Source organism: Paenibacillus terreus (genome assembly GCF_042138595.1).
GTDB lineage: Bacteria > Bacillota > Bacilli > Paenibacillales > Paenibacillaceae > Paenibacillus > Paenibacillus terreus.
In genome coordinates this window covers 287,490-337,107 of sequence record NZ_JBHIRX010000005.1, presented here as the reverse complement: position 1 = coordinate 337,107, position 49,618 = coordinate 287,490, and the positions used below count along the sequence as shown (strand labels likewise).

Genomic DNA, 49,618 nt, shown 5'->3' with positions numbered 1-49,618 from the left:
GAATGCGCCGGGAAGTCAGACGACTGCAGCGGGTGTGAGCGCAACGCGGGCAGACGAAGCCGTTCGGCCACTTCATCATGATCAATGCCTCCATGCAGTCCTGCTCGTTATGATAACGACAGCTAAAGGATTGAAGTTCTGTTTCCGCTTGGACTTCCATGTCTGCTCGCCTCCGAATCAACAAAAATACGAACACAGGTTCTTTTCATCATTATACCAAACATATGTTCCTATTACAAGCCGAACATCCCCCTAGAGCTGCCTCTTTTTTCGTATAACTTTTCTCTTTATTTCTTCCCTTAGACCCTCAACCCCCGCTTCTGAGCGAAAGGGATAATCATGCAATGCAAAGCTGTATGGAGAGGCAATAGGCAATAGGCAACAGGCATCAGGCAACAGACATCAGGCAACAGGCATCAGGCAACAGACATCAGGCAACAGACATTAGACACCAAATACCAGATACCAAATACCAGATACCATACCCTATAAACACCCGTCTCACTCTGGGTACTGGACTCTGAGTGGGGCGAATCCCTTCTTCCAAAAAAGCTAGAAAAAAGTGTCTGCTGATTCAGCGTCAACTCCAGCAGTGGATCCCCGTTTTGCCCAGTTGCATCAAGGCCTGTGTTCCGATTTCATGCTGCGAAAGCTGAGATAATAATATTAAAGATACGAAAAACCCCCAGATAACTGGAGGCTCTGTAAAAAATCTGCTAAAGGGGCAGGATTGGTATTTATTTCTGGCTAGCTGACCACGCTTCCGCCCGGGTCTGCAAGCGGGTCAGCAGTGCGTCAATGTCCGGTGATCCGCCGTTGGCCGCTTCGCTGATAAAGCCGTTGACTGCAGGCACGATTTCGCTGTTATAAAACGGATTGGCTTCGTCCATCAGTGTTGGAGTCGTAATGTCCGCAATTTGCATGGCCCGTTGGACAAAACCGTTCTCCTCTTCCACAAAATCCGCTTCCTTAAGAGTCGGGGTCATATCGAAATTGAGATAGGCCCATTTTTGCGTTTCATAGCTGGACAAAAATTTCATGACTTCCCATGCCGCCTCTGGATTTTTCGTATTGGCCGCCATGATGATCGGGTCCATCGCCACCCAGCCTTCACCTTTTGGGCCAATGTTCATCACCGGAACAAAACGGTCAATAAGCTCCTTATTTCCTGTCGCTCTGTATTCGCTCATCGTACCGGAGCCGGGAGAATCCAATGCAATCGCAATAGGGTTATCCTCAATGCCGAAATTTTCGGCTCCCTTGCCGTTAACGAAGGCTGGCGGAGCAAGCTTGGCTGCTTCACTCAGCCATTCCATCACCTTTTTCATTTCCGGTGTGTTCAGCTCCCATTTGATGTTCTTCGGATCCGCGAGGCTGCCTTCGGCGCCTTTGGCCCCATAATAATAAGTCAATGCCACAAAGGTGGATTGATTCAGGGAGCTGCCGTTGAACCAGAGTCCATAATTCGGTTGCCCTGTCTGTGGATTCTTGCCGGTCATTTTTTTCGCTTTTTCCAAAATTTCTTCCGGGGTCGGTACTTCGGACAAAGGCTCTACTCCCCACTGGTCGAAAATAGTTTTGTCATAGATCGTCACACGCTTGCCGAGCACGGAAGGAATGCCAAACTGCACGGCACCGTCACTCGACTTGGTGCTGTAGGAGCTGTTCCAAATGCCCTCCAGATAGATGGTCGGATCAAATGAGGTATCCTTGGCAATCAGATCATCAATGCCGCGCAGCAGCCCCTGCTGATAAAATTGAGCGGCAAAGGCCCCTCCCGTATACAATACATCCACATCACCCGACATCAGCAGGGCCTTTTGTTTGGCCTGCGCATTTTCCCACGGAATCTGCGTCACTTCAAGTTTGATGTTCGGGTACATTTTATTGAAGGTGTTTTCCACATACTTATTGAATCCGGTCACCTGATTGCCGGTGATCGGGTCGATTCCGTCCTCCAGCTGCCAGCCGGCCAGAGCCACCTTGACCGTTCCTTCCATATCGGATACCTTCTCCACCTCGGGTGCTGTATACGTTCCGGAATCGGCTCCCGAACCGGAGGAACAAGCCGCCAGCATAACTACCAATAGCACATTGATAATTAAGGCCATTAACTTTTTCATCTGTACCCCTCCAAAAGTGATTTTTCAACTCCGTTGCTTGAGCATGGGAGATAGCTGCCTCATTGCTTTACTGCTTGATTCCGGTCAGGGCAATTCCTTCCACGATGTACCGCTGTAAAAACATATAAAGCACAAATACGGGAAGCAGACTGACCGTGGTGGCCGCCATGATGATGGAGGGCATCTGGTTCTCCCCGTTGTTATAGCTGAACATGGCCAATCCGAGCTGAATCAGATATTTATCCGTACTGTTTAGCGCCAGCATGGGCCACATCAGATCATTCCAGACCGCCAGGAATTGCAGAATGATCATGGTCGCAATGACGGGACCGCATAATGGCACATAAATACGGAAGAAAATGGAGAGCTCGTGCGCACCGTCCATTTTGCCGGCTTCACGCAGGCTGCCTGGAAGCTGGTCCACAAATTGCTTTGCCATAAACGTGCCAAACGCATAATTGAGCGCTGGGAGAAAAAATACCCAGTAACTGTCAAGCAGGTTTAAACGGGCAAAAATCATGTATTGCGGAATCATGGTCATCTCAAAGGGAATCATCATGGTGCTCAGAGCGAGGACAAGAATAAGCTGGGCACCGCGGAAGCGAATTTTGGAAAGGGCATAACCGGACAGAAGCGCGGACAGCAGACTGATCAATATCACCCCAACCGCGACTACGCTTGTATTCCAGATATACCGGAAGAGGTCGATATTGTTCATGGCCGCTTCATAGGTTCGGACAGAAGGTGTTTTGGGCCAAAAGCGCGGCGGAAAAGGGATGTTCAAACGGGCGGACCAGTCAAAGCTGGTCAGAACAAGCCACACAAAAGGCAGCACCATGATGACAGAGCCTATCGAAAGAACAATGAGGATCAAGGCGCGGCTCAGCTTTTGCTGTTTGCGCCATGAACGGCCGGAGGCGGAGTGGGCGGGCAATCTTAACAGGGGCATCGGCTTTCCCTCCTATTCTGTATTGCTTTTGCGGCTCAGTGTGAGGATGATCAGTGTAACCAACAGGATAAACACGAACAATAAATAGGATGCTGCGGTGGCAATTCCCATCTGTGAGGATAAAAAGGCGTTGCGGTAAATATACAGCACGGATGTCATGAGCGATCCCGCAGGATTGCCGGCCGTTCCGCCAAGCAGCCAAACGTTGGTAAACTGCTTCATGGCGTTGATGATGCCGATGACGATCATGAAAACAAAAATAGGGCGTAATGTTGGAATGGTGATATACCGCCATTTTTTGAATGGGCCGGCTCCATCGATTTCTGCGGCCTCATATAAATCCTTCGGTACTCCCTGCAGTCCGGCGATAAAAATGATTGTGTTGTATCCCAATGCGCCCCACAGCAGCATAAGTACAATGCTAAAACGAGAATACTGCGGATCGGTGAACCACCCGACCGGCTCTATTCCGATAAAGCTGATAGCATAATTCAGGAGCCCTTCCTGGCCCGGATGAAACAAAAAGGAAAACAGGATGCTCGTGGCGACAGCTGAAATCACATTTGGCAAAAAATAAACGGCTTTGAACAGGTTTTTGAGGCGGGTCTGAGGAATGGCATGGATCAAGGTTGCCAGGATAAAGGAGAACGATATACCCAGGATGACAGACAGAACACCCATATACAACGTATTGTAGAAGGATCGCCAGAACATATCGTCTTTCAGCACTCTTGCATAATTGCCAAAGCCGACCCAGACACCTGTCACCCCGTTGGTCTGATGAAAGCTAAGCCGGAGCGCTTCAACCATCGGATAGACAGCAAAGCCTAACACCCCGATCAGTAATGGAACTGTGAACAGCAGACCCGTAATCTCGTTGGAACGCAGCCTGCCCCTCCACCGTACTTTGCTTTGCGCTGTGGTCTCCGCCCTATTCATATCGACGGACATGGTGATCACCCTTTCGCAAGTTTCTGGGCTTACCGGTTAAACCGCTTGGTTTACAACTTAACGTGTTTGTCACCTCCCGTATAAAATGGTGAATCACTTATTCCAACGAGTGTAATAATCAGAATACAAGAATTGTCAGTATCCACTTGAGGGATAGAGAGGATTTTACGTGATATAATATTACGCAAAAATGGAGTTTTTTGTGGGATATAAAGCGGTGTCGCTTATCTTTTGTTCCATATTATTGCAAAGCTATTGCGTTGACAATCCTAATGTTATATTTATTTTCATATGTCGCATATTATTATTCCATCGGGTGAAAAAAGTACAACGAACAGGATCATTAATATTATTAAATATCAATATTATTAAGGACCTTATACTATAAAATTTCACAGGATTAAATACCGGCTGAAATCAGCAAAATGCCAATCGGGAAACATGAACGGTCTCCGATTGACATTTTATTTCATGTAGTAAAATACTGGCTGGGGTTGCCTTTCCAGGGGTGTATTTTTTCCGTAAAATTTCCGCCTGTGTATTCACCGATCACCTTACGCCAGAAAGCGCGCGCCGGGACATTATTTTTCACCTGTGTTACCTTCCACTTGCCTCTCATCCTGCTGAACAATTCACGTGCGGCCCAGGAGCCGATGCCGTATCTGCGGAAAGGGCGCATGACGAAAAATTCGGCCATATAATAGTCACCTTCAAGCTTGTCATCAAGCCTGTCCACCAGGGCAAAACCGGCCGGCTTCCCCTTATACCACATAATAAAGGCCATTTTGCGGTCCCCGCTTGTCCAGTATTGGTCCAGATCCGGATAATCGGGAAACATGCCGTCTGCTGAAAGATCAATTTCGATAAACTCCGTGAAATCATACAGATAGAACTGCATAAGCCGCATCATGATCGGCCGCTGCTCCCACGTTGCCAGCTTTAACATCGTTTTCATGTGATCACCTTTCACGCTTCTGCCGCACTCCTTCTTGTTCAGTAGTCGGTATTGCAGCAGCTTCGTCCGCCGTCGGCCCCTTTTTGTGCTAAAATATTCAAGAACCATGAAATCAGAGGTGCAGACGATGAACATTCAAAAAGGAATCGACCGGCTCAAGCTGGACGAAAAGCTGCCGGCAATGCCCTGGTATGTGCAGAAATTTATCGATTACAAGCTGCCTGACCTGTCTCCCTCCACCCTGCTGGAGTACATCAGGGATTATGAGATCTTCTTCTCCTGGCTGCGGGCTGAGGGGCTCTCCACGGCTGATACGAACAGCGGCGTGACCCTGGAGGAGCTGGAAAAGCTGCATATGGACAGTATTACCGGGTTTCGTCTTTTTTTAACAACCAAAAGGGACGGCGCCAACTCCAGAATTACCGTATCCCGCAAGCTGTCGTCCTTGCGCTCCTTATTTCATTATCTTAGCCAGATTGCAGAGGATGAAAACTTTTATCCCCTGCTGAAGCGCAATATTATGGCCAAGGTCGAAATCAAGCGTGTACATAAGCCGAAGGATACAGCCGCCAAACTCAAAGGCAAAATTCTTGAAGACGATGAGCTGCTTGAATTTATCGCTTATATTCACGAAGGTTATGGCCATGATATAGAAAATAATAAACAGGCGCAGTATGCCTATGAACAGAATAAGGAGCGCGACGCATGCATCGCCAGTCTCATCCTCAATTCCGGGCTGCGCGTATCCGAGGTGGTCAATCTGAATCTGGACGATCTGGACCTTGCCAACAAGCTGCTGTATGTCTACCGCAAAGGCAATAACGATGAGACGTTCAAATCCCCCGTCTATTTCAGGGAACAGGCCAAAGACGAGCTGGCCCTGTATCTGTCCGTCCGTCAGCACCGTTACCGCGTAACCAAACGGGAAAAGGCATTGTTCGTGGCTCTGCCGAATGGCACCAATGAAGGAAAACGGATGACCAAACGGGCCATTCAGGCGATGATTATCAAATATGCCAAAAGGTACGGTAAGCCGTCGCTAACCGTCCATAAGCTGCGGCATTCCTTCGCTACGGATTATTATTTGCAAAATGATATCTACAAGACCAAGGAACAGCTTGGCCATGCCTCCACGGAAACGACCGAGGTATATGCCCATCTGACAGATAAAACAATGTCCGAAGCCATTGAACGCCGTGCGGATTCCTAGACTCAGCCTTTGATCCGCTCTTCAATCCAGCGTGCGGCCCGCTCCGCATCCTCTGTACCATACACGGTCAAGCCAGCAAATTGCCGCCGCACCTGCTCCGTCATGTCCGGCCAGCAGACGGCTCCTGCCACACATGGCAGGCTGCCGAGCAGCCCGGTGTCCCCGGCTTCTTTGATCATAACCAGCTTCGGGAAAGGCGCTTCCTTAAATCCCTCGATCAAAATGCAATCATAGGTGTCAAATCGCCCGATCAGCTCATCCAGTCCGGCGGCTCTTTCCTCCAGAACCGCCGTACGTCCCGCTGAAACGATGGCAATGCCCTCCGCCCCCGCCTCGCGGTGCTTGTATGTATCTGTTCCCGGATGGTCCATATCAAAGCCGTGTGCATCATGCTTGATGACGGCCACCCGGTGCCCCCCCGCTTTGAGAATGCTCAAAACCGATGCGAGCAAAGAGGTTTTCCCCGTATTTTTATACCCGACAATCTGACAAACAAACGGCTGCTTCACTTTACGATTGTGCCTCATGACCATCCTCCACCTTCCAGCTTGATGATCTCGATCTTGTCCGCTTCTTCAAGCTGGCCCGTTCCGGGTGGAATAACAATAAGGCAGTCACTGTCTTTGATGGAAATCATAACACTGGATTCGTCAACCGCGGCAGGCACGGCATAAACCCTGCCGTCACGGATCTCTGTTCTCGCCCGCACGAACCTCGTATAATTGTTCACCCGGTTATAATCCGCCCCCAGCAGAACCTGCCACCGCGGGAGAAATGGCTGCGGCGCGCCGAGCATCGTCCTGATGACAGGTCTGAGCAGCAGCTCACAGCCGACAAAGCATGCGCCAGGGTTGCCCGACAATGCGAAGAGAAGACCGCCATTAATCACGGCTGCCGTAGTGACGCTGCCAGGCCGCATCGTTATTTTGTTAAACAGCAAATCAACGCCTTCCTGTCTGACCAGGTCGCCCATAATGTCATAATCGCCGACGGATACCCCGCCGCTCGTGACCACATAATCAAAATTCTGGAGCGCATCCATCACCACTCTGCCCGCCGCTTTCACGTCATCCGGTACGGAGCCGAAAATATATGGCTCGCCCCCTGCTTCACGAATCTGTACAGCCAGCATAAAGCTGTTGCTGTTGCGGATCCGCCCCGGCTGCAGAGGCTCGTCCACAGACAGCAGCTCCGATCCCGTGGAAATGACGGCTACCCGAGGTTTGCGAATAACGGGTACGCTGTGAATTCCGAACGTGGCCAGCACGGAAATTTCACCGGCCCCTAGCCGCGTTCCCTTCTCCAGCAGCAGTTCGCCTTCCTGCAGCTCGTAGCCAACAGGCGTGATGTTATTTCCCGGCTCCACTATTTTCTTCAATCCGACGTATACGTCCCCTGCTTCCTCGCGCAGCCGCGTCGCCTCAAGCATAACAACAGCATCCGCTCCTTCAGGCACCTGTGCTCCCGTCATGATTCTGGCAGCCAGTCCGGAGGTAATCAGCCGGTCAGATACATATCCACAGGGGATTTCATCCACAACACGCAGCCATACGGTCTCATCATCCTTGCAATTCTTCGTATCCGCACTTACCACCGCATAACCGTCCATTCCCGAACGCCGGAAGTGCGGATACGGATGCGGCGCATGCAAGGGTTCGGCAAGAAAACGGCCCTGCGCCTCAGGCAGCGGGACGATCTCGGTTATCCCCGGTCTGACATGCTCCATTACTCGCTTCTGTGCTTCTTCAACCGAAATGGCACGCCGCTTGAATTTGTCGTTTGTATAGTCATCACTATACTTCATAAAACCACCCTTTTCATTAACACTTATACGCTCTCCAGATCTCTTTCTCTATGTTCCAGTTATATCGCGAAAAACGTCCGTTGGCAACTTGATCCACCTCAGTAAGGCAAGCCTTACAGCAAATCCCTTTCCTGACCGTCGGATTTCACCAGCACGAATGTATTATCCTTGTAATAATATAATCAACACGAAAAAAAGGGAATCCCGAACCGAATGATCGGGATTCCCTTCTCTCATCGTCGCCCTCGCCTGCTGATCTTGCCTGAGCCGATGCGTGTCTTCGGTTTGGTAATGGATTTGCGCGGAGAATCAAAGATGCTGCCACCCTTGTTCCGATTAATCGTGCCTCTGCTCGGTGAGCTCTGATCGCCGCCGCCGCGGTCAAATATGCTGCCGCCGCTGCCCACGGCAGAGCCTGTGCCGCCACGCCGGATGACCGAACCGCTGCGGTCAACCGTAATGGGCGGAATCGCTTTTTTCTCGCTCTTTGTAGGCGCATGATATTGACCGGCAGGCGGCTTATAGACGTCCCGGCTGGTATAACCTCTGTATGATCCGCCTCGCATGGTATCAAACAGATCGTCCAGCAGACTGGCTACAAGGTAGCCCTGCAGAAAGCTTGAGCTGTAATTTTGCTGCACATACTGCTTGGTGTCCACTTCAATCAGTGTATCCGAAGGCTTTTTGGGATCCTGCTGCAGGTGGTACCATTCATTTGAATATACAAGGAACATGCGTTCCGTACTTTCAGGCGACATCTGCTCCGGGGTACGGCTGTTCGCCAGCTCCTTGGCCACCTCCGGCACCGTTTTGTCGGCTGCCCGGTATACGTACGAGGTGGCATTGCCGCTGCCGTTTACCGATTCAAGCGGATACGTATCCTTGACCGATGGCGCACCGCACCCGCTCAGCACGGACATAAAAAGGCATAAAGCCAAGATGATTTTTAAATTCCTCTGCCAGGCAGCGCGTGTGTTCATGGGTATCCTCTCCTAGCTTGCCCGGATGACCTTCACGTCTCCCGGAATGACTTGGTCTCCTTCATACAGCATAAAGCGTCCGTCCTGCCACTCTATCCGCAGCATACGGTTGTTGTCTGCCTGATACTGCCATACATGCTGCTCCCCGCTGCTTGTGAATGGGGTTCTGCCAACGGCGGATACCGTCCCGCCGTACTGCTCCTCAAGATGATAATCCAGTCCGTCCAGCTCCATGATGGTCGGCAGCTCGTCCGGTGTATCCGGACGCCCGTCAATGGGTTGATACAACACAAATTTCAGCATTTCCCGTTCTTCAATATATAAATAATCAATATGGCTTCCATCCTGAAGCGTAAGCACGACCGCGTTCCGGGCACGGTTATGTACCCTCCCGACGACCTCATAAGTGGTGAGCGATACCTCACATATGTCACCAGGCATCAGCTCAAGCATGCTTTTCTCGCGCTTTGGAGGCTCAGGCTTGGCAAACAGATTGGAAATTCGTTTCCACATGCCCATGGCAATGTTCCCGCCTTTCTCTAGTTAATGCGAGTTCAAAAAGTCAGGTTTTCAGCACCGAGAAGGTTGAATGAAGACAGGGACTGAGGAGCGGAGCGTACTTGGGGTACGTGAGCACCAGAAGGCCCGGCTGAATTCAAGATTCGATGTCGAGTCCGCTTCCTGACTTCCTTCGTGATCAAAAGATGACTTTTTGAACTTCCTCTAATTAGAAGCAAGCTGTAATGATGAATGCGCCGACTAGATGCAGTGTGCCGGAGAACAGACCATAACCCAGCTTGCCCTGCTGTGTTCCTTCGTCAAGGTCAAAGCGTGCCCAGTGGCGAAGCAGAACACGAACCACCGCTTCCATGATCAGCAGAATGACAAACGCCACCACGGAATAGAGAAGCGCGGTGCCAAGGCTGTAAGCGGTAGCGATTGAGCCTGACAAAATATATCCCTGCGCGATCAGCTTCAGGATCATTCGGGACGTCACGGCCATATTTCCGTTCTTGACCTCTTCAAAATCCTTGTATTTCGTGAACAGCGAGTCAACAAACATCAATACAAACAAAAGTACCGCACCGGCCACTGTCCACACGAACATGGCCGTCAAGGTTTGCAGATCCATCAGCTTCATCCTCCAACATTATCCTGATTTGCAGTGAAAAGCGAAGGGAAACCTCCCGTCTCCCTTCGCTTCCTTGAAGATGCCGCAGCGCCTTCAGTGGTTCTAGCTTTATTTATTTTCGTATTGCTTCATCAACGCTGCCAGCTCATCGTCCACGGCGCTCTTCTTCTCAAGCTCCCTGAATTCATCATCCAGCGATTTGCCTTTGTCGGACATTTCGTTGCTTGCTTCCGCTCTTGCTTCCATCTGCAGCATCTTATCTTCCATTCTTCTCATGCCTGCTGCAGCAGAGTCGGAGCTGAAGCCTCTCATCGCATTATTGATTTCCGTCTGCGCTTTGGCGGCATTGTAACGGGCAACCAGCGTATCACGCTTGTTCTTCATCTCCGTAAGCTGTTTGCGCATTTCTTCCAGCTTGGCGCGGAGATTGTCGGCGGAAGCTTTGTTCTGATCATAGCTTGCTTTGTACTCGTTCATTTTCGCTTCGGCCGCTTTTTTCTCCTCCAGCGCCCGCCGCGCAAGATCTACATTTTGCGATTTAGCCGCAGTATGCGCTTGTTCATCGCGTTTTTTCACCAAAGCTTCCTGTTCTTCATAAAGCTGCTTGAATCTCTTCTCGATGGCGATCTGGGCAGCCACCGCTTTTTCCGCGTCCTCAAGATCCTCCTGCATATCGCGAATATATTGTTCCGTCATTTTGACCGGATCTTCCGCCTTGTCGATGATTGCATTGATATTGGACATGGTAAGATCGCGAAGCCGTTTGAAAAGTGACATTTGGTTTCCTCCTTAAATTATGCAGATAAAAAAACTCATTATGCTTACATTTACGTAGACGGATGCTTCAGGTTTCATTTTTTACGATCTCTATGTCATTCATTATATATTTCCCGGCTTCATTCGAGCAAATCCCGTAGGAACAATTCAGGAATAAATGCTGTTCAATTGGTGAAAGATAATACGACCTTTGAATACCAATGAGGGAGGATGCAATCCATGTTCCGTTCTTTTTTGCTGCCTGGCATACTGATCGTACTGCATATGGCCTTCGGTCATTCCTCTTCTTCTCCGCCGCCGCAGACGCATAAAGCAGCGATGGACGCTGCCGTCATCACTGCAGCAGATGAGAGCAAGCTAAGCAGGCTGCGTAAAAAATACGCGGATACGTTCAAAATGCAGGGCCCTCGTACAAGGCAAATTGCCCTCACCTTTGACGATGCTCCTGACCCCCGCTTCACTCCTTATATTCTGGACGCTTTAAAGAAAAATAATGTCAAGGCCACCTTTTTTGTTGTTGGTGATAAGGCTGAGAGGTACCCCGAGCTCGTAAAACGCATGGTGAGAGAAGGGCATATTGTGGGAAATCATTCCTTTAATCACCCCAATTTCAATAAAATTTCGCTCAGACAATTTCAGCGGCAGATTATCAAAACCGGGCTTGCCATACAAAAAAGCACAGGTTACAGGCCGCTTCTGATCAGACCGCCGTACGGTGAAATTACAGAATCCCAGCTTCGCTGGGCGCGCCGCAGCGGCTACACCGTCGTCAACTGGAATGTCGACTCCATGGATTGGAAAGGACTGAATAAGGAGCAAATCCGGCGCAATGTAGTACCGACCACCGGACCAGGCTCGATTATACTTATGCATGCAGGAGGAGGAACAAGCTCCAACCTGAAAGGAACGATAGAATCCCTGCCCTCCCTAATCCGCACGTTACGGCAAAAAGGCTACGTTTTTGTTACCTTACCGCAGCAGCTCGACATTCAGGCTCATAAATGAGCGTTGCAGTATGATTAAAGATATAAAAAACCTTCCAACCGCTTACAGAGGTTAGAAGGTTTATTATTCGGTTTACATAATAAATATTATGAATCAAAATCAGAATTTCTTATTCGATTACATACAATTTAACATCTTGGAAGCCAAACTGGCTGACAGAGGATGGACTTCCGGGAATGAAAATATCAATTCGGTTGCCTTTGATTGCACCGCCCGTATCACTGGCTGTTGCCACGAAGGCGTGATCGGGAAGTCCAGGGTGGGAATAGCCGGTGACCAGCACCTTGGTGCCGAGCGGAATGATGCTCGGATCGACCGCAATGGTTCCCAGCTTTAAGGAATTGCCAAAATAATCGACAGCTCCCCACTTTCCGTTTTCACCGGCGGCTGCTGAATAGGCTGAGGCTTTAACACTGATCTCTTTGGAATAAGTAAATGTTTTGCCCCAAGCGGTTACCTGGTAGTCCGACTTTTCTGCCACGGCATTCTTCTTTTCATAGGTGGCTGCTTTGACCAATCCCCCATGCTCCCCGCTGCCCGGGAGCTTGATCTGTCTGCCTGCATAGATGTTATTCGCCGGAATATTTGGATTTGCTTCCATCAATGCCTGGAGGTTAACATCGTATTGTGTGGCAATATTGTAATACGTATCCCCCTCCTTCGCCGTATAAACGGCCTCTGCATGTACCGATACCGTGTTCAAGGTTAGTCCGATTCCCGCCGTAATAACGGCTGCTTTGATAATTTTGTTTAATTTCATCGTATGTACCTCCCAAAAATGCCTGCGGGGATAGCTGACTCAGGATTCCGTCTCCCGCACTTTTTTTAGATTCCAAAAAGAATAAGCTTCCTGGCATTATCTTCCCGGAATCGCAAGAAAAACTACTACTTAACGCGGTCTGGCTTCTTTGAATGTGCGTCGATAGAAGTTTTTCTTATGTTCAGGTTGATCCTTCTGCATATTATCACAATTTTGTAACCTTTTCTTTATGGAAATGTTACCATTTTGGGATTGTCAATAATTCTACTTTCGCAGACACAAATCCAATCACCTAATCATCCGTGCTTGGCAGTCAAGCCTCCCGTCGACCGTGCAAGGCATGTGAACTCTCTTTTCGGGGGCTTTGCATGATTATCCCATTGGATCAGGTAAAGAAAACCCGGAACCGAAAATAGACTTTAGGCACATTAAAGAAAATAACGGATCAAGTGAGGCACGAAAATGCCTGTTGTTACGCTATTCTGGACCATCGAATGGGTCTATTATTTTTTGGATCGTACCTTATGGGGAAGCAGATCGGTTCGAGATCATGAGGTGATCTTAGGAGAAAGCAGATCGGTTCAAGATTATGGGGTGATCTTAGCAGAAAGCTGAGCGTTTAGGTGATGCGAAACCGACCGAGCGAGAAGAAGGAAGCGGAGCAAAGCCCTGAAAAAATAAAAGACCCTGGCCCTCATTGCCGCTTGAACTCCCCCCGAATCAACAATATATGAACATACGTTCTTTAACTCGTTATCCCAAACATATGTTTCTATTTCAAGCTGTACATCCCACTTGAGCTGCCTCTTTTTTTCGTATCTCTTTTCTCTTTATTCCTCTCCCTATGCTCCCTCACCCCCCGCATTCTGACCAAAAGGGATAATCATGCAAAGCTGTATGAAGAGGCAACAGGCATCAGGCAACGGACACCCAAACACCATACCTTTAGACACCCGTCTCACAGTGAATACTAGACTCTGAGCGCGGCGAATCCCCTTCTTCCGAGTTGCTTGCTGGTACTTTTTGATCTACACTTTTTGCTTAATGATGTACACGATAACACTCAAGCCCCATGATTCTGAGAACCGAAACGTCAAATAATTTTAAATTCGAATGTTTTAGGGAGGATCTTGTGTCAGTCCAATTGAACAATTTGCAGAGAGAGCTTGCAGCGCTGGTTGATCGTCATACCTTCGAAGAAGGGCAACAGTCTACTGGAATTTCTAACCTTTACTTTTCCCGGCATTCCAGCCCTTATCATTCCAAAAGAACGGAGATGCCTTATAAAATTGACAAGCCTTCAATTTATATTGTCGTTCAAGGAATCAAAGATGTCATATTTGGTGAAGAGCGTTTCAGGTATGGTCCTCCGCATTACCTTGTTGCCTCTATGGATTTACCGGTAACCGCCGAGGTACTTGAAGCTTCCGCTGAAGTCCCCAATTTGTCCTGTAAAATTGAATTTACACGAAGCGATATTCTAGAGCTATTAAGCGATGACGAACTAACTGTGAACCCCAAAGGAAAGTCAAGACGCAGCTTGAACGTGGCCGAATTAGATGTATCCATGCTGGATGCTGTCCTGAGACTGGTTGGTTTGCTGGATAAACCAGCGGACATTCCAGCACTTGCCCCGTTGTTCACAAAAGAAATTTTATACAGAGTTCTGCACGGCGAGCATGGTTGCCCACTAAGACAAATTGTCACGGATGGCACTCCGGCTATTCATATACAAAATGCAATCCAACATCTTCTGAATCATTTTCAGGATTCTTTTCACGTTAAAGATCTAGCGGATATCGCCAAGATGAGTGTTCCGTCGTTTCACCGGCATTTTAAGCAAATTACCTCGATGAGTCCGATTCAATTTCAGAAGCAGTTGAGGCTCCAAGAGGCCCGGCGGCTTTTAATCATGGAATCATTGAATGTCACAGATACAGCATTCCAAGTTGGTTACGAAAGTCCGACGCAATTCATCCGTGAATACTCTCGGATGTTCGGTATTTCTCCCAAAAAGGATATGAGTCGCCTCAAAAAAGCGGATGAGGATGGATAGGATTAGGCAGTTTTTTGATTTGATTGTATTACCGGTTGCTGCAGCAATGAAATTATAATTTGGATAGTATTTAAAACTATTGCTGGAGGTAACTTTAACTATGCAAAATATTAAGCTTGGTCATTCCGGTCTTGAGATTTCACCCATCTGCATCGGTTGCATGGGCTTTGGTGATCCCTCAATCGGTTACCCTTCCTGGTCGATCAGCGAGGAAGAGAGCCGCTCTGTCATTAAACACGCAATCGAGGCCGGGATCAACTTTTTTGACACCGCTAATATGTATTCGCAAGGGACAAGCGAGGAAATCATCGGCAAGGCACTCAAGGATTTCGCCAAACGCGAGAATATCGTCATTGCCACAAAACTTGGTGCTCCCATGCGTTCCGGACCTAACTCGTTCGGTCTCTCGCGGAAAACAATTATGACTGAAATTGATCACAGCTTGAGACGTCTTGGAACTGATTACATTGATCTTTACCAAATTCATCGCGCTGACCCCTTTACTCCATGGGAAGAGACCCTGGAAGCCCTTCACGATCTTGTGAAGATGGGTAAAGTGCGCTACTTGGGTGCCTCAACCATGAGGACTTGGCAGTTCGCCAAAGCTCTTCACATCCAGAAAATGAACGGCTGGACACGCTTTATATCCATGCAGCACAATTACAATTTGGTGGCCCGTGAGGAAGAAAACGAAATGATTCCACTCTGTGCCGACGAGGGGATTCAAACCATTGTCTACAGCCCGCTTTCGCGTGGACTCCTGGCTCGTCCTTGGGGTGAAAACACTGTGCGCACTGAAGCTGAATCCGGCGCTGCCAAATTCTTCGCGGCGACAGCCGCAGCTGATCAGAAAATTGTGGAAGCGATTGGTATAGTTGCAGAGGAACGCGGAGTCAGCCGTGCGGAAATCTCTCTTGCTTGGTTGTACCGGAATCCAGTTGTGGCGGCACCCATTGTGGGAGCGATCCAAACCAGCCACATTGATGATGCCATTAAAGCACTCGCGATCAAGTTGACTGATGCAGAAGTTGACAGATTGGAGGAGGCTTACACCCCTCGTATTGATGTGAACGTTAGAAACTCCGATCCGGAAGGTATTGTCAAAATGGCAGCAACCGTTGGAAGCAACATTATGATCCCGATTACTTCCAAGTGAATTGAATCAAAAGGAGCTGCACCTCGATTAGAACGAGATGCAGCTCCTGTGATTCCGGCACCGATTTGGATCAACTGCTAAATACGAGTTACAGCACTTTGGCCAAAAAGTCCTTCGTGCGTGCATGGCTGGGATTACCAAATACCTGATCAGGCGTACCCTGCTCGATGATCTTGCCATTGTCGACGAAAATGATACGGTCTCCGACCTCGCGGGCAAAACCCATCTCATGGGTAACAATCACCATCGTCATTCCGCCCTCGGCCAGCTTTTTCATGACATCCAGCACTTCACCCACCATTTCGGGATCCAGGGCTGATGTCGGCTCGTCAAACAGCATCACATGCGGCTGCATGGCCAAGGCCCGCGCAATGGCGATCCGTTGTTTTTGCCCGCCGGACAGCTGGCTCGGGTAAGCGTCCCTTTTATCGGAAAGGCCGACGGTGGCCAGCAGCTCCTCAGCAATCTTTTCGGCGTCACGCTTGTTCATGCCCCGTACCTGAATCGGCGCAATGGTCAGATTCTCCATGACCGTTTTGTGCGGAAACAGGTTGAAATGCTGAAACACCATACCCATTTTTTCGCGTGTTGCATTGATATTATGCTTCGGTGCGGTGATCAGCTCGCCCTCGAACAATATTTCCCCGCCTGTCGGCTGCTCCAGCAGATTCAGGCAGCGCAGAAAGGTGCTTTTCCCCGACCCGCTGGGACCGATCACGACGACAACTTCCCCTTTGCCGATCTCGATATCGATCCCCTTCAGGATTTCAAGCTTTCCGAACGATTTTTGCAGATTTTTAACGGATATCACTTGCTCTCAACTTCCTTTCCCATAGGCCCAACAGCTTGGACAATACAAAAGTCATGACAAAGTAAATGGCAGCCGCGATCAGGAACGGACTCAAGCCCTGATAAGTGATGTTCTTGACAACAGAAGCCTGATACATAATGTCGACCATGCCGATGACGGAAATGATGGATGATTCTTTAATAATGGTAACAAATTCGTTGCCGATCGCCGGCAGCACCGCTTTGAAGGCTTGCGGCAGAATAATATGGCGCATCGCTTTGCTGCGGTTCATCCCGAGCGAACGGGCCGCTTCCATCTGCCCACGGTCAACGCCCTGAATGCCTGCCCGGAAAATCTCGGCCAGATAAGCGGAGCTGTTGATGGACAGCGTAATGATCCCCGATTCAAGCGGCGTAAAGTTAATGCCAAATGTCAGCGCCAGCCCGTAATGGATGATCATGAGCTGTACAAGCATCGGCGTGCCCCGCAGCAGCTCAACATAGGCTGTACCGAGCCATTGAATAATGCCTACGCCAGACATCCGGATCAGACAGATGAACAGGCCGATGATAAAACCGAACAGTACGCCAAGCGCCGACAGAAGCAAGGTATACCCCACTCCGGTGGCATAGTAATGGCGGTATTCCCAGAATACATTCCATATATTCAGTGACTTGTCATTCTTCGTGCCTGCTGCGAGCTGGCTGGCTTCCGTCACCATGCGCTCGATATCCCCGTTGTTTTTCAAGCGGGTCAGCGTTTCATTTACCGATTGCAGCAGCTCCGTATTTCCCTTTTGGATACCGATGGCCGCCTGAACGGGGGTTGTGTCCGGAACGGCGTCAGCCAGCACAAGCTCGTCTCCCAGATAACCTGCAGCTACCGTGTCTTCCATGATGGCGGCATCAATCCGGTTCGTGCGGAGCTGGAGAATGATATCCGAGATTTTGTCCAGCGAGGTCAGCTTGGCATCCGGGATTCCCTGACCGATCTCTTCCTGAATGGAGCCTTTCTGTACGCCGATGGAAGCTCCACGAAGGCTGTCCATCGTCGGAAACTTGCCCTTGTCGGCTGCCCTGACCATCACAACCTGCTTGGATTGATAATAATTGTCCGAGAAGTCGATGCTTCTTCTCCGTTCCTCGGTAGGCGTCATCCCGGAGATGACCATGTCCACCCTGCCGCTTTGCAGAGCCGGGAGCAGAGCATCAAAGCCCATATCCTCAATGACAAGCTGCTTGTTCAGATCCTTTGCAATTTCCTTCGCAATTTCAATATCAAAACCGACGATGGTATCCTGGCCATCGATCGTTTTGTGAAATTCATATGGCGAAAAATCGGCGCTTGTCCCAAGCACTAGCTTGCCATTATCCGCCCCTTCCGCATTCACCGGCAATGCTGCCAACAAAAAAATAATGCCAGCCAACATAATGGCCGCATAACGTTGTAGCTTATTCAACCTTTTGTCTCCCCTTGTTTTCGTTGTATAATTAACATAACTGTGTCATTATAAAGTACAATGCATGATTATGCAATGTATGTAACAATGAACTTTTTGTAACTTTTTCAACTCTTTTCACATTTATACCAAAGTAGTCTGGAGAGATCATGATGAAGCAAATCATTCGCACGACCATTAACGGCTATTCTGCCCGTTTTAAAGACATTTCATTGTACATCGGCGCCAATCCGGAGCTGGGAAATGAAGAATTTCTTGCATCCGCCAGGTTGAAGGAAGAGCTTCTTTTTCATGGCTTCGAGGTGCAGGCTCCCGTCCTGGGAATAGAGACAGCTTTTATCGGAACCTACAAATCAGCCAAAGCGGGCCCTGTGATCGCCTTCCTGGCTGAATATGATGCGCTGGCAGGTCTCGGGCATGCGTGCGGTCATCATCTCATTTGCATGATGAGTGTCGGGGCGGCTGTCGGACTAAAATCGGTTATTGATGAAATCGGCGGGGAAATTCGCGTGTACGGCACACCTGCGGAAGAAACGCGGGGGGCAAAAGTGCCAATGGCGGCGGCTGGTTTGTTCGATGATTGCGATGCCGCCATGATGGTGCATCCGCTCTATCAATACGAAACATCAGGACGCTCTCTGGCGCTGGATGCGGTGCAGTTTGAATTTTTCGGAAAAGCGGCTCACGCAGCGGCAAGCCCTCATGAAGGCATTAACGCCCTGGATGCCGTCATCCAGACCTTCAATGGCATCAACGCGTTCCGGCAGCAGGTTAAGAGCGATGTCCGCATTCACGGGATAATCAATCAGGGCGGGCAGGCCGCCAATATTATTCCGGATTATGCTTCCGCTCAATTTTATGTACGGGCAGCCACACGCAAAGAATTGAATGTGCTGACCAAACGTGTCATACAGATTGCGGAGGGTGCGGCACTGCAGGCAGGCTGCCGGCTGGAAGTGTCCAACTATGAAACCTCCTATGATGAGATGGTTACCAACGAGTCTTTATCGAAGGTCTTTACCGCCAACCTGGAAGGTGAAGGGATTGAGCCTGCTCTGATTCACAGCGGCGGGGATCATGGTTCCATGGATTTGGGCAATGTGTCCTTGCGCTGTCCGGCCATTCACCCTTACGTTCAGGTGATTGACGAGCACCACGCCCTGCACACGCCTGAATTCCGGGACCTTGCCATGAAGGATAGAGCGCTTGAAGGTATGCTCCTGGCTGCCCGTACCCTCGCCTGTACGGCGTTTGACATCATCACTGATGAGGCGCTGCTAACGCAAATCAAACAGGAATTTAATGCGAAGGCCAGCCTATAACCGGGAGGAACACGAATGACGATTGTGCTTGGTATTGCGGTTGCCGTACTTATCCTTATCATCATACAGCAATTCAGAAGACGCGGCAGAGGCGAAAGAGCGGCCAAACGAAGAAGATTATTTTATGCCCAGGCCCCTGCTCCCGCATCTGCTGGCACTGGTAATAGCGAAGCCATCACCGATTTGTGGTTAAAACTGGAGCGCAGCCTGCCGGATTCTTACGCCGAGGCGGTCCGCAGCCGGACCCTGCTGGAGAACCCGGATATAAGCGAGCAGGAATACGCCTGGCGCTGGCATGAGCTGAAGCGCTACTTTATTCTCTGTGCCCTGCTGGACCGTGTTCCCATGTTCAGCTCCCGCTTAGACGAAGTCTGGCACCAAATGCTCATGTTCACGAGAGAATATGAGCAGTTCAGCAGACATTTTTACGGACGTATGCTGCATCATGCCCCTCATGCCGGCTCCCAGCCGATGCCGAAGGAAAGAGCCTGGTTTGATGCCGTTTACGTCCAAAGCTTCGGATGGAATAAATACAGTGCAGATTTATGGGGACGATTCTTTACTGAACCGCTGCCGAAAGAGGAGCTGGAAATGTATGCAAACAGGTCTGCCGACCTGCAGCAGACTTCCCGCTGGAACATGTACGGATACCGCAACCAGCCCGAAATCCGGGAAGCGGTGAACTGGCTGCTGAAAAGATTGCGGTCACATGTGCACACCGCAAGGCGGGGCAACAAAGATGATCTGATCCCGGTCAATTACTCGCACCCGGAAGCCCTGCTCTTCAGCGCCGTCTGGTTCTCCATGAATGAACCGCTGGGGTTCGAGGAGCAGATGGTCCATCCGGAAGTAGAGAAGGCACGTGCCCATTCATCAGGCTCCGGCTGCTCCTCCGCAAGCGGCTGCGGATCTTCAGACAACCGTGATCATGACTCTTCTTCCTCCCACCATCATACTTCGGGTGGTCATGACTCCGGGGGCTCGTCCTGCAGCAGCTCTTCATGCAGCAGTTCGTCCTGCAGCAGCGGCTGCGGTGGCGGGGGCGAATAGGCTAGTACGTTGATCGCGGCAATAGAGGTGAGATTGCCAGGGCGTATTCCCGCACTGCTTAGCTGCAGGGGATACGCCCTCTTTTTGCTTTTTTCACACACCCGCGTCCTGATCACCATCATCCGGGATGTCCACCGCAGCCACAAAAGCGGTCTTGACCGGATAGCCTATAAGGTTATGGTAAATCTCCATATAGGCTTCTGCGGATACATTCCAGCTATAGTCCCCCTTGAATGCAGACTGCACGATCCGCTGCCAATGCTCCGGCTGACGGAACAATGCCATGGCTCTGCGCATCGTATGCATCATATCATGCGCGTTGTAATGCTCGAAGCTGAAGCCGTTTCCTTCCCCCGTAAACTCATTATAAGCATGGACTGTATCCTTCAGCCCGCCTGTTTCACGCACGATCGGGATGCTTCCGTAACGAAGCGCCAGCAGCTGGCTGATGCCGCACGGTTCAAAGCGAGAAGGCATCAGATACATATCGCTGGCCGCGTAGATCTTACGGGAAAGCTCCTCGCTGAATCGGATCTGTGCGGACATTTTCAGCGGATACCGCCCGGCTGTTGCGTCAAACCAGCGCTCATAGGAGGGATCACCCGTGCCGAGAACAACGAACTGGAAATCGTCATAATACATCATCTCATCCAGCACCCGGGTAACCAGATCCAATCCCTTCATGCTGACCAGCCGGGTAACCATTGCGATCAGCGGAACATCCGGCCGCACGGGTAGACCTAATTCCTGCTGCAGTCCGATTTTATTTTCCCGTTTCTTGGCAAGGCTGCTCCGGTACTTGACATAAATGTGCGGGTCGGCCGCCGGATTATAGCTCTTCACATCGATACCGTTCACGATGCCGCTCAGTCGCCCTTCATGCCCAAGTTTGCGCAGCAGGCCGTCCAGCCCGTATCCGTAATATTCCGTCTGAATCTCCGTGGCGTACGTCGGACTGACAGTCGTCACATGATCGGAATATACGAGGCCTGCTTTCATGAAATTGACCCTCCCGTAATGCTCTACACCTTCGACATGAAAGTACCCGCTGTCCAGGCCGAGCAGATCCGTCAGCACTTCATATGGAAAGTCCCCTTGATACAGCAAATTATGTATGGTAAACACCGTTTTGATTCCTTGATAAAATTCCTGGTGGCTGTATTGGTCGCGCAGCAGCAAAGGAATCATCGCCGTATGCCAGTCATGGCAGTGCAGAATATCCGGCTTGAAGTCCAGCTCCGGTAGCACCTCCAATACGGCCCTGTTCAGGAAAGAAAAACGTTCCCCATCATCCATGTATCCATAAATGCCTTCCCTGCCGAAATAGTATTCATTATCCACAAAATAGAATTTAACCCCGTCCAATGTCAGCTGCTCAATACCGCAAAATTGATTCCTCCAGCCGATTTGCACACGCTTCTCCATGACAGGTTTCATGCTTCTTTTGTACTGTTCCGCAATACCCGCATATTTCGGCAAAATGACGCGAACATCGCTGCCTGTCTTTAGCAGCGCCTTCGGCAGAGCTCCCAGGACGTCAGCCAATCCTCCGGTTTTAATAAAAGGATGCACTTCAGCGGCGGCAAACAAAATATTCATAACAGTTTCCTCCTTCTCGGTTTGACTGTCTTTTTCAGTATAACCATGCCAAGCGGCGGAAGCGTCAATTCAAGGCTTTGCTTCTGCCCATGCCAGGGCACCTTGACCGTGCGCAATATTTCCGTATGAACTAAGCCGCTTCCTCCGAACTCCTCACGGTCGCTATTAAAAATTTCCGCATAGCTGCCCGGGCGTTCCACCCCGATCCGGTACTGTGTGCGCTCCACGGGCTGAAAATTGATCAAAACGATCAAAGCCCCTCCTTTTTTGCCTTTGCGCACGAAGCTGATGACACTCTGTATGTGATCGTCCGGGCTGATCCATTGATAGCCATCCCACGTGTGATCCTGCTCCCAGAGCGCTTTTTCCTGCAGATACAAATGATTCAAAGCGGCCGTATAGCTGTGCAGCTTGCGGTGGCTGTCATAATCAAGCAGAAACCAGTCCAAGGCCTCCTGATCCTTCCACTCAATAAACTGGCCGAATTCACCGCCCATAAAAAGCAGCTTTTTGCCCGGTGATGTCATCTGATAACCGAGCAGCACCCTTAATCCGGCAAATTTCTGCTCATAACTGCCAGGCATTTTATCCAATAAAGATTTTTTGCCATGTACAACCTCATCATGTGATAAAGGGAGCGTAAAGTTTTCGGAGTAAGCATAACATATAGGAAATGTAAGCAGATTATGCCGCTTGGGCCGTTCCGAAAAACCCGTTTCCATGTACTTCAGCGTATCATTCATCCACCCCATATTCCATTTATAGTTAAACCCCAGGCCCCCTTCACTCGTTGCCCGGGTAACGCCCGGCCATGCGCTCGATTCCTCGGCCATCATCAGAGCATAGGGATAATAGTTGAATACCGTCTCATTCAACTGCTGCAAAAAAGCTGCCGCTTCCTCATTCTCAATTCCCCCTCTGGCATTGCGGCTGAATCGTCCCTCTTCCTTTTCGAAGTCCAAACGCAGCATGCTGGTCACCGCATCAACCCGCAGGCCGTCGATATGGTAAACGTCCATCCAAAAGAGCGCATTGGAAATCAGGAAAGAACGAACTTCCGGTTTGCCAAAATCAAAGGTAAGTGTCCCCCATCCCGGCTTCTCGGCCGTTAAAGGGTCGGCATACTCGAAAAGAGGTGATCCGTCAAACAATCGAAGTCCGTGTGCATCCTTCGCAAAATGGGCTGGAACCCAATCCAGAATAACGCCAATTCCGGCCTGATGGCATTGATCCACAAAATACATGAAATCCTGGGGGCATCCGTATCTGCTTGTCAGCGCAAAATAACCTGTCAGCTGATATCCCCAGGAAAGGTCATAAGGATGTTCGCTTAGGGGCATAATTTCAATATGTGTATACCCCATTTCCTGAATATAAGGTACCAGCATATCTGCGATTTCCCTGTATGTATAGAAGCTTCCGTCTTCTTTTTGCCGCCATGTACCCAGGTGAATTTCGTAGATGTTCACAGGCTTGCCGTATGGCTCGCGCTTTTTGCGGCGCCATGCCGAGTCCGACCATGTATACCCGTCCAGCCTTGCCACGATGGAAGCTGTAGCAGGTCTCAGCTCAGCTCTCACCGCGAAGGGATCAGCTTTCAGGAAGCGTTCGCCGTTAGAACTTGTAATATCATATTTGTAAAAAGTTCCCTCCTGGATCCCCGCAAAAAAGCGGCTCCACAATCCCGATTCGGGTATCTTATATAAGGAATGGTTGTGACCGTTCCAATGGTTCATGTTGGCTGCAAGCCCTACATGCAGTGCATTCGGTGCCCAGACGGTAAAACGGACGCCTTTTTCGCCGTTTTCTTCCGTGATCTGCGCCCCCATGAAGCGATAGGCATTATAATGTGTTCCTTCATGGAACAGATAAATGTCCTGGCTCGAAACCGCCCCGGCTGCCTTTAACTTGGCTGAATAATGGATGGGTTGAGCTTGCTCTTCCAAATGATCACCTGCTTTACATAGTTAAACTATACCTAAGTTATTACCCCATTGTTCCCAGTTTGAAAAAGAATTTTGCGGCCGCAATATTATTTATCTTATTTCCATTCATTCACAGGTCTGGATCGTTTCAAGAGTGACTATTTTCGTTTATGTATGTACTACATTGACAAAATTTCGGGAGGGAATCGAGATGTACAATAAAGAATGCATTGCCATGTTGCTCGCTGGCGGAGAAGGACGCCGCTTGGCACCGCTGACTTCAATCATAGCCAAACCCGCCGTTCCATTCGGCGGCAGTTACCGGATTATCGATTTTCCTCTCAGCAATTGCGTGAACTCTGGAATCGATACGGTCGGTGTTTTGACTCAATATGAAGCGGAGTCGCTTCACCAGCATATCGGCGAGGGTGAACCTTGGGGACTGAACAGCGCGACGGATAAAGGCATTACGCTCCTTCCTTCCTATAATACAGGCAGCTCAGAATATTTGGGAACAGCCGATGCCATTTATAAAAATTTGGAGTATATTGATCAGCAAAATCCGGAGCATGTACTCATTCTTTCCGGTGATCATATTTATTATATGGATTACCGTGAAATGCTGGAAACTCATAAAATGAGAGGAGCTGCTGCCACCATTTCCGTAATGGAGGTGCCTTGGGAAGATGCCAGCCGCTTCGGAGTTCTTAGCACGGATGAGCAGAAGCATGTTACCCGTTTTGCCGAGAAACCGGAACAGCCGGAAAGCAACCTGGCTTCCATGGGCATTTATCTGTTCAAATGGAGCTACCTTAAACAACTTTTGATTATGGATGCGGCAGACGACAGCTCAAGCCATGACTTTGGCAAGGATATCATTCCTAAAATGATCACCGATGCGGAGCCGGTGTGTGTCTATGAATTTCAGGGCTACTGGAAGGACGTAGGCACCGTGCAAAGCCTGTGGGATTCCCATATGGACCTGCTGACGGGTGAGTGTGAAATTGATTTAAACCGCCAGGACTGGCCGATGTTTACCCGTGAATGGCGGCCAAAGCTGAGTGCGCGCGGCAATTCACTGCCACAGTTGAACAACTGCCTGGTGCATGAAAGCTGCAATATGGAAGGTACCGCGAACGGGTCCGTTGTATTCTGCGGTGTAGAAGTTGGGAAATCGACCCGGATTGTAGACAGCGTCGTCATGCCAAACGTGAAAATCGGCCGCAATGTCGTCATTGAGCGGGCCATTATCGGAGAAGGCGCAGTTATCAAGGATGGTGCTGTCATTAAGGGATCAGCCAACGAAATTGTGGTTATCGGCCCGTATGAAACGGTTCTCGGCAAGCCTGCCGTCAGACCTCAGGCTGCCCGCTTGCTGAAGGATGCATATGAGAAAAACGCCCGTCGGCGTGCAGAAGGTCTGTCTTCTTAATGATAAAGGGATGTGCAAAAGTTTGGCAACTTTGCATATCCCTTTTTTTCTGTATGCCGCTGTCAAAGATCAGAGGATTTTTTCAGGTAAGGGGCAGCTCTTCTCTCCTCCCATTCGGTACGCAAAATCCCCATTTCAATGAGGCTCCAATACCGATTGCCAATCCGGGCACATTCTCTCATTAGTCCTTCCCGCTTAAAGCCTGCGTTTTCATATGTCCGAATGGCCGGCTCATTAAAATCAAACACCCCCAAAGTCATGCGGTGAAGCTTCAGCCCTTCAAAGCCGATGCGGAGCGCTTCATCAATCATGCTGCGGCCGCAGCCTCTGCCCCGGTATTCCGGATTACCGATCACAACTTTGCCGATTCGGCCCGACAGATTGCGCCTGTCTATCCCGATGGACAGGGTGCCAATGGTGTCTCCGGACAAGGCATGCAGCACTTTGTACACGAGTTTTCCACCGACAGCAGGATTGTTGGCATTCTCCATATACTGGTTCAGCGTATCCAACTGCAGCGGATGATCCCAGGAGGAACCTGCCCACTGCATCTGGAACTCGGGTGTACCAGCCCATTGCTGGAAGAGCGGCAAATCTTTGTTCAGCATATACTCGAACCGGATATCCCTGTCCGTATCCTGCTGTGGCTGCTTTTCATAAAGATTGACAAAACGCCCGCCTATATCCGAAATGCCCATGAAGCGAAAGCCTTGTTTTTGGTACACGGTGTTCAGCTTCGGGTTGTCTGAGCTGCAATCGAGACGGAGTCCTCTTTTCCCCATCTCTGCCACAATGTATTCTGCCGTACGCAGCAAATGTTCTCCAATACCCGCGCCGCTGCAGCGCCTGCGGACAGTGAGCCGATGGAGGTAGCCGAAGCTGCTGTCGTTGCGGTCCTTCCAGTAAGCGGGATCCTCATCCTGCAATGTAAACATGCCGGCAGGCTCGTCATTGATATAGGCGACATATACCTTTCGGTCCGCAAAATATTCGGCAACCCGCTGCTCGGTAAACAGGGAACGGTCCCATTGCTTGATTTGCTGCTCTGACAGCCAGCCTGCCGCTTCCTGCAGCAATTCCGCGACGACGCCGGTTTGCGACGAGGCCGCCTCCGTGATTTGCAATAAGCCCAGGTTCGTAGATACAGTATCTATAATTTTGCCATCATTCATTATGAGTCCCCGCTTCCTTATGTATATTGATGATTATCATACCAAAAAAACGGAAAGTCGTGCAGACAGTAGCTTTCCAGCTTCAGCTTGGATCGAGCATTTAAAAAGGACGCTGCCTAATGGCAGCGCCCTGAATGATGCTCAATGCGATTGCTCAGTGGTTTCAGCTTCAACCAACTCTACCGGAGCGCTCTGTTCTTCCAGAGCGGGAAGCTTAACCGTAACGGTGGTGCCTTGCCCAAGCACGCTATCCATCGCCATTTCCCCGCCATGGCGTTCGACAAACTGCTGGGAAATGGTCAGTCCCAAACCCGTTCCCCCGTTCTGATGATCAACCTGGAAGAAACGGTCTCTCACCTTTTGCAGGTTCTCCTCACTGATTCCAATTCCCGTATCCTGAACGGATACGGCGATTTGCTGATCTGCTTTTCTTAAGCTGATAAAAATATAGGAGTTCTCATGCGAGAACTTAATCGCATTGTCCACAATATTGAGAAATACCTGTTTGAGCCGGTTGCCGTCCCCGTGCACGAGATAAGGCTGTTCCTCAGCATCAAGATTGAGTTTGATCTTCTTCAGCTCCGCTTTGGCCCACACATTCAGCATGATCTCCTGCAGCAGCTCCCGCAGGTCAACGGTTCCCATTACCAGCTTCATCTCATTGCTCTGCAGCTTGGAGAAATCGAGGATTTCTTCCACAAGCCCAATCAGCCGGTCTGTCTCCCTGGATATAATCTGCATCCCGATCTTCGTCTCCTCCGGATCATAGCCTCCCGAATTCAGTGTCTCGCTCCAGCCTTTAATGCTGGTCAAAGGGGTGCGGAGCTCGTGGGAAATGGAGGAAATAAAATCATCCTTCACCTGATTGGTATGCACAACCTCCTGTGCCATATAGTTCAGGGTGGCTGCAAGCTCGCCAAGCTCATGCTGATAATTGCCTCTGATCCGGGCGTCAAATTTTCCTTCGGCCATCTGGGCCGACACTTCGGTAATCTCATTAAGCGGCCTTACAATGGAATTGGCCAGACCGACACTGAAAATGAGGACGATTGTTAACACAGCCGCTCCCACACTGATGGACAGCAGCGTAATATAAAAGATTCTGTCGTTCACCACATCAAGCGAGGTTACGTAACGCAGAATATAGACGTTATCTCCGCCGATGCCTGACAGCTTTTTGGATACAGCCATCACCTGCTGGCCGGTTTCCGGTTGCTTGCCCACCCAACGTCCATCTCCTCCGGCTAAGGCCTGGGCAACGTCGCTGGTCTGAATTTTCCGGTCAGATTCAAAGCCGGTGGAATTGATAATGACATTTCCCTGTTCATCAAGCACTTCCAGAAGCGTTTTTTCTATTTTGAAGTTATTGATCAAATTCGCGTTCAGCGATTGTCCCGGCATGCGTAAAGGCTGGGAGAGATCTGCCACATAATCGGCATGCAGCTCGATGTGCCGGTAGATGGTATCGTAATAATAGGTTCTGATCGCAAATAAGAAAATGACCTCCGCCAGCAGCAGAGCCAGAAACACCACAAAGAAGTAATGCAGGACAATCTGCCTGCGGATCCCTTTCTTAATCATTGACCCTGACCTTTCCATTTATATCCGTGACCCCACACAGTTTGCAAATAGGCGGGCTCTGACGGATTAGTCTCAATCTTCTGGCGGAGACGCCGGATATTCACGTCCACAATTTTCGGGTCCCCCATATATTCCTTGCCCCAGACGTGGTCAAGCAATACATCCCTGCTGAGCGGCGTGTTTTCTTTTTCCAGGAAAAACTGGATCAGCGAAAACTCGGTCGGTGTCAGCTCGATCGGCTGACCGTTCTTTTTGAACTGCTTGGAAATCAGATCGAGCGTAAACGGGCCGGAATGGAACGACACCTTGGCAGCCGTCTCACGGTGCACATTGACCCGTCTTAACAGCGAATGGATGCGGGCGATCAGCTCCGTCGGACTGAACGGCTTGCTGACATGGTCGTCAGCCCCTACAGAGAGAGCATACACCTTATCCTGCTCCTGAACCTTGGCTGTGAGAAAGATAATGCCGATCCGTTCATTGGTTTCACGTACCCTGCGGCATACCTCAAAGCCGTCAATGCCGGGCACCATCACGTCCAGCAGTGCAATATCAATATCCGGCACCGAATTCAGCAGATTGAGAGCCTCGTGCCCATCTCCTGCTTCCAACACTTCAAATCCGTTGCGCTTCAAGTTAATGACGATAAAACTGCGAATAGATTCTTCATCCTCAAGAATCAAAACTTTACTCACTGCTCTCCTCCCTTTCCACCGCTGTATTTAACATATTTCCCACCTTGCGTTTAAATGCTCCCGACTCTTTAATACCGACTACCTGGCCGCTTGTTCGCACCAGCTCTTCCCAGCCTCCGCTGACATTGTCCCATTGTGAAAGCGGGAAAAACTTGATTTCCGCAAGCACTTCGTTATTTTCAATCCTTACGAAGCGCAAATAACGGTTTTTGTCCGAATTGCGGTCAATGGTTACTTTGCCGTGCAGATCTTTGGGGATATTCAGAATAAACAGATTCTGGTTGTCACGATACTGCTGCACCTTGAAGATCGTGCCCTGTTCACCGTCCCACTGATAGAAGGAAACCAAGAAAGGCACCTCCGTCGGATCGGCATTCTCCCAGCCCGCCGGCCGTTCAAGCAGCCCGAATTCGAGAATTCCGTCCTTGTCCACATCTTCACTTAGAATAACGGCATCCCTGTACGTATGATCCACCAGATCAAGCCGCTGCATCCTGCCACCCTTCATGACAATAATATTGGACACCGACGCGGTCTGGGTGATCATTGTATCGATAATGAGTCCGGTCGTGTTCTTGGCCACCTGGCCTGCCGCTACATTATATACATTTGATATCTGACTCTCCAGATCAAGCCGTCCGATTTCCCGGAAGCCGTTGTTATACTGATAGGTTGTGACCGTAAAATACTCATTGCGCAAAAAAGAAATAATGGTAATATCCGTGACCTTGTCGCCATTCATATCCATCGGTTTTTGCCTGTTATCGTCCACCACAAAATGGGAATAGGGCATCTGCCAGACAATTTCCAATGAGCTGCCCGTATAGGAATAGACCATCAGGGTGTTCTCTGAATCCTCTTCGCCGCGTGAGAAGCCGGCTACAATGTCGATCGATCCATCATTCGTCACATCCACGAGCTTGAACGATTCCAGCACAAGGCCCGCCCCGTTGAACGTCAGCTTCTTCACCCAAGTGCCGTTCTGCTTCTCCAGCAGCATGCCGTGAATGCGCACATTTTCATCCTCAGGTGTTTCGTAAAACAAGACGGCTTCCTCTATCCCGTCGTTATTTAAATCCCCTACACGAATGGAGCTTGTATCCTCCGGATCACGCGGACTGACAATCTGATTTCCGGCAAGCTGTGAGGTGATCACACTATGCAGCTTCTGGTTGCCGTCCGGCATCAGCGGCTCTCTCATTAAGGAGACCGGGTCCGTTTCGTTGCCGATGCCGCAGCCTGCCAGCACAAAAACAGCAGCCAGCAGAAGCCCGACGAAGCCCAGAACACGCAGTCTTGTTAACATGCATCCACTTCCGTTCAAAGCATATTTTTCTCCCCGTAAGTTAATCTCCGTCCATGAACGTCAAAGACGATTTCGCCAGCCTGCAGCCCCCAGATCCGCGAAGCAAACCGTTCGGCCGCCTCCAGCGGAAGCACGCTGATGACGGTGATCCGCTCCTGCTTGCACAGCTCCTGCAGCGTATCCAGCACCTTGTCCGCAGCGGCAGGATCAAGACCGTTCACCGGCTCATCCGCCAAAATCACCTTGGCGCCGTGCACCAGGGCGCGGGCTATGGCAACCCGTTGACGTTCTCCCCCGCTTAGTTTCTCGCATTTGGCATGAGCTTTATCCAGCAGTCCTAGCTCTTCAAGCGTATCCATCGCTCCCATATAATCATCGGAACGGACCATGCCCGTAAGCATGCGCCAGACGGGAGTTTGGCCAGCTCTGCCGATCAATACGTTTTTAAGTGCGCTCCGGTTCAGATTCACATAAGGATTCTGCTCCAGAAATGCCCACTCCCGCCGCAGCTTTAATTTGCCCGAAATTCCGTTCTTCAGGACATCTTCCCCATCTATCATTAAACTGCCGCTGTCCCACGCTTCCTTCAGCGCCAGACAGCGCAGCAATGTGCTCTTCCCGCTGCCGCTTGGTCCGACAAGCGCAATAAATTCACCCGCCTGGATGTCCGCGCTTATATTGCGGAGCACCGGAATTCTGTCCGCTCCAACATGTTTGGTCAGCTGCCTTATTCTGATCATCGGCTATTTCCCCTTCTGTCCGCACCAACGAATTTTAGAACCTGCTTCCACTTAAGTTTATTGTAAACATAGATTAATTTCCATGCAAACAAATGTTCCAGAAACATATTGTTCAATGCATCGTGTTCGCGATATCTTTGGCAACAGACCGTCTGAACAGTCCGCCTAGCAGGCCGAAGACTACATAGCTTCCGCCTAGCAGCCAGAACATGCCGCCCATCGGCCCAAAATCAAGCACGGCGCCCCCGATATTAGGACCGACAATGCTGCCCAGACTGAAATGAAAGGAAGCGATGACGTTGGCTGCAGCCAGCAGCGATTTCGGCAAAATATCAGCCGCATAGGCGAGACCAAGCGAGAAAAAAGAGCCGACCAGGCCGCCCGCAACCGTCAGCAGCAGCAGATTCCAGCCAAATTGGGTGCCGGCCAGCGGCACCAGCATGAACATCAGCCCTCCTGCGATTCCGGTGAACATCAGAATCCTTTTGCGCCCCAGCCGGTCGCTCAGCAGGCCAAGCGGCATCTGCAGCAGCAGCCCGCCCAGGCCTACACATAGCAGCAGCGTTGAAATTTGCCCGCTATCCATGCCGGTGCGCAGTCCATATACCGGAAAATTGCTGTTCAGGCTGGCTTCCATATAACCGTACAGCAATGCGGGCAGCAGCGCGTACCAAGCCCATGTGTAGCTGAATCTGAAACGTCCGGCCCGCTTCTCTTCTCCCTCCTGCTTGAGCGGTCTGGAGTCCGGCAGCTTCCACAGGACGAGCAGAAGCACCAGGACGAACAAAACGGAAAGAACCGCAAACGGCGTCAGCTCCCCGTAATCCAGCAGCTTGATGCCAAGCGGCCCGATGCTGAACCCGAGACCGTACGACATGCCGTAAAATGAAATATTTCGCCCCCTGTGCTCGGCAGGTGTCATCAGCAGCACCCAGAGCTGGGCCGCGTAATTCACCGCACTGTCGCCGATGCCTACGGCAAGACGCAGCAGAAACCACAGCCTCACATCGGGAATGAGCGGAAACATCATCAGCGTTACCAGCACAAGCGAGAGCCCGGCAGCCATCAGTCTTTTGAAGCCGACCCTGCCCAGCACCCTTTCCGCAATCAGAGTCATCCCGAAGGACCCGATATACAAAGCGGCGGCGTTCAGCCCGTTGAGCGACGACGACACGCCCATGTTTTCCAGATAAATGGACAGTACAGGCAGGAGGAGCCCCTGGCTCAGACCGGCGGCGATAATGACGGATATGAGAATAAAATATTGAAGTCTCATGGATGATTGCTCTTTCTGTGAAGATGACGACAAAAAAGTAACCCCCTGGCCATACAAAAATAAATCGTCATCCGGACCCGGATTCACTGATGATTTCAGTAAGCCGGGTTACTGATGACGACACGGTTATTCGGTGCAGGTTGCAATGCAACCAGAGCTTAGTTGAATAAACTCATCCGATTATGTACATTCAATAGACAGACTAGTTCACATTATAGTGGACAACGTCCGGCAAAACAAGCGATAATGAATGTTGACGCAATTATTTCAAGGTTGCAATAGCAGGCTGTCTGACAGGAGGCATTTTGTCGCATGAGCTACGAGGTCAAAATTGACGCATCTCCGATTTATGAGCTGCTCGGAAGCTTTATGGTATACGTCACCAAAAAATGGGTCCGGGATCTGGATGTGGGAACCGCATGGATTGAGCAGGTTGATAACAAACTATCTTCTGATGCCAAACAAGCCATCGATACAGCCAGAGATCTGCCCTTTAATGATTACGATGTTCTGTATGCATGGGCCTTTACAAGGCCGGGTTTTGATGAAATCGCCGATTTTCTGGCCTATCTGGAGAGCAGTGACGACCAGCTGCTGTTTGAGCGGGTCTTCCATCATCTGCCTTTCCTGACTCCGGAGGAATCCGTCAGAATCCGCCGTACTTACACCCCCCTGCTCCGCGCCTGGGACAAGGAGTACTTCCGCCAGCAGGAAGGGGAACTGCGGGCCATCGCGTTTGAGGATGCCGAGGAGAAAAAAATGCTGCTTGGCAAAATGGACCCCGATGCACTGGTAGAGTACGCCACGTCTGGATTGGTGGTTCCGCCGCTGCAGGATCTGGATACGGTCGTCCTTTTCCCGAGCGCGCATAACCGGCCGATCAATACGTACTGCTTCTACAGCCGGATGCTGCTGATTCAGTACCCGGTGGATATCCCCGAGGAGAATGAGGATGAGCCGCCTACCATTTTACTGAGATTGACCCGGGCTGTTGCGGATCCGCAGCGTCTGCGGCTGCTCCGTTATTTTGCCGGCGAACCGAAATCGCTGTCCGATATGCGCCGGGATTTAAAGCAGGCGGATGAAGAACTGATGTCTGATTTGATGATTTTGCGGGTGGCCGGGCTGCTGCGCATTCACATCGGCCGTTACGGCAAGGAAAAGTTCAGCATCCGCCCCGAGGGCACCTCAGACTTGCAAATGTTTTTGGAATCGTACGTCCGGATTTGAGCAGCCTCTTATCCGGCCGTCAGGGAGGAAATCAACAGTTTATGATCACACGGCAACAAATTATATTTGATTTAGACGATACGCTAGTATACTGTAACAAATACTTCGATATGATTCTTGACCAGTTTTATGAGACATTGCTGGATTGGTTTGCGGGTGAAGGACTGACGACCGAGGAAATCCGCGACAAGCAGATCGAAATTGATGTCGCGGGCGTGCACAAGCTTGGTTTTGCCAGCGAGCATTTTCCCCGCTCATTGGTTGAAACGTACCATTATTTCTGCGATGCTTACCAACGCAGTTATGTCCAAACGGAGGAGGAGCAGCTCCTTCTGTTGGGAAGAAGCGTATATGATCAGGAAGTGGAGCCATACCCGGGTATGGTGGAAACCCTTGAATCCCTGCGCAAGGCTGGCCATACACTTTACCTATATACCGGCGGGGAAACGGCAATCCAGCAGCGCAAGATCGATCAGATAAAGCTGTCCAAATATTTTGATGACCGCATTTTCATCCGCCAACACAAAAATATACAAGCATTGGAAGAGATTTTACGGACGAACCGGTTTGACCGCAGCGTGACCTGGATGATCGGCAATTCACTCCGTACAGACGTTTCACCTGCGCTTGAAGCGGGAATCCATGCGATTTATCTGAAGCAGGAAAAGGAATGGGTCTATAACATGGTGGAGCTACAGCAGAAGCCTGCCTCTGTCATGTATACGATCAAAACCCTAACGGAAGTTCCCCGCGTCATTCATGAAAGCATTCAAATTCACCAGCAAAAAAGGACCCTTGGTTAGGGGTCCTTTCTGTTTTCATTTATTCCCTTCTCACGCCCAGCTTGCCCGTCGGCGCATCCTCCAGTACAATTCTGGCCTTAACGGCCGAACCGTCACTGCGCTTGAACGTCAACAGCTGGGTCTGGCCTTTGCTCAGCAGCGATTTCAGCATCGCTTCCGATACGCTTTTGCCCTTGTATTCCTTCCAGATGACGAACCCGCAGCCCTGCTTGAAATGAGTGCAGCCGTAGCCTTTGCGGCCTTCGATAATCGTGCCGCCGCAGCCCGGGCGGGGGCAGTCCCCAAGCTTCGTGCGCTCAGCCACAAGGGTCGCTGATGCGGAGGCGCTGCGGGCACTTTTTGCACTTTCGGTTCTCCCTCTTCCGGAGCCGCTTGTACGGCCCTTGCGTGTCCGATTGCCTCGGTCCGCACCGAAGGAATCCGCCGCGGCAGGCGCCTGTTTTCTAACCTTTTCAATGACCGAAAAAGTGAACTTCTTTACATTTTCCATGAACTTTTCCTGGGCAGCTTCACCCTTGGAAATCTGGTTCAATCTGCGTTCCCATTGTCCGGTCATTTCCGGACTCGCCAGCAGCTCAACCCCGGCGTGCCGGATCAGCTCGATGGCCGTTTTTCCCTTTTCCGTAATGAGGATGCGCTTGCCCTTCATCTCGATATAACCGACCTGCTTGAGCCGTTCAATAGTGGCAGCCCGGGTGGCTGGTGTGCCGAGGCCCGCATCCTTCATCACTTCACGCAGCTCCTCATCCTCCATCTGCTTGCCCGCACTCTCCATTGCTTTCAGCAACGTGCCCTCCGTGTAGCTTTTAGGCGGCTGGGTCGCTTTCTCCTTCACTTCCGATTTCATGCAATGGGCTGACTGGGCGGGGTCGAGCTCGAAATGCCCTTCCGTCCACTCCTCCGTCTCTTCCTCCTCATCCTTTTTACCGCGTTTGCCTGACTTCTTCTCCTTGTCCGTTGCAGCAGCCTCAAGCACGATCTTCCAGCCCAGTGAAACGAGCTCCTTAATGCCTGTTTTGAAGGTATGCTGCTCCACCCGCGTCAGCACGGTGTGCACCTTGTACTCCGCCGGCGGATAAAAATGGGACAAAAAGCGGCGTACCACCAGATCATAAATGTTCTGTTCATCCTTGCTGAGCGTACCCGCTTTCTTTAAGGTTGGCAGAATCGCATGGTGATCTTCAACCCTGGCCGGATTGCAGACCGATTTGTTTTGCTTGTGAACCAGCCCCGTATTGGCATTGTGCGCAAGCTCCGCGTACGGGCCGGATTTCAGCATATGAAGCGTTTTGTGCATGCCTTCGATATTTTGCTCGGTTACATAATTAGAGTTCGTCCGCGGGTAAGAAATGACCTTATGGCGTTCGTACAATGCCTGTGCCAGATCCAGCGTTTTCTTGGCCGAATATCCGTACTTGGCGTTGGCCTCACGCTGCAGCAGGGTCAAATCATACAGCTTGAAAGGATATTCCTTCGTCGGCTTCACTTCATATTTGGCAATACTGCCTGTTTTACCTTTGACCGCGGCGGCAATGTCAGCCGCCTTCTCCTGCTCGGTCAGGCGGTCTCCCTGCCATATCCCTTTATATTCGGTCTGTCCCTGCTTAAAAAAGCCCAGCACCTCATAAAAGGTCTGGCTTTCAAACGCGGCAATCTCCTTCTCGCGGTCATAGATCAAGGCCAGCACAGGCGTCTGCACCCTGCCTACAGACAAGAGCGCATTATGTCTGGTCGTAAAAGCGCGCGAAGCATTCATGCCGATCAGCCAATCGGCTTCACTGCGCGCCCGGGCCGCAAGCGTCAGGTTGTCGTACTCCGCAGCATCCTTCATATTCGCGAAGCCCTGTGAAATACTTTCAGCCGTCAAATCCGAAATCCACAGCCGCTTTACGGGCTGCCGCAATTTCAGCTGCTGCTGTATTAAAGCAAAAATATACTGTCCTTCACGCCCCGCGTCACAAGCGTTTACGATGGCATTGCAGCGCTTGGCCAGTTCCCCGATCGTTTTCAGCTGATCTTTTGTCTTCGGATTGGGCACAATTTTGAAATGCTGCGGTATAATGGGCAAATCATTGATATTCCAGCGCTTGTACTTCGGATCATAAGCATCCGGCTCAGCAAGTCCCAGCAAATGGCCGATGGCCCAGGTTATAATATAACGTTCTCCTTCCAAATAGGTGCGGTTGTTCTTGGCACGCGGTTCGATCACAGCCGCTATCGTCCTTCCCATATCGGGTTTCTCGGCGATCACCAGCGTCTTCATCCATTTCTTCCTCCCTGGCCTCCTGCACTTCAGCAGGCTGGCCCTTTCCGTTTAGAAGCAAAAAAAGCTTTCGTATAAAGTGCGTGTTCAAAAAGTCAGGTTTTCAGCACCAAGAAGGTTGGATGAAGCAGGGACTGAGGAGCGGAGCGTACTTGGGGTACGTGAGCCCCGGAAGGCCCAGCTGAATTCAAGATTCGATGTCGAGTCCGCCTCCTGATTTCCTTCGTGATCAAAAGATGACTTTTTGAACTACCTCTTAAAGAAAGCTTCATGCCATGAATACAGCCCATTATACCACATAAACCGTTCCTTCTAAAGAAGAGGTAAACCGCCTCTAAGTTACGTATGAGTCATATTAAATAACATAAAAAATACATATTCACGGGATGAATTTTGATTTTTCAATTGTTTTTTGTTTTCCTCATATATTTTGTGGCTAAGGCAAGATTTATGTGTTATATTAAATGACAACAAAGGTGCAAAAAAGACTCCGCCTAAGCAGAGTCTCGAGAAATAGAATGATAGCTATGGATAAAATTTTACACCAATACAGAGGAGCCCATCAAATATTTATCCACTTCACGGGCCACTTCTCTTCCTTCGTGGATCGCCCAGACGACCAGACTTTGGCCGCGGCGCATGTCGCCAGCAGCGAACACTTTATCCACGTTCGTTACATATTTGCCGTAACGGGCTTTCACGTTGGAACGGCGGTCCGTTTCCAAGCCTACCTGTTCGATGATGGTTTGCTCAGGACCGTCAAAACCGATGGCAATCAAGGCCACTTGCGCAGGGAATACACGCTCTGTGCCAGGGATCGGCTGATAGATCTTGCGTCCTGTTTCGTCTACAATACGCTGAATCTGTACCGTATGCAGTTCCTTCAGGTTGCCGTTCTCATCCCCGACAAATTTCGTTGTCATGATGGAGAACTCGCGCGGATCATCGCCGAAAATGGCTTTTGCTTCCTCCTGTGCGTAATCAAGCTGGTACACATTCGGGAATTGCGGCCACGGATTGGCGATGGGATCCCGCTCCAGCGGCGCTTTGCTATGCGTACCGAATTGGGTTACACTGCGGCAGCCATGACGCAGCGCTGTAGCTACACAGTCCGAGCCGGTGTCGCCGCCGCCGATAACAATAACGTCCTTGCCTTCGGCATTGATGAACTTACCGTCCTGCAGACCTGAATCCAGGTAGCTCTTGATCGTTCCGTTCAGGTAGTCCATCGCATAATGCACACCGTTCAGATTACTTCCCTCAATGTTGAATTCTCTTGGCTTCGTTGCGCCACCGCATAATACCACCGCATCATAGTCATCAACCAACTGCTGTGCCGGAATGTCCTTGCCGATTTCCGTTCCGGTAATAAACTGAATTCCTTCCGCCTCCAGCAGCTCCACACGCCGCTGTACCACCTTTTTATCCAGCTTCATGCTTGGAATGCCGTACGTCAGCAGTCCACCTACACGGTCGGCACGCTCGTATACGGTTACAGTGTGGCCCGCTTTATTCAACTGGGCGGCGGCTGCCAGTCCCGCTGGACCGGACCCGACGACTGCTACGCGCTTGCCTGTGCGCTTCTCAGGCGGATTGGGAACGACCCAGCCTTCTTCAAAGCCCTTCTCAATAATCGCTTCTTCAATGGTCTTGATCGTCACGGGCTGTCCGATCAGACCGACGGTACATGAACCCTCGCATGGAGCGGGACAGACACGCCCCGTGAATTCCGGAAAGTTGTTCGTCTTGTGCAGACGGTCCAGGGCCTCTTTCCAGAGTCCGCGGTATACAAGATTGTTCCACTCGGGAATGAGGTTATGAACAGGACAGCCGTATGTGCTGCCGGCCATATCCAAGCCTGTATGGCAATAAGGGGTTCCGCAGTCCATGCAACGTGCACCCTGTGTGCGCAATTCTTCTTCGCTCAAATGCTTATGGAACTCCTCCCAGTCCTTAACCCGTTCCAGCGGGTCGCGGTCTGCAGGAAGCTGTCTTTTATACTCCATAAACCCTGTTGGTGTAGACATCTTACGTTCCCCCATCTCCTCTTATCTGTGCCCGCTTCGCGAACATTCCGCACCCCCCTCATATGAAGGACGCTCAGGAATATGAAACGGTAAAACTTAATTGAACCAAATTTGATTCATTGTAACACAATAAAGCAGAAAAGTGTTGAAATACTGTGCAACTTTTTAGCGAAAAGCGAAATGTATTTTCAATCACATCAATAAATATTTCAAATAGTATACCATACCCAGTTCTGTATAATAAATAGAAAAGTCGCATATTTATTTGGTCTTGAGAGGTAGTTCAAAAAGTCATCTTTTGATCACGAAGGAAATCAGGAAGCGGACTCGACATCGAATCTTGAATTCAACCGGGACTAAGCGGATGCTTCCGAAGCATGTTTCCTGCGGAAACATTTCAGGTGCTCACGTACCCCAAGTACGCTCCGCTCCTCAGTCCCTAGTTTCATCCAACTCCAGCGTTTTGAAAAAACGCACTTCGGAAGCATACGCTTCGGTGCTGAAAACCTGACTTTTTGAACACGCACTATAAGTTTCGCCTTCCAGCAATTATGCTCTTTCATAAAAAACAAAGCGATACCGGTAAGGGTTCTTCTCGTCCATTATGCCCGGAATTTCGCGCACAACCTCCCAGGCGCTCCAATCCAGATCCGGAAAGACGGTATCTCCCTCGAAAGCTTCATCAATATGAGTTACAATCAGCTCGTCGGCATAAGGCCAGAACAGCTTGTAAATCTCAGCCCCCCCGATAATCATAAGCTGCTCCCGCTCGGCCAGCTTCAGCCCTTCGTCAAGGCTGTGAATCACATCCGCTCCATTCGCGGTATAATCAGAATCACGGGTCAGAACGACATTGTTGCGCTGCGGCAGGCTTCGGCCGCCGAAGGATTCCCACGTCTTGCGGCCCATCAGCACCGTTTTGTTAAGTGTCTGTTCCTTAAAAAATGCCATATCCCGCGGCAGTCTCCATGGGAGAGCATTATTCCGTCCAATCGTTCTGTTCTTATCCATTGCCCATATCATGGAAATACTCATGCAAGTCCCCCCTTTCACACCCCAAAAGGCTTGTCTGCGGCAGTTCTGCCGACTTTAAATCGCCACTGGCGCCTTGATCCCCGGATGATGCTGGTAGTTCACAAACTCAAAATCTTCAAAGGTATAATCGAAAATCGAATCAGGCTTCCGCTTGATCACCAGCTTTGGCAGCGGATAAGGCTCGCGCTGCAGCTGTGTGCGCACCTGCTCGAAATGATTTGAATAAATATGCACGTCCCCGCCGGACCAGATAAATTCGCCCACTTCAAGGCCGCACTGCTGGGCAACCATATGTGTAAGCAGAGCATAACTTGCGATATTAAAAGGCAGTCCCAGGAAGGTATCCACCGAACGCATCGTCAGCATGCAGGAGAGTTTGCCGTCCGCAACGTAAAATTGAAATACAAAGTGGCATGGCGGCAGCTTCATCCGCTCGATTTCCGCAACATTCCACGCGCTCACCATATGCCTGCGCGAGTCCGGATTGTTCTTGATCGAATCGATAACATTGGCAATCTGGTCAATCGTTCTTCCGTCCGGCGTTTCCCAGGTGCGCCATTGCGAGCCGTATACTGGACCGAGATCACCGTTCTCATCCGCCCATTCATCCCAGATTGTAACGCCATGCTCCTTCAAATAAGCTATATTGGTGTCGCCGCGCAAAAACCAGAGCAGCTCATGAATGACCGATTTCAGATGGATTCTTTTTGTCGTCACGAGCGGAAACCCTTCTGACAGATCAAACCGGAGCTGCCTGCCGAAAACGGAACGGGTTCCCGTACCCGTACGATCATTCTTGTCCGTTCCATGCTCCATAATATCCTTCAGCAATTCCAAATAATTTTTCACTACGCATACCCCTTTTCGTGCAAACATTGTGCATGACAGCATTCGTCCGGTTTCACCAGATCACGTCATCGCTTATAAATATCCTGACTCTTAGTGTACCATGAGCCGCCGACTCGCTCCAGATGAAAAAAACGTCTATCGACGTACATTCATAGAGGGGCAGACCGCGTTTAGCAGTAGTTTTTCTTGCGATTCCAGGAAGCATATAGCAAGAAGTTTATACTTTCTGAATCTTAAAAAAACAGAGAACGCCCTTGGCGTTCTCTGCTCTGTGCAAAATATATAATACGTGTAAGAATTAGCGGCGAGGAACCATGGTATGGATTGGATGACCCAATACCACTTCAGCTGCCTCGGCAACCAGCTCACCCAGTGTAGGATGCGCATGGATGGTAAGAGCGATATCTTCCAGCGTAGCTCCCATTTCAATGGCAAGACCCAGCTCGGCGATGAGGTTGGATGCCTCAATACCTACGATTTGCGCACCCAGTACAAGACCGGTTTCTTCATCAGCCACGATTTTCACGAAGCCTTCGGCGCCGTTCAGGGAAACGGCACGGCCGTTCGCAGCATAAGAGAATTTACCGGTTTTTACTTTGTGGCCTTTGTCTTTGGCCTGCTGCTCGCTGTAGCCTACGCTTGCGCATTCAGGATCTGTAAATACTACAGCAGGAATGCACTTGTAGTCCACTACGGAAGGCATGCCGGCAATGGCTTCAGCCGCCACTTTACCCTCATAGGAAGCTTTGTGCGCCAGTGCAGGACCTGCAACAATATCACCGATAGCGAAAATATGCTTATGATTAGTGCGACCTTGATGATCCACTTTTACAAAACCGCGCTCGTCCAATTCCACTTCAATCAGATCAAGACCCAGCTCACCATCCGTGTTTGGACGGCGTCCAACTGTAACAAGCAGGTATTCAGCCGTTACTTCTTTGCTCTCGCCATTTACGGAGTACTTCACAGTAACGTCTTTGTCTGTTTGCTCAGCGCTTTCGGCTTTGGCGCCTGTTACGATTTCGATGTTCGTTTTCTTCATGTTCTTCGCAACAAGTGAAGTCATATCTTTATCAAAGCCAGGCAGAACGGTATCCATACCTTCGATGATAGTCACTTTTGTGCCAAATTTGGAGTACATTTGACCCAGCTCAGCACCGATGTAGCCACCGCCGATCACGATCAGGCTCTTCGGGACTTCAGGCAGGTTCAGCGCTTCTGTCGAAGACAGAATGCGTCCGCCAAACGGGAATGGCTTCAGCTCGATTGGACGGGAACCGGTAGCGATGATGCAGTTTTTGAAACGGTAACGCGGAGATTCATGATCATTGAACACACGCGCTTCGTTTTGGTTAATGAACATGCACTCACCGTTGAAGATTTCCACTTTGTTGCCTTTGAGCAGCGCGCTTACACCGCTGGTCATTTTCTTAACGACACTTTCCTTGAACTCCTGCGTTTTGGTGAAGTCCACTTTAACGTCACCCACCGACACGCCGAAGAAATCGGCGTGCAGTGCGTTTTCGTACTGATGGGCTGCGGAGATCAGGGCTTTGGACGGAATGCAGCCGCGGTTCAAGCACACGCCGCCGAGCTCCGATTTATCCACGATCAACACCTTTTGACCCAGTTGCGCAGCGCGGATGGCGGCTACATAACCGCCAGGTCCCGCACCGATGACCAATGTATCAATATCCAGAGAAGCGTCTCCTACTACCATTGATTACACCTCCATAACCAGCAGCTCAGGGTTGGCGAGCAGCTGTTTGATATAGTTCATGAAGTTTTGCGCAGTTGCACCATCGATAATACGGTGGTCGAAGCTCAGGGACAGTGCCATAACAGGAGCTGCCACAATTTCACCGTTTTTCACAACAGGTTTTTCACTGATGCGGCCTGTTCCGAGGATAGCCACTTCAGGGAAGTTGATGATTGGTGTAAAGAACATGCCGCCTGCAGAACCGATGTTGGTGATGGAAATCGTGCTGCCTCTCATTTCCGCAGGAGTCAGCTTGCCTTCACGACCGCGGGAAGCGAGATCGCGGATGGCATCAGCGATCATCCAGATGCTCTTGCGGTCCGCATCTTTGATGACCGGCACGATCAGACCGTTATCCGTATCTGTCGCAATACCGATATTGTAGTATTTTTTGTATACAATTTCGTTTGCTTCTTCATCGATCATGGCATTCAGAGCCGGGAACTGACGGGAAGCAGCAACGAGCGCCTTCACGATGAACGGCAGATACGTTACTTTTACGCCTTTCTTCTCAGCAATCGGCTTCATGCGTGTACGGAATGCCACCAGCTCGGTTACGTCCACTTCGTCCATAAGTGTAACGTGCGGAGCCGTATAAGCGGATTTAACCATCGCATTGGAGATTGCTTTACGGATGCCTTTGAACGGCACACGCTCTTCTTCAAGACGCTGATCTGCCGCTGCCGGAGCTGCAGCTTTCTGAGCTGCCGGCTTCGCTTCTGCAGGCGCTGCCGTTTGTGCAGCCGGAGCTGCCGCAGTAGGAGCCGCTTGGCCGCCGCCGTTTTTGAAGGCTTGAACGTCTTCTTTGGTTACTTTGCCGTTTTTGCCGCTTCCGTTCACAAGGGAAATATCCACGCCTTGCTCACGGGCAAATTTACGAACACTAGGTGTAGCAAGCACTTCTCTGTTGGATGCTGCCGCAGGAGCAGGAGCTGCTTTAGCTGCAGCAGGCGCTTCGGCAGCAGCTGGAGCTGCTGCTCCGCCTTCCTGTTCGGGAAGCTCGCCTTCTGCGTCGATAATGGCTACCACTTGACCTACATGGAATACATCGCCGTCCTTCGCGAACACTTCAGCGACAGTTCCGTTCACAGGACAAGGGACTTCCACAACAGCCTTGTCGTTCTGTACTTCCATAATAATGTCGTCGTCTGTTACTTTATCCCCTGGCTTGATGTGCATTTTGATGATTTCACCTTCATGCAGACCTTCGCCCAGCTCAGGGAATTTGTATTCAAACTTGGAGCTTCCGGAAGCGGCAGGGTTAGCTGTTGCAGGAGAAGATGTTGTATTGGCTCCGCCTTGAGCGGCATCCTTTTCCTGTACGGCATGACTGCCTGCAGTTGCTTCTTCCTGCTCAGGCACATCGCCCTCTGCATCGATGATCGCTACAACCTGGCCAACGTTAAATACGTCGCCGTCTTTTGCGAACACTTCTTTCACTGTACCGTTCACTGGACAAGGAACCTCTACGACAGCCTTATCATTTTGCACTTCCATAATGATGTCGTCGTCTGTCACCTTATCGCCGGGTTTGATATGCATCTTGATGATTTCGCCTTCATGCAGGCCTTCACCAAGCTCCGGGAATTTGTATTCAAAATTTGCCACGTTCAAAACCTCCCAATTTAATCCGGGTTTGGCCATTCCTTGCTCTTATCGCCAGGAACAGCCGAAATCCTCTTACTGTGAGCTCTAATTAAAATTCCAACACTTTGTTGACCCCGTCAATGATACGGGCAGGGGTTGGAAGCCACGAATCCTCGATTTGCGCAAAAGGATAAACCGTATCCGGCGGAGCAATACGCAGCACAGGAGCTTCGAGATGAAGAATGGCTTTTTCATTGATTTGGGCAACGACCTCAGCACCTACGCCGGCACTCTTCTGAGCTTCCTGCACAACAATGGCACGGTTGGTTTTCTTGATCGAAGCTACGATGGTGTCGATGTCGATCGGAGCAACCGTACGCAGGTCGATAACTTCCACCTTGATGCCTTTTGTTTTCTCAAGCTCTTCAGCAGCTTTGACGGATGTATGAACCATCATGCCGTAAGTAATGATCGTAACATCAGAACCTTCACGAACCACTTTCGCTTTACCCAGTTCAACCGTGTAGTCACCCTCTGGCACTTCATCACGGAATGCATGGTAGAGGTTCAAGTGCTCCATGAAGAATACAGGGTCGTTATCGCGGATCGCTGCGATCATCAGACCTTTGGCATCGTAAGGATTGGATGGGATAACGACCTTGATGCCCGGAGTCTGAGCAAGCAGACCTTCCAGTGCGTCTGTATGCAGCTCAGCCGCTTTTACGCCGCCGCCGTAAGGTGTACGGAATACGATCGGGGAGTTGTAGCGACCGCCGGAACGGTAACGCATGCGTGCCGCTTGAACGGCCATTTGGTCAAGAGCTTCAAAAATAAAGCCTACGAACTGGATTTCCGCAACCGGGCGGAAGCCCTGAATGCCCAGACCTACCGCAAGGCCGCCAATAGCGGATTCAGCCAGCGGTGTATCGAATACACGCTCTTCGCCAAATTCCTTCTGCAAACCTTCTGTAGCGCGGAACACGCCGCCTACATTACCTACGTCTTCACCGAAAAGAATGACGTTCGGATCACGCTTCAGTTCAACGCGCAGCGCGTCGCGAATCGCTTCTTTCATGTTCATTTGTGCCATTGCTTCATATCCTCCTTAAACATTAACAGATCACATTCGTACCTTATCCATCATGAACCGAACCGGCTGCGTTCCCGGTACAGGTTATAGCGGTGAATTATTGAAAATCAGCTTTTTGTTCTTCCAGGTGCTTTGGCGTATGCTCGAACATACTGTCAATCAGGCCCGGAACCGTCATTTTCTCCGTTTTCTCGGCTTTCTTGATCTCTTCGTTGACTTTCGCCTTGGCTTCTTCTTTCACGCGCTCAGTGTCCTCTTCCGTCCACAGGCCTTTTTTCTCAAGATACTTGGCCAGACGTGCAATCGGATCCTTCTCGCTCCATTCTCCTTCTTCTTCTTTCGTACGGTATTTGCTGGCATCGTCCGAAAGGGAATGCGGACGGAAACGGTAAGTGACCGCTTCGATCAGTGTAGCGCCTTCACCGTTACGTCCGCGTTCAGCAGCTTCCTGAACCGCTTTGATAACGGCAAGCACGTCCATACCGTCAATTTTTACGCCTTTGATACCGGCTGCAACCGCTTTATGAGCGATGGACAGGGCAGCTGTTTGTTTGGAGAATGGCGTAGTAATGGCATAACCGTTGTTTTGCACGAAGAAAATAACCGGAAGCTTGTAAACCCCAGCATAGTTAAGACCTTCGTAGAAATCGCCCTCGGAGGAGCCGCCGTCGCCCGTGTATGTAATGACGACTTGTTTTTGCTTTTTGAGCTTGAAGCCCATTGCAATACCCATCGCATGCAGAATTTGTGCCCCGATAATAATCTGCGGCATCAATACGTTAACACCTTCAGGAATTTGACCGCCATGCTGATGTCCGCGCGAATACAGGAATGCTTGATACAGCGGCAGACCATGCCATACGATTTGCGGCATATCACGGTAGCCTGGTGCGATAAAGTCTTCTTTCTCCAGCGCATACTCACTGCCGACCATCGTTGCTTCCTGGCCGGATACCGGAGCGTAGAAGCCGAGGCGGCCCTGGCGTCCAAGGTTGACGGCGCGGTCGTCCCAGGTGCGGGTAAATACCATGCGGTACATAATTTCTTTCAATTGATCGTCGGTAAGTTTAGGCATCATCTTTTCATTAATAATTTCACCTTCCGGCGAAAGCACGGAAAGAGCTTCCACTTCCTCCGTGTACACTTCGTAAGGAACCTTGCTCATTTTCTTCACCTCAACAAAAAATTTGAATATCAAGTTCCGCTGTTATAGAATTATTATACACCTGTTTTACCTCTTGAGTCAAAGATATCCGCCATTTTTATTTGTTTTGTGCAAATGGTGTATGTATAACAGGATCGAAATTTTACTGTAACAGCATAGTACATCTTTTAAAATTTAACCAGTCTTTGCAACCACGGTTATCTTAACTTATTGTGATCATGATTGCAAAAAAATACCCGCGAAAGGTGACGAAGCATGACGGATTCCCGCTACCTGAAAAGAACGATTCTCAAAGAAGAAATCCAGAGCCGGTTTTTGAACGCAAAACGCAATCTCCGAATCTATCTTCCGCCTGGCTATAACGAGATTTTGAGTTATCCTGTCGTCTACTGCCAGGACGGAGAGGAGTTTTTCAATTTCGGACGAATCGCCACCCATGCCAACAGACTCATTCTGGATGAAGGGGTGGAGCCATTCATCATTGTAGGCGTAGAAGTCGATACATCCATACGGACACAGGAGTACGCTCCCTTTGGCAGCTTGTTTGAGGCCTATACCTCCTGCTTTGCCAAGGAAATTGTTCCTTATATCGAGGACAAGTATCCGATCAGACAAGAAGCCTCTGAGCGGGTGCTTGCCGGGGATTCCCTCGGCGGCAGCGTCTCGCTGCATCTGGCCCTGATGTACCCTGAGCTGTTTACAAGGGTTATCAGCCTGTCCGGTGCCTACTACGAGAAATCACGCGAGCTTATCGCCCGTGAACAGAACTTGTCCTATCTGGAAGTCTGGATGACGGTCGGCCTGCAGGAAACGGAATTTCAAAGCGATTCCGGAACCTACGATTTTGTCGATATTAACCGCAAGACGGCAGACCTGCTCAGAGAACGGGGCGCCACGGTTTCCTATCGCGAGAAGGACGGCAAGCATGTTTGGGGCTTTTGGCAAAACGAGCTGCCCGGCGCGCTGAGCTATTTTCTCGGACTGGCATAATGAGCATGGTCTACCTACCAATACCCGCTGCCCAGTCTTCCTTAAACGCCAAATTTTGCAGAAAATTGAAAATCTGTTTGGCTGCCCCCTTTCCCGGTCTATTGGCCGGGATTTTCATTTCTCCGGCGTTCAATCCATGGTTACGCTTTCATCCAAACAACAGAAAAAACGGCACTGCTGCCGTTTATCCCTTTTGTCATCATACGACCATATTATAGCTTTTCGCTTACAATCTTGTCCAGAAGGACCTCGCACCCCAAATCAATTAATCTGTAGGTCTCCTCAAAGTTGCCTGAAAAATACGGGTCAGGAACCTCGCGGAGCGGCTCGTCGGGAAGCAGATCCATAAATTTCAGGATTTCCGCCTCCTTTCCTCCCGGAAGCTTGCGCAAGTTTTGCTCATTGGAATCGTCCATGCAAATGATATAGTCGAATTGCTTAAAATCCTGCGTCTGCATCTGCCGGGCAATCAGCCCTTCGCTGCTGATTCCATGCAGCTTAAGCTGTCTGAGCGTCCCTTCATGCGGCGGCTTGCCGATGTGCCAGTTGCCTGTCCCGGCCGAATCGACTTGAATGTCCCCCTGCAGCCCCCGCAGCGCGGCCTTGTGTCTTAACACAGCTTCCGCCATGGGAGATCTGCAAATGTTGCCCAGACATACAAATAATACTCGAATCATGCTTCTTATCCTTTCTGAACCCGCAAGTCAACCGCTCCCGGCTCTGTTTCCGACGGACGGCGCAGCGATCGCCGCGGAAGTTTCCATTTATAATACACGGAAAGCATACGAAATACTACAACGCCTATAAAAAGCATGATCAGCTCTGCCGGGCGGTCCGCAAATCCGGTTCCTACCGCCAGCCCGGCCAGCATGGCCCATACGGCATAAATCTCGTCCCGCAGCACGAGCGGTTTGCGACCGGCCAACAGGTCGCGAATCATGCCACCCCCCGTTCCTGTCAAAAAGGCAGCAACCACGGCGGCAATGACAGGATGGTTCATCTGGGTGGCATACAGCGCCCCCTGAATGGCAAATGCGGCCAGGCCGACGGCATCGAACAGCGCTTCTGTTCGTTTCCAGTGCCTGATCCATTCGTAAGGCAGCATAAATGCGATAACTATAGAAATAACGGCCAGCGTAATGAGCATTCCCTGACTCCAAAGCGTAGTCACCGGAACGCCAATGAGAATATTGCGGATGACTCCTCCCCCGAATGCCGTCACAAGCCCCAGCACAAGCACGCCCAAAATATCGTATTCTTCCTCCATCGCCACGATAGCCCCGGACATGGCAAAGGCAATCGTACCGATAATGCTGAACCATTCAAAGATGTGTAATTCCAACGGCTTGCTTCTCTCCCTTTCTCTCCTGTCTGTCTGTTTTTGTTAAATTCCTTACTTTGTCTGTCAACTTTTTCACTTCCCCATTGTAGCGAAATCAAGGGAAATTGTGCAAGCGATAATTATCCAGGTTATACTAAAGTGTGTGTTTAAAAAGTCAGGTTTTCAGCACCGAAGCGTATGCTTCCGAAGTGCGTTTTTTCAAAACGCTTGAGTTGGATGAAGATAGGGACTGAGGAGCGGAGCGTACTTGGGGTACGTGAGCCCCGGAAGGCCCGGCTGAATTCAAGATTCGATGTCGAGTCCGCTTCCTGATTGACTTCGTGATCAAAAGCTGACTTTTTAAACAACCTCTAATCTATAGTGTAATTTTTTCAGAGGAGATGTGGCTCATGAGCACCAGGAGAGCAATCATATTTACCGGCGGAGCACTGTCCGCGGATGACTGGTCCGAAATCAGGGATGGCGACTTGATTATCGGTGCGGACCGCGGAGCGTTATATCTGGTGGAGCACGGAGTCCGTCCTGATATCGCGGTGGGCGATTTCGATTCCGTTTTGCCGGAGCAGCGGGTCAAGATTGAGGAATACAGCAAGCGTCTCATCAGCTGTGATCCTGTCCACAAGGATCTTACCGACACGGAGCTTGCGCTTGAACTGGCGATTGAAGAACAGATTGGAGAGGTGCTGCTGCTTGGCGCTACCGGCACTAGAATGGATCATACACTGGCTAATCTGCAAATGCTGCTGCGCGCCATGCAGCATCATATCCACGGTGTCATCCAGGATGCGCACAACCGGATCATGCTGACAGGCACGGAAGCTGTTGTAGAGGACAGGGGGTATACCTACATCTCCCTGCTGCCGATGACAACTGAAGTAACAGGCATCAATCTGGAAGGCTTTATGTATCCGCTGGTGAACGCAACCCTCAAAATGGGACAATCCCGGGGCGTCAGCAACCGTCTGACCGCACCTGCCGGCAAGGTTTCCATCGAGAGCGGCATACTGCTTATCATCCAAAGCAAAGATTGATTACATTTCTATATTGGTTACATTTTTATAAGTAAAGATTACATTTTTGTAATCGTCTTTTAACGAATTTCATGTGTCAAAAAAGGCTAAAAACCTTGGATCAACAAGGTTTTAGCCTTTTTTGTTTACCCATTTCCTTACTACTTCATCCTATTACAGTAATTTTAACAGTTTTTTAATAATCATACTTAAAGCCTTGGCAGACAAGGGATGAGGCCGAATCACCTAAAATCTGGGAGGTT

At 50.2% G+C, this 49,618-nt stretch carries 43 protein-coding genes; 11 read left to right on the top strand and 32 right to left on the bottom strand.

The features are described 5' to 3' along the window. The 5 genes from ACE5KN_RS12695 to ACE5KN_RS12675 form a co-directional block, all read right to left on the bottom strand. The coding region (locus tag ACE5KN_RS12695; protein ID WP_375533082.1) for a transposase at positions 1-160 on the bottom strand (160 nt) is incomplete at its 3' end. A gap of 577 nt (positions 161-737) precedes the next feature. After that, entirely contained in the window at positions 738-2,123 is a 1,386-nt protein-coding gene (locus ACE5KN_RS12690; protein ID WP_375523750.1) for an extracellular solute-binding protein, read from the bottom strand. Positions 2,124-2,190: 67 nt separating this feature from the next. Then, positions 2,191-3,072 carry a carbohydrate ABC transporter permease gene (locus ACE5KN_RS12685; RefSeq protein WP_375523749.1) on the bottom strand — a complete coding sequence of 294 codons (882 nt, stop codon included), beginning with the start codon at positions 3,070-3,072 and terminating at the stop codon, positions 2,191-2,193. 12 nt (positions 3,073-3,084) lie between these two features. Beyond that, entirely contained in the window at positions 3,085-4,023 is a 939-nt protein-coding gene (locus ACE5KN_RS12680; RefSeq protein ID WP_375523748.1) for a carbohydrate ABC transporter permease, read from the bottom strand. 469 nt (positions 4,024-4,492) lie between these two features. After that, complete coding sequence (locus ACE5KN_RS12675; protein ID WP_375523747.1) at positions 4,493-4,978, bottom strand: GNAT family N-acetyltransferase; 486 nt, start codon at positions 4,976-4,978, stop codon at positions 4,493-4,495. A 127-nt stretch (positions 4,979-5,105) separates the two neighbouring features. Here ACE5KN_RS12675 and xerS point away from each other — a divergent pair, with 127 nt between their 5' ends. Beyond that, positions 5,106-6,188 carry a tyrosine recombinase XerS gene (gene xerS, locus ACE5KN_RS12670; protein WP_375523767.1) on the top strand — a complete coding sequence of 361 codons (1,083 nt, stop codon included), beginning with the start codon at positions 5,106-5,108 and terminating at the stop codon, positions 6,186-6,188. Between the two features lie 2 nt (positions 6,189-6,190). Here xerS and mobB read toward each other — a convergent pair whose 3' ends face one another. From mobB to ACE5KN_RS12640, 6 genes are all read right to left on the bottom strand, one after another. After that, positions 6,191-6,715, bottom strand: a complete 525-nt coding sequence (mobB, locus tag ACE5KN_RS12665) for a molybdopterin-guanine dinucleotide biosynthesis protein B (protein WP_375523746.1) — start codon at positions 6,713-6,715, stop codon at positions 6,191-6,193. Then, entirely contained in the window at positions 6,712-7,992 is a 1,281-nt protein-coding gene (locus ACE5KN_RS12660) for a molybdopterin molybdotransferase MoeA (RefSeq protein ID WP_375523745.1), read from the bottom strand. The genes mobB and ACE5KN_RS12660 overlap by 4 nt, the downstream gene beginning before the upstream one ends. A 233-nt stretch (positions 7,993-8,225) precedes the next feature. Continuing rightward, positions 8,226-8,972 (bottom strand): DUF4247 domain-containing protein, encoded by a 747-nt coding sequence (locus ACE5KN_RS12655; protein WP_375523744.1) that lies wholly within the window; start codon positions 8,970-8,972, stop codon positions 8,226-8,228. Positions 8,973-8,984: 12 nt separating this feature from the next. Continuing rightward, complete coding sequence (locus tag ACE5KN_RS12650) at positions 8,985-9,491, bottom strand: DUF4178 domain-containing protein (RefSeq protein WP_375523743.1); 507 nt, start codon at positions 9,489-9,491, stop codon at positions 8,985-8,987. A 208-nt stretch (positions 9,492-9,699) separates the two neighbouring features. Then, positions 9,700-10,104 (bottom strand): DUF350 domain-containing protein, encoded by a 405-nt coding sequence (locus ACE5KN_RS12645; RefSeq protein ID WP_375523742.1) that lies wholly within the window; start codon positions 10,102-10,104, stop codon positions 9,700-9,702. Positions 10,105-10,212: 108 nt separating this feature from the next. Further along, positions 10,213-10,881: a PspA/IM30 family protein gene (locus ACE5KN_RS12640; RefSeq protein WP_375523741.1), complete on the bottom strand. Its 669-nt coding sequence runs from the start codon at positions 10,879-10,881 to the stop codon at positions 10,213-10,215. A gap of 219 nt (positions 10,882-11,100) precedes the next feature. Between ACE5KN_RS12640 and ACE5KN_RS12635 the strand changes: the two genes are divergently transcribed. After that, positions 11,101-11,886 carry a polysaccharide deacetylase family protein gene (locus tag ACE5KN_RS12635; RefSeq protein WP_375523740.1) on the top strand — a complete coding sequence of 262 codons (786 nt, stop codon included), beginning with the start codon at positions 11,101-11,103 and terminating at the stop codon, positions 11,884-11,886. A gap of 109 nt (positions 11,887-11,995) precedes the next feature. On the opposite strand, the gene ACE5KN_RS12630 is transcribed toward ACE5KN_RS12635, so the two are convergent. Then, on the bottom strand, positions 11,996-12,646 hold the full coding sequence (locus tag ACE5KN_RS12630) for a 3D domain-containing protein (protein ID WP_375523739.1): 651 nt from the start codon (positions 12,644-12,646) through the stop codon (positions 11,996-11,998). 1,132 nt (positions 12,647-13,778) lie between these two features. On the opposite strand from ACE5KN_RS12630, the gene ACE5KN_RS12625 reads away from it, so the two are divergent. Then, entirely contained in the window at positions 13,779-14,702 is a 924-nt protein-coding gene (locus tag ACE5KN_RS12625) for an AraC family transcriptional regulator (protein ID WP_375523738.1), read from the top strand. 100 nt (positions 14,703-14,802) lie between these two features. Beyond that, entirely contained in the window at positions 14,803-15,858 is a 1,056-nt protein-coding gene (locus ACE5KN_RS12620) for an aldo/keto reductase (RefSeq protein ID WP_375523737.1), read from the top strand. A gap of 88 nt (positions 15,859-15,946) precedes the next feature. Here the strand turns inward: ACE5KN_RS12620 and ACE5KN_RS12615 are convergent, their stop codons facing one another. Both ACE5KN_RS12615 and ACE5KN_RS12610 read right to left on the bottom strand, forming a co-directional pair. Next, positions 15,947-16,669 (bottom strand): amino acid ABC transporter ATP-binding protein, encoded by a 723-nt coding sequence (locus ACE5KN_RS12615; protein ID WP_375523736.1) that lies wholly within the window; start codon positions 16,667-16,669, stop codon positions 15,947-15,949. Continuing rightward, complete coding sequence (locus ACE5KN_RS12610) at positions 16,656-18,077, bottom strand: ABC transporter substrate-binding protein/permease (RefSeq protein WP_375523766.1); 1,422 nt, start codon at positions 18,075-18,077, stop codon at positions 16,656-16,658. The genes ACE5KN_RS12615 and ACE5KN_RS12610 overlap by 14 nt, the downstream gene beginning before the upstream one ends. Before the next feature lie 176 nt (positions 18,078-18,253). On the opposite strand from ACE5KN_RS12610, the gene ACE5KN_RS12605 reads away from it, so the two are divergent. Together ACE5KN_RS12605 and ACE5KN_RS12600 are read left to right on the top strand one after the other, a co-directional pair. After that, a complete protein-coding gene (locus tag ACE5KN_RS12605) occupies positions 18,254-19,429 on the top strand; it encodes a M20 family metallopeptidase (protein ID WP_375523765.1) in 1,176 nt (391 codons plus the stop codon). Positions 19,430-19,444: 15 nt separating this feature from the next. Continuing rightward, positions 19,445-20,479 carry a UCP032817 domain-containing protein gene (locus ACE5KN_RS12600; RefSeq protein WP_375523735.1) on the top strand — a complete coding sequence of 345 codons (1,035 nt, stop codon included), beginning with the start codon at positions 19,445-19,447 and terminating at the stop codon, positions 20,477-20,479. A 93-nt stretch (positions 20,480-20,572) separates the two neighbouring features. Here ACE5KN_RS12600 and glgA read toward each other — a convergent pair whose 3' ends face one another. Together glgA and glgB are read right to left on the bottom strand one after the other, a co-directional pair. After that, the gene (glgA, locus tag ACE5KN_RS12595) at positions 20,573-22,078 is read right to left on the bottom strand and encodes a glycogen synthase GlgA (RefSeq protein ID WP_375523734.1); all 1,506 of its coding nucleotides are present in this window, start codon (positions 22,076-22,078) and stop codon (positions 20,573-20,575) included. Beyond that, a complete protein-coding gene (gene glgB, locus ACE5KN_RS12590) occupies positions 22,075-23,907 on the bottom strand; it encodes a 1,4-alpha-glucan branching protein GlgB (protein ID WP_375523764.1) in 1,833 nt (610 codons plus the stop codon). Before glgB ends, glgA begins: the two co-directional genes overlap by 4 nt. A gap of 307 nt (positions 23,908-24,214) precedes the next feature. Here glgB and ACE5KN_RS12585 point away from each other — a divergent pair, with 307 nt between their 5' ends. Then, positions 24,215-25,435, top strand: a complete 1,221-nt coding sequence (locus ACE5KN_RS12585) for a glucose-1-phosphate adenylyltransferase (RefSeq protein ID WP_375523733.1) — start codon at positions 24,215-24,217, stop codon at positions 25,433-25,435. Positions 25,436-25,497: 62 nt separating this feature from the next. Here ACE5KN_RS12585 and ACE5KN_RS12580 read toward each other — a convergent pair whose 3' ends face one another. The 6 genes from ACE5KN_RS12580 to ACE5KN_RS12555 form a co-directional block, all read right to left on the bottom strand. After that, positions 25,498-26,607 carry a GNAT family N-acetyltransferase gene (locus ACE5KN_RS12580; protein WP_375523732.1) on the bottom strand — a complete coding sequence of 370 codons (1,110 nt, stop codon included), beginning with the start codon at positions 26,605-26,607 and terminating at the stop codon, positions 25,498-25,500. Positions 26,608-26,748: 141 nt separating this feature from the next. Beyond that, complete coding sequence (locus ACE5KN_RS12575; RefSeq protein ID WP_375523731.1) at positions 26,749-28,188, bottom strand: sensor histidine kinase; 1,440 nt, start codon at positions 28,186-28,188, stop codon at positions 26,749-26,751. After that, entirely contained in the window at positions 28,185-28,883 is a 699-nt protein-coding gene (locus ACE5KN_RS12570) for a response regulator transcription factor (RefSeq protein WP_375523730.1), read from the bottom strand. Before ACE5KN_RS12570 ends, ACE5KN_RS12575 begins: the two co-directional genes overlap by 4 nt. Then, the gene (locus tag ACE5KN_RS12565) at positions 28,876-30,189 is read right to left on the bottom strand and encodes a hypothetical protein (RefSeq protein ID WP_375523729.1); all 1,314 of its coding nucleotides are present in this window, start codon (positions 30,187-30,189) and stop codon (positions 28,876-28,878) included. Before ACE5KN_RS12565 ends, ACE5KN_RS12570 begins: the two co-directional genes overlap by 8 nt. 14 nt (positions 30,190-30,203) lie before the next feature. Continuing rightward, the gene (locus ACE5KN_RS12560; protein WP_375523728.1) at positions 30,204-30,929 is read right to left on the bottom strand and encodes a phosphonate ABC transporter ATP-binding protein; all 726 of its coding nucleotides are present in this window, start codon (positions 30,927-30,929) and stop codon (positions 30,204-30,206) included. A 112-nt stretch (positions 30,930-31,041) separates the two neighbouring features. Beyond that, positions 31,042-32,205: an MFS transporter gene (locus ACE5KN_RS12555; RefSeq protein ID WP_375523763.1), complete on the bottom strand. Its 1,164-nt coding sequence runs from the start codon at positions 32,203-32,205 to the stop codon at positions 31,042-31,044. Positions 32,206-32,517: 312 nt separating this feature from the next. Here ACE5KN_RS12555 and ACE5KN_RS12550 point away from each other — a divergent pair, with 312 nt between their 5' ends. Together ACE5KN_RS12550 and ACE5KN_RS12545 are read left to right on the top strand one after the other, a co-directional pair. Next, positions 32,518-33,435, top strand: a complete 918-nt coding sequence (locus ACE5KN_RS12550; RefSeq protein WP_375523727.1) for an ArsR family transcriptional regulator — start codon at positions 32,518-32,520, stop codon at positions 33,433-33,435. A gap of 41 nt (positions 33,436-33,476) precedes the next feature. Next, positions 33,477-34,238 carry an HAD family hydrolase gene (locus ACE5KN_RS12545; protein WP_375523726.1) on the top strand — a complete coding sequence of 254 codons (762 nt, stop codon included), beginning with the start codon at positions 33,477-33,479 and terminating at the stop codon, positions 34,236-34,238. Positions 34,239-34,257: 19 nt separating this feature from the next. Here ACE5KN_RS12545 and ACE5KN_RS12540 read toward each other — a convergent pair whose 3' ends face one another. From ACE5KN_RS12540 to pdhA, 8 genes are all read right to left on the bottom strand, one after another. Further along, complete coding sequence (locus tag ACE5KN_RS12540; protein ID WP_375523725.1) at positions 34,258-36,501, bottom strand: type IA DNA topoisomerase; 2,244 nt, start codon at positions 36,499-36,501, stop codon at positions 34,258-34,260. A 539-nt stretch (positions 36,502-37,040) separates the two neighbouring features. Next, positions 37,041-38,528, bottom strand: a complete 1,488-nt coding sequence (locus tag ACE5KN_RS12535) for a glutamate synthase subunit beta (RefSeq protein WP_375523724.1) — start codon at positions 38,526-38,528, stop codon at positions 37,041-37,043. A gap of 549 nt (positions 38,529-39,077) precedes the next feature. Further along, positions 39,078-39,563, bottom strand: coding sequence for a dihydrofolate reductase (locus tag ACE5KN_RS12530; RefSeq protein WP_375523723.1), 486 nt, complete (start codon positions 39,561-39,563; stop codon positions 39,078-39,080). 54 nt (positions 39,564-39,617) lie between these two features. Continuing rightward, complete coding sequence (gene thyA / locus ACE5KN_RS12525; RefSeq protein ID WP_375523722.1) at positions 39,618-40,412, bottom strand: thymidylate synthase; 795 nt, start codon at positions 40,410-40,412, stop codon at positions 39,618-39,620. Positions 40,413-40,710: 298 nt separating this feature from the next. Continuing rightward, positions 40,711-42,132 (bottom strand): dihydrolipoyl dehydrogenase, encoded by a 1,422-nt coding sequence (gene lpdA, locus ACE5KN_RS12520; RefSeq protein ID WP_375523721.1) that lies wholly within the window; start codon positions 42,130-42,132, stop codon positions 40,711-40,713. A 3-nt stretch (positions 42,133-42,135) separates the two neighbouring features. Then, entirely contained in the window at positions 42,136-43,779 is a 1,644-nt protein-coding gene (locus tag ACE5KN_RS12515; RefSeq protein WP_375523720.1) for a 2-oxo acid dehydrogenase subunit E2, read from the bottom strand. 88 nt (positions 43,780-43,867) lie between these two features. Continuing rightward, entirely contained in the window at positions 43,868-44,848 is a 981-nt protein-coding gene (locus ACE5KN_RS12510) for an alpha-ketoacid dehydrogenase subunit beta (RefSeq protein ID WP_375523719.1), read from the bottom strand. 97 nt (positions 44,849-44,945) lie between these two features. Beyond that, the gene (gene pdhA / locus ACE5KN_RS12505) at positions 44,946-46,013 is read right to left on the bottom strand and encodes a pyruvate dehydrogenase (acetyl-transferring) E1 component subunit alpha (protein WP_375523718.1); all 1,068 of its coding nucleotides are present in this window, start codon (positions 46,011-46,013) and stop codon (positions 44,946-44,948) included. A 255-nt stretch (positions 46,014-46,268) separates the two neighbouring features. Here pdhA and ACE5KN_RS12500 point away from each other — a divergent pair, with 255 nt between their 5' ends. Continuing rightward, positions 46,269-47,003 (top strand): alpha/beta hydrolase, encoded by a 735-nt coding sequence (locus tag ACE5KN_RS12500; protein ID WP_375523717.1) that lies wholly within the window; start codon positions 46,269-46,271, stop codon positions 47,001-47,003. Between the two features lie 212 nt (positions 47,004-47,215). Here ACE5KN_RS12500 and ACE5KN_RS12495 read toward each other — a convergent pair whose 3' ends face one another. Together ACE5KN_RS12495 and ACE5KN_RS12490 are read right to left on the bottom strand one after the other, a co-directional pair. Beyond that, a complete protein-coding gene (locus ACE5KN_RS12495) occupies positions 47,216-47,680 on the bottom strand; it encodes a low molecular weight protein-tyrosine-phosphatase (protein ID WP_375523716.1) in 465 nt (154 codons plus the stop codon). 5 nt (positions 47,681-47,685) lie between these two features. Beyond that, positions 47,686-48,345: a trimeric intracellular cation channel family protein gene (locus ACE5KN_RS12490; protein ID WP_375523715.1), complete on the bottom strand. Its 660-nt coding sequence runs from the start codon at positions 48,343-48,345 to the stop codon at positions 47,686-47,688. 389 nt (positions 48,346-48,734) lie between these two features. On the opposite strand from ACE5KN_RS12490, the gene ACE5KN_RS12485 reads away from it, so the two are divergent. Continuing rightward, positions 48,735-49,376, top strand: a complete 642-nt coding sequence (locus ACE5KN_RS12485) for a thiamine diphosphokinase (RefSeq protein ID WP_375523714.1) — start codon at positions 48,735-48,737, stop codon at positions 49,374-49,376. The last annotated feature ends 242 nt before the right edge of the window (positions 49,377-49,618 follow it).

What these genes read in the sequence shown, in the direction of transcription:
- ACE5KN_RS12690 (WP_375523750.1), bottom strand. Translation starts at nt 2,123, where the DNA reads ATGAAAAAGTTAATGGCCTTAATTATCAATGTGCTATTGGTAGTTATG.
- ACE5KN_RS12685 (WP_375523749.1), bottom strand. Translation starts at nt 3,072, where the DNA reads ATGCCCCTGTTAAGATTGCCCGCCCACTCCGCCTCCGGCCGTTCATGG.
- ACE5KN_RS12680 (WP_375523748.1), bottom strand. Translation starts at nt 4,023, where the DNA reads ATGTCCGTCGATATGAATAGGGCGGAGACCACAGCGCAAAGCAAAGTA.
- ACE5KN_RS12675 (WP_375523747.1), bottom strand. Translation starts at nt 4,978, where the DNA reads ATGAAAACGATGTTAAAGCTGGCAACGTGGGAGCAGCGGCCGATCATG.
- xerS (WP_375523767.1), top strand. Translation starts at nt 5,106, where the DNA reads ATGAACATTCAAAAAGGAATCGACCGGCTCAAGCTGGACGAAAAGCTG.
- mobB (WP_375523746.1), bottom strand. Translation starts at nt 6,715, where the DNA reads ATGAGGCACAATCGTAAAGTGAAGCAGCCGTTTGTTTGTCAGATTGTC.
- ACE5KN_RS12660 (WP_375523745.1), bottom strand. Translation starts at nt 7,992, where the DNA reads ATGAAGTATAGTGATGACTATACAAACGACAAATTCAAGCGGCGTGCC.
- ACE5KN_RS12655 (WP_375523744.1), bottom strand. Translation starts at nt 8,972, where the DNA reads ATGAACACACGCGCTGCCTGGCAGAGGAATTTAAAAATCATCTTGGCT.
- ACE5KN_RS12650 (WP_375523743.1), bottom strand. Translation starts at nt 9,491, where the DNA reads ATGGGCATGTGGAAACGAATTTCCAATCTGTTTGCCAAGCCTGAGCCT.
- ACE5KN_RS12645 (WP_375523742.1), bottom strand. Translation starts at nt 10,104, where the DNA reads ATGGATCTGCAAACCTTGACGGCCATGTTCGTGTGGACAGTGGCCGGT.
- ACE5KN_RS12640 (WP_375523741.1), bottom strand. Translation starts at nt 10,881, where the DNA reads ATGTCACTTTTCAAACGGCTTCGCGATCTTACCATGTCCAATATCAAT.
- ACE5KN_RS12635 (WP_375523740.1), top strand. Translation starts at nt 11,101, where the DNA reads ATGTTCCGTTCTTTTTTGCTGCCTGGCATACTGATCGTACTGCATATG.
- ACE5KN_RS12630 (WP_375523739.1), bottom strand. Translation starts at nt 12,646, where the DNA reads ATGAAATTAAACAAAATTATCAAAGCAGCCGTTATTACGGCGGGAATC.
- ACE5KN_RS12620 (WP_375523737.1), top strand. Translation starts at nt 14,803, where the DNA reads ATGCAAAATATTAAGCTTGGTCATTCCGGTCTTGAGATTTCACCCATC.
- ACE5KN_RS12610 (WP_375523766.1), bottom strand. Translation starts at nt 18,077, where the DNA reads ATGTTGGCTGGCATTATTTTTTTGTTGGCAGCATTGCCGGTGAATGCG.
- ACE5KN_RS12600 (WP_375523735.1), top strand. Translation starts at nt 19,445, where the DNA reads ATGACGATTGTGCTTGGTATTGCGGTTGCCGTACTTATCCTTATCATC.
- glgA (WP_375523734.1), bottom strand. Translation starts at nt 22,078, where the DNA reads ATGAATATTTTGTTTGCCGCCGCTGAAGTGCATCCTTTTATTAAAACC.
- glgB (WP_375523764.1), bottom strand. Translation starts at nt 23,907, where the DNA reads ATGGGGGCGCAGATCACGGAAGAAAACGGCGAAAAAGGCGTCCGTTTT.
- ACE5KN_RS12585 (WP_375523733.1), top strand. Translation starts at nt 24,215, where the DNA reads ATGTACAATAAAGAATGCATTGCCATGTTGCTCGCTGGCGGAGAAGGA.
- ACE5KN_RS12580 (WP_375523732.1), bottom strand. Translation starts at nt 26,607, where the DNA reads ATGAATGATGGCAAAATTATAGATACTGTATCTACGAACCTGGGCTTA.
- ACE5KN_RS12575 (WP_375523731.1), bottom strand. Translation starts at nt 28,188, where the DNA reads ATGATTAAGAAAGGGATCCGCAGGCAGATTGTCCTGCATTACTTCTTT.
- ACE5KN_RS12565 (WP_375523729.1), bottom strand. Translation starts at nt 30,189, where the DNA reads ATGTTAACAAGACTGCGTGTTCTGGGCTTCGTCGGGCTTCTGCTGGCT.
- ACE5KN_RS12560 (WP_375523728.1), bottom strand. Translation starts at nt 30,929, where the DNA reads ATGATCAGAATAAGGCAGCTGACCAAACATGTTGGAGCGGACAGAATT.
- ACE5KN_RS12555 (WP_375523763.1), bottom strand. Translation starts at nt 32,205, where the DNA reads ATGAGACTTCAATATTTTATTCTCATATCCGTCATTATCGCCGCCGGT.
- ACE5KN_RS12550 (WP_375523727.1), top strand. Translation starts at nt 32,518, where the DNA reads ATGAGCTACGAGGTCAAAATTGACGCATCTCCGATTTATGAGCTGCTC.
- ACE5KN_RS12545 (WP_375523726.1), top strand. Translation starts at nt 33,477, where the DNA reads ATGATCACACGGCAACAAATTATATTTGATTTAGACGATACGCTAGTA.
- ACE5KN_RS12540 (WP_375523725.1), bottom strand. Translation starts at nt 36,501, where the DNA reads ATGAAGACGCTGGTGATCGCCGAGAAACCCGATATGGGAAGGACGATA.
- ACE5KN_RS12535 (WP_375523724.1), bottom strand. Translation starts at nt 38,528, where the DNA reads ATGTCTACACCAACAGGGTTTATGGAGTATAAAAGACAGCTTCCTGCA.
- ACE5KN_RS12530 (WP_375523723.1), bottom strand. Translation starts at nt 39,563, where the DNA reads ATGAGTATTTCCATGATATGGGCAATGGATAAGAACAGAACGATTGGA.
- lpdA (WP_375523721.1), bottom strand. Translation starts at nt 42,132, where the DNA reads ATGGTAGTAGGAGACGCTTCTCTGGATATTGATACATTGGTCATCGGT.
- ACE5KN_RS12510 (WP_375523719.1), bottom strand. Translation starts at nt 44,848, where the DNA reads ATGGCACAAATGAACATGAAAGAAGCGATTCGCGACGCGCTGCGCGTT.
- pdhA (WP_375523718.1), bottom strand. Translation starts at nt 46,013, where the DNA reads ATGAGCAAGGTTCCTTACGAAGTGTACACGGAGGAAGTGGAAGCTCTT.
- ACE5KN_RS12500 (WP_375523717.1), top strand. Translation starts at nt 46,269, where the DNA reads ATGACGGATTCCCGCTACCTGAAAAGAACGATTCTCAAAGAAGAAATC.
- ACE5KN_RS12495 (WP_375523716.1), bottom strand. Translation starts at nt 47,680, where the DNA reads ATGATTCGAGTATTATTTGTATGTCTGGGCAACATTTGCAGATCTCCC.
- ACE5KN_RS12485 (WP_375523714.1), top strand. Translation starts at nt 48,735, where the DNA reads ATGAGCACCAGGAGAGCAATCATATTTACCGGCGGAGCACTGTCCGCG.